General features: G+C 62.7%; 53 protein-coding genes and 2 pseudogenes (2 of these 55 only partly in view). 35 read left to right on the forward strand and 20 right to left on the reverse strand.

Features of this window, described 5'->3' with window-relative positions:
• Positions 1-58, forward strand: the 3' portion of a protein-coding gene (locus tag ASE60_RS25600; RefSeq protein WP_057254207.1) for a L,D-transpeptidase. 371 nt of this gene lie to the left of the window's left edge; 58 of the gene's 429 nt are visible here — the last part of the coding sequence; its start codon lies off the left edge, out of view; its stop codon occupies positions 56-58.
• Between the two features lie 238 nt (positions 59-296).
• Here ASE60_RS25600 and ASE60_RS25605 read toward each other — a convergent pair whose 3' ends face one another.
• Entirely contained in the window at positions 297-1,034 is a 738-nt protein-coding gene (locus tag ASE60_RS25605; protein ID WP_057254209.1) for a Crp/Fnr family transcriptional regulator, read from the reverse strand.
• Positions 1,035-1,337: 303 nt separating this feature from the next.
• Between ASE60_RS25605 and hemN the strand changes: the two genes are divergently transcribed.
• From hemN to ASE60_RS25645, 8 genes are all read left to right on the forward strand, one after another.
• Positions 1,338-2,687, forward strand: a complete 1,350-nt coding sequence (gene hemN / locus ASE60_RS25610; protein ID WP_057254211.1) for an oxygen-independent coproporphyrinogen III oxidase — start codon at positions 1,338-1,340, stop codon at positions 2,685-2,687.
• Positions 2,688-2,952: 265 nt separating this feature from the next.
• Positions 2,953-3,237, forward strand: coding sequence for an acyl carrier protein (locus tag ASE60_RS25615; RefSeq protein ID WP_089044188.1), 285 nt, complete (start codon positions 2,953-2,955; stop codon positions 3,235-3,237).
• A 130-nt stretch (positions 3,238-3,367) separates the two neighbouring features.
• Complete coding sequence (locus ASE60_RS25620; RefSeq protein ID WP_057254213.1) at positions 3,368-3,853, forward strand: 3-hydroxyacyl-ACP dehydratase FabZ family protein; 486 nt, start codon at positions 3,368-3,370, stop codon at positions 3,851-3,853.
• A 1-nt stretch (position 3,854) separates the two neighbouring features.
• Complete coding sequence (locus ASE60_RS25625) at positions 3,855-5,057, forward strand: beta-ketoacyl-ACP synthase (protein ID WP_057254214.1); 1,203 nt, start codon at positions 3,855-3,857, stop codon at positions 5,055-5,057.
• 12 nt (positions 5,058-5,069) lie between these two features.
• The gene (locus tag ASE60_RS25630; RefSeq protein WP_057254216.1) at positions 5,070-6,353 is read left to right on the forward strand and encodes a beta-ketoacyl-ACP synthase; all 1,284 of its coding nucleotides are present in this window, start codon (positions 5,070-5,072) and stop codon (positions 6,351-6,353) included.
• Positions 6,354-6,454: 101 nt separating this feature from the next.
• Positions 6,455-7,483, forward strand: coding sequence for a zinc-binding dehydrogenase (locus tag ASE60_RS25635; protein WP_057254218.1), 1,029 nt, complete (start codon positions 6,455-6,457; stop codon positions 7,481-7,483).
• Between the two features lie 11 nt (positions 7,484-7,494).
• Positions 7,495-8,424, forward strand: a complete 930-nt coding sequence (locus ASE60_RS25640; protein ID WP_057254466.1) for a lipid A biosynthesis lauroyl acyltransferase — start codon at positions 7,495-7,497, stop codon at positions 8,422-8,424.
• Between the two features lie 363 nt (positions 8,425-8,787).
• Complete coding sequence (locus ASE60_RS25645) at positions 8,788-9,498, forward strand: PAS domain-containing protein (RefSeq protein WP_057254468.1); 711 nt, start codon at positions 8,788-8,790, stop codon at positions 9,496-9,498.
• Between the two features lie 95 nt (positions 9,499-9,593).
• On the opposite strand, the gene ASE60_RS25650 is transcribed toward ASE60_RS25645, so the two are convergent.
• Positions 9,594-10,961, reverse strand: coding sequence for a DUF1254 domain-containing protein (locus tag ASE60_RS25650; protein WP_244495713.1), 1,368 nt, complete (start codon positions 10,959-10,961; stop codon positions 9,594-9,596).
• 365 nt (positions 10,962-11,326) lie between these two features.
• Positions 11,327-11,413 (reverse strand): annotated as a pseudogene (locus ASE60_RS36240) (helix-turn-helix domain-containing protein); the annotation flags it as partial.
• A 13-nt stretch (positions 11,414-11,426) separates the two neighbouring features.
• Between ASE60_RS36240 and ASE60_RS25655 the strand changes: the two are divergent.
• The gene (locus tag ASE60_RS25655) at positions 11,427-11,693 is read left to right on the forward strand and encodes a DUF4158 domain-containing protein (RefSeq protein ID WP_057254220.1); all 267 of its coding nucleotides are present in this window, start codon (positions 11,427-11,429) and stop codon (positions 11,691-11,693) included.
• A gap of 164 nt (positions 11,694-11,857) precedes the next feature.
• On the opposite strand, the gene ASE60_RS25660 is transcribed toward ASE60_RS25655, so the two are convergent.
• On the reverse strand, positions 11,858-12,358 hold the full coding sequence (locus tag ASE60_RS25660) for a hemerythrin domain-containing protein (protein ID WP_057254471.1): 501 nt from the start codon (positions 12,356-12,358) through the stop codon (positions 11,858-11,860).
• A 189-nt stretch (positions 12,359-12,547) separates the two neighbouring features.
• Here ASE60_RS25660 and ccoN point away from each other — a divergent pair, with 189 nt between their 5' ends.
• The 4 genes from ccoN to ccoP are packed head-to-tail and all read left to right on the forward strand — an operon-like array spanning position 12,548 to position 15,958.
• Complete coding sequence (gene ccoN / locus ASE60_RS25665) at positions 12,548-14,179, forward strand: cytochrome-c oxidase, cbb3-type subunit I (RefSeq protein ID WP_057254223.1); 1,632 nt, start codon at positions 12,548-12,550, stop codon at positions 14,177-14,179.
• Positions 14,180-14,192: 13 nt separating this feature from the next.
• Positions 14,193-14,924, forward strand: a complete 732-nt coding sequence (gene ccoO, locus ASE60_RS25670) for a cytochrome-c oxidase, cbb3-type subunit II (protein WP_057254225.1) — start codon at positions 14,193-14,195, stop codon at positions 14,922-14,924.
• A 13-nt stretch (positions 14,925-14,937) separates the two neighbouring features.
• Entirely contained in the window at positions 14,938-15,090 is a 153-nt protein-coding gene (locus ASE60_RS25675) for a CcoQ/FixQ family Cbb3-type cytochrome c oxidase assembly chaperone (protein ID WP_057254226.1), read from the forward strand.
• A 4-nt stretch (positions 15,091-15,094) separates the two neighbouring features.
• A complete protein-coding gene (ccoP, locus tag ASE60_RS25680; protein ID WP_057254228.1) occupies positions 15,095-15,958 on the forward strand; it encodes a cytochrome-c oxidase, cbb3-type subunit III in 864 nt (287 codons plus the stop codon).
• A 479-nt stretch (positions 15,959-16,437) separates the two neighbouring features.
• Here the strand turns inward: ccoP and ASE60_RS25685 are convergent, their stop codons facing one another.
• The 3 genes and pseudogenes from ASE60_RS25685 to ASE60_RS25695 form a co-directional block, all read right to left on the reverse strand.
• Positions 16,438-16,791: a VOC family protein gene (locus ASE60_RS25685; RefSeq protein WP_057254230.1), complete on the reverse strand. Its 354-nt coding sequence runs from the start codon at positions 16,789-16,791 to the stop codon at positions 16,438-16,440.
• A gap of 4 nt (positions 16,792-16,795) precedes the next feature.
• Positions 16,796-17,205: pseudogene (locus ASE60_RS25690) on the reverse strand (SRPBCC family protein).
• Positions 17,206-17,269: 64 nt separating this feature from the next.
• Positions 17,270-18,067: a helix-turn-helix domain-containing protein gene (locus tag ASE60_RS25695; protein ID WP_057254232.1), complete on the reverse strand. Its 798-nt coding sequence runs from the start codon at positions 18,065-18,067 to the stop codon at positions 17,270-17,272.
• Between the two features lie 313 nt (positions 18,068-18,380).
• Between ASE60_RS25695 and ccoG the strand changes: the two genes are divergently transcribed.
• The 5 genes from ccoG (at position 18,381) to gndA (ending at position 24,503) form a co-directional block, all read left to right on the forward strand.
• Positions 18,381-19,955 (forward strand): cytochrome c oxidase accessory protein CcoG, encoded by a 1,575-nt coding sequence (ccoG, locus tag ASE60_RS25700; RefSeq protein WP_057254234.1) that lies wholly within the window; start codon positions 18,381-18,383, stop codon positions 19,953-19,955.
• A complete protein-coding gene (locus tag ASE60_RS25705) occupies positions 19,952-20,449 on the forward strand; it encodes a FixH family protein (RefSeq protein ID WP_057254236.1) in 498 nt (165 codons plus the stop codon). Before ccoG ends, ASE60_RS25705 begins: the two co-directional genes overlap by 4 nt.
• On the forward strand, positions 20,446-22,737 hold the full coding sequence (locus ASE60_RS25710; RefSeq protein ID WP_057254237.1) for a cation-translocating P-type ATPase: 2,292 nt from the start codon (positions 20,446-20,448) through the stop codon (positions 22,735-22,737). Before ASE60_RS25705 ends, ASE60_RS25710 begins: the two co-directional genes overlap by 4 nt.
• Entirely contained in the window at positions 22,734-22,892 is a 159-nt protein-coding gene (ccoS, locus tag ASE60_RS25715) for a cbb3-type cytochrome oxidase assembly protein CcoS (protein WP_034788403.1), read from the forward strand. Before ASE60_RS25710 ends, ccoS begins: the two co-directional genes overlap by 4 nt.
• Positions 22,893-23,072: 180 nt before the next feature.
• Positions 23,073-24,503, forward strand: a complete 1,431-nt coding sequence (gene gndA, locus ASE60_RS25720; RefSeq protein WP_057254239.1) for an NADP-dependent phosphogluconate dehydrogenase — start codon at positions 23,073-23,075, stop codon at positions 24,501-24,503.
• A 298-nt stretch (positions 24,504-24,801) separates the two neighbouring features.
• On the opposite strand, the gene ASE60_RS25725 is transcribed toward gndA, so the two are convergent.
• The 4 genes from ASE60_RS25725 to ASE60_RS25740 form a co-directional block, all read right to left on the reverse strand.
• On the reverse strand, positions 24,802-24,990 hold the full coding sequence (locus tag ASE60_RS25725) for a hypothetical protein (protein ID WP_058328737.1): 189 nt from the start codon (positions 24,988-24,990) through the stop codon (positions 24,802-24,804).
• A gap of 168 nt (positions 24,991-25,158) precedes the next feature.
• The gene (locus tag ASE60_RS25730) at positions 25,159-25,389 is read right to left on the reverse strand and encodes a hypothetical protein (RefSeq protein WP_057254242.1); all 231 of its coding nucleotides are present in this window, start codon (positions 25,387-25,389) and stop codon (positions 25,159-25,161) included.
• Positions 25,390-25,759: 370 nt separating this feature from the next.
• Positions 25,760-27,382 carry an ABC-F family ATP-binding cassette domain-containing protein gene (locus ASE60_RS25735; RefSeq protein ID WP_057254244.1) on the reverse strand — a complete coding sequence of 541 codons (1,623 nt, stop codon included), beginning with the start codon at positions 27,380-27,382 and terminating at the stop codon, positions 25,760-25,762.
• 307 nt (positions 27,383-27,689) lie between these two features.
• Positions 27,690-28,745 carry a LacI family transcriptional regulator gene (locus ASE60_RS25740; RefSeq protein WP_057254246.1) on the reverse strand — a complete coding sequence of 352 codons (1,056 nt, stop codon included), beginning with the start codon at positions 28,743-28,745 and terminating at the stop codon, positions 27,690-27,692.
• A gap of 520 nt (positions 28,746-29,265) precedes the next feature.
• Between ASE60_RS25740 and ASE60_RS25745 the strand changes: the two genes are divergently transcribed.
• From ASE60_RS25745 to ASE60_RS25795, 11 genes are all read left to right on the forward strand, one after another.
• A complete protein-coding gene (locus ASE60_RS25745; RefSeq protein WP_057254248.1) occupies positions 29,266-30,501 on the forward strand; it encodes an ABC transporter substrate-binding protein in 1,236 nt (411 codons plus the stop codon).
• A gap of 208 nt (positions 30,502-30,709) precedes the next feature.
• A complete protein-coding gene (locus ASE60_RS25750; protein WP_057254250.1) occupies positions 30,710-31,618 on the forward strand; it encodes a sugar ABC transporter permease in 909 nt (302 codons plus the stop codon).
• A complete protein-coding gene (locus ASE60_RS25755) occupies positions 31,611-32,561 on the forward strand; it encodes a carbohydrate ABC transporter permease (protein ID WP_057254252.1) in 951 nt (316 codons plus the stop codon). The genes ASE60_RS25750 and ASE60_RS25755 overlap by 8 nt, the downstream gene beginning before the upstream one ends.
• A gap of 4 nt (positions 32,562-32,565) precedes the next feature.
• Positions 32,566-33,660: an ABC transporter ATP-binding protein gene (locus ASE60_RS25760; RefSeq protein ID WP_057254254.1), complete on the forward strand. Its 1,095-nt coding sequence runs from the start codon at positions 32,566-32,568 to the stop codon at positions 33,658-33,660.
• A gap of 148 nt (positions 33,661-33,808) precedes the next feature.
• On the forward strand, positions 33,809-36,283 hold the full coding sequence (locus ASE60_RS25765) for a glycoside hydrolase family 2 protein (RefSeq protein ID WP_057254256.1): 2,475 nt from the start codon (positions 33,809-33,811) through the stop codon (positions 36,281-36,283).
• Positions 36,284-36,288: 5 nt separating this feature from the next.
• Positions 36,289-36,978, forward strand: a complete 690-nt coding sequence (locus ASE60_RS25770) for a D-lyxose/D-mannose family sugar isomerase (RefSeq protein ID WP_057254258.1) — start codon at positions 36,289-36,291, stop codon at positions 36,976-36,978.
• 47 nt (positions 36,979-37,025) lie between these two features.
• On the forward strand, positions 37,026-37,787 hold the full coding sequence (locus tag ASE60_RS25775; RefSeq protein WP_057254260.1) for a sugar phosphate isomerase/epimerase: 762 nt from the start codon (positions 37,026-37,028) through the stop codon (positions 37,785-37,787).
• Between the two features lie 15 nt (positions 37,788-37,802).
• Positions 37,803-38,981 carry a Gfo/Idh/MocA family oxidoreductase gene (locus ASE60_RS25780; RefSeq protein ID WP_057254261.1) on the forward strand — a complete coding sequence of 393 codons (1,179 nt, stop codon included), beginning with the start codon at positions 37,803-37,805 and terminating at the stop codon, positions 38,979-38,981.
• 388 nt (positions 38,982-39,369) lie between these two features.
• Positions 39,370-40,398 (forward strand): L-glyceraldehyde 3-phosphate reductase, encoded by a 1,029-nt coding sequence (gene mgrA / locus ASE60_RS25785; protein ID WP_057254263.1) that lies wholly within the window; start codon positions 39,370-39,372, stop codon positions 40,396-40,398.
• Positions 40,399-40,673: 275 nt separating this feature from the next.
• Positions 40,674-41,780: a TRAP transporter substrate-binding protein gene (locus ASE60_RS25790; protein ID WP_057254265.1), complete on the forward strand. Its 1,107-nt coding sequence runs from the start codon at positions 40,674-40,676 to the stop codon at positions 41,778-41,780.
• A gap of 186 nt (positions 41,781-41,966) precedes the next feature.
• Positions 41,967-42,380 (forward strand): cupin domain-containing protein, encoded by a 414-nt coding sequence (locus tag ASE60_RS25795; protein ID WP_057254267.1) that lies wholly within the window; start codon positions 41,967-41,969, stop codon positions 42,378-42,380.
• A gap of 305 nt (positions 42,381-42,685) precedes the next feature.
• On the opposite strand, the gene ASE60_RS25800 is transcribed toward ASE60_RS25795, so the two are convergent.
• Together ASE60_RS25800 and ASE60_RS25805 are read right to left on the reverse strand one after the other, a co-directional pair.
• Entirely contained in the window at positions 42,686-44,539 is a 1,854-nt protein-coding gene (locus tag ASE60_RS25800; RefSeq protein ID WP_057254268.1) for a TRAP transporter large permease subunit, read from the reverse strand.
• The gene (locus tag ASE60_RS25805) at positions 44,536-45,111 is read right to left on the reverse strand and encodes a TRAP transporter small permease subunit (protein WP_057254270.1); all 576 of its coding nucleotides are present in this window, start codon (positions 45,109-45,111) and stop codon (positions 44,536-44,538) included. Before ASE60_RS25805 ends, ASE60_RS25800 begins: the two co-directional genes overlap by 4 nt.
• 347 nt (positions 45,112-45,458) lie before the next feature.
• Here ASE60_RS25805 and ASE60_RS25810 point away from each other — a divergent pair, with 347 nt between their 5' ends.
• Together ASE60_RS25810 and ASE60_RS25815 are read left to right on the forward strand one after the other, a co-directional pair.
• A complete protein-coding gene (locus ASE60_RS25810; RefSeq protein ID WP_057254272.1) occupies positions 45,459-47,087 on the forward strand; it encodes a glycoside hydrolase family 43 protein in 1,629 nt (542 codons plus the stop codon).
• Positions 47,088-47,212: 125 nt separating this feature from the next.
• The gene (locus ASE60_RS25815) at positions 47,213-47,614 is read left to right on the forward strand and encodes an RcnB family protein (RefSeq protein WP_057254274.1); all 402 of its coding nucleotides are present in this window, start codon (positions 47,213-47,215) and stop codon (positions 47,612-47,614) included.
• 291 nt (positions 47,615-47,905) lie between these two features.
• Here the strand turns inward: ASE60_RS25815 and ASE60_RS34890 are convergent, their stop codons facing one another.
• The 3 genes from ASE60_RS34890 to znuA all read right to left on the reverse strand — a co-directional run bounded on the left by ASE60_RS34890 (position 47,906) and on the right by znuA (position 50,708).
• Complete coding sequence (locus tag ASE60_RS34890) at positions 47,906-48,118, reverse strand: hypothetical protein (protein ID WP_110878712.1); 213 nt, start codon at positions 48,116-48,118, stop codon at positions 47,906-47,908.
• Complete coding sequence (locus ASE60_RS25820; protein ID WP_057254276.1) at positions 48,118-49,320, reverse strand: GTP-binding protein; 1,203 nt, start codon at positions 49,318-49,320, stop codon at positions 48,118-48,120. The genes ASE60_RS34890 and ASE60_RS25820 overlap by 1 nt, the downstream gene beginning before the upstream one ends.
• A 365-nt stretch (positions 49,321-49,685) precedes the next feature.
• Complete coding sequence (gene znuA / locus ASE60_RS25825) at positions 49,686-50,708, reverse strand: zinc ABC transporter substrate-binding protein ZnuA (protein ID WP_057254278.1); 1,023 nt, start codon at positions 50,706-50,708, stop codon at positions 49,686-49,688.
• A 184-nt stretch (positions 50,709-50,892) separates the two neighbouring features.
• Here znuA and ASE60_RS25830 point away from each other — a divergent pair, with 184 nt between their 5' ends.
• Genes ASE60_RS25830 through ASE60_RS25840 form a run of 3 tightly spaced genes read left to right on the forward strand, consistent with a single transcriptional unit; the run spans position 50,893 to position 53,016 of the window.
• Positions 50,893-51,798: a metal ABC transporter ATP-binding protein gene (locus tag ASE60_RS25830; RefSeq protein ID WP_057254279.1), complete on the forward strand. Its 906-nt coding sequence runs from the start codon at positions 50,893-50,895 to the stop codon at positions 51,796-51,798.
• Positions 51,791-52,621, forward strand: a complete 831-nt coding sequence (gene znuB, locus ASE60_RS25835; RefSeq protein WP_057254281.1) for a zinc ABC transporter permease subunit ZnuB — start codon at positions 51,791-51,793, stop codon at positions 52,619-52,621. The genes ASE60_RS25830 and znuB overlap by 8 nt, the downstream gene beginning before the upstream one ends.
• The gene (locus tag ASE60_RS25840) at positions 52,621-53,016 is read left to right on the forward strand and encodes a Fur family transcriptional regulator (RefSeq protein ID WP_057254283.1); all 396 of its coding nucleotides are present in this window, start codon (positions 52,621-52,623) and stop codon (positions 53,014-53,016) included. Before znuB ends, ASE60_RS25840 begins: the two co-directional genes overlap by 1 nt.
• 50 nt (positions 53,017-53,066) lie before the next feature.
• Here the strand turns inward: ASE60_RS25840 and ASE60_RS25845 are convergent, their stop codons facing one another.
• The 4 genes from ASE60_RS25845 to ASE60_RS25860 form a co-directional block, all read right to left on the reverse strand.
• Entirely contained in the window at positions 53,067-53,597 is a 531-nt protein-coding gene (locus tag ASE60_RS25845; protein ID WP_057254285.1) for a gamma carbonic anhydrase family protein, read from the reverse strand.
• Positions 53,598-53,673: 76 nt separating this feature from the next.
• Positions 53,674-54,360 carry a fumarylacetoacetate hydrolase family protein gene (locus ASE60_RS25850; protein ID WP_057254473.1) on the reverse strand — a complete coding sequence of 229 codons (687 nt, stop codon included), beginning with the start codon at positions 54,358-54,360 and terminating at the stop codon, positions 53,674-53,676.
• A 253-nt stretch (positions 54,361-54,613) separates the two neighbouring features.
• Positions 54,614-54,820, reverse strand: a complete 207-nt coding sequence (locus ASE60_RS25855) for a hypothetical protein (RefSeq protein ID WP_057254287.1) — start codon at positions 54,818-54,820, stop codon at positions 54,614-54,616.
• A 332-nt stretch (positions 54,821-55,152) separates the two neighbouring features.
• On the reverse strand, positions 55,153-55,323 hold the 3' portion of the coding sequence (locus ASE60_RS25860; protein ID WP_082616090.1) for a DUF982 domain-containing protein. Its footprint extends 66 nt past the window's final position; 171 of the gene's 237 nt are visible here — the last part of the coding sequence; the start codon falls outside the window, past its right edge; its stop codon occupies positions 55,153-55,155.

Here is a 55,323-nt window from a genome sequence, read left to right on the forward strand (position 1 = left end):
CTTCGCGCTGACGCGCGAGCATGGGTTGAAGAACACGCGCATCGTGATCGCGCGCTGATCGGAGCTGCCCCTCATCCCCCTGCCGGGACCTTCTCCCCGCAGGCGGGGAAAAGGGACCTGTGGCGCTGTTTCCGCTTCATCATCGGCGGCCTCCTTCGGGGGGGCTAACCGCAGGCGACGTTCCCTCTCTCCGCCTGCGGGGAGAGGGGTAGGGTGAGGGGCAAATTTCGCTGCTGGGAAATTCGGTGTAACACCGCAAATCTGCGAGCGTCTTCGCAGCCACCGCTGAGCGCGGCTCAGTCGATCCCGCCGACACGCATCAGCCGCTCGAGGCTCGGCACGGTGACGTGGCGGCTGTTTTCGATGCGGATGACGTTTTCCTTGCGCAGCTTGGTGATCTGCCGGCTGACGGTTTCGATCGTCAGGCCCAGATAGTCGGCGATGTCGGCGCGCGAAAGCGGCAGGTCGAATTCGTTCGCGGTCCCCTGTTCGGGATCGATATGGGTCGCAATGATGTAGAGGAAGCTCGCCACCTTCTCCTGAGCGGTCTTGCGGCCGAGCGTCAGCATCCAGTCGCGCGCCTCGTCGAGCTCCTTCAGCGCCTGCTCGTGCAGTCGGTGTTCCAGCCCCGGCGCCTCGGAAACGAGCCGCTCGATGACATTGCGCGGGAAGGCGCAGATGTCGGTGTTGACGGCGGCTTCCGCCGTCAGCGCGCTTTCGCGGGTGAAGGGGCGGCCCATGAAATCGGGCGCGAACTGCAGGCCGACGATCTGCTGGCGTCCGTCAGCCAGAACCTTGCTGAGCTTGACGACACCGCTGATGATGTTGGCGTAGCTGTCCGTCGTCTCGCCCTGGCCGACGACCTCGCGGCCCGGCTCGATGCTGCGGCGTGTCGAGTGGCGGGAGAGGTCGAGAAGCTGATCCGGGGTGAGCGTTCCGCAAACGCCGCCATGACGGGCCTCGCAGGCTGCGCAGACGGTCGGAATGTCCGAGTTATGGATATCCTTGCGGCGATGTTCGTTCACGATCTGCAATTCTTTCTACCTGCATGTCGTTGCTCTTACAGCGCCGCGCGTCTCGTCTGACGCACAAAGGTCGCTGTAGCACTTTGAAGTGCTGCATGTTTATCCTTCAAAGGAAACATGCAGCAGGATGACCAAAGAGGATGCAGGTCGTTAAATCAAGAGTTGACAGGTGCTAATTTCGAAAGCGCGAAACAATGTCTCATGTTGAATTGCGCATTGTCAATTTTAACGTGTTAATTCGACAACTTGATCAAAATCAAAGGCACGTTTGCCCATTCGTCCTATGCCATCGTCATGACAGCGGAGAGACCGATGGAAGACGCGCTCATCCTCAAATATTCAGGCCCTGTGCCGCGCTACACCAGCTACCCGACGGCCCCGCATTTTTCCGAGACGGTGGGCACAGCGGATTATGAAAGCTGGCTCGATGCGATCGGCGCGGGGGAGGCGATTTCGCTCTATGCCCATGTGCCCTATTGCGACCGGCTCTGTTGGTTCTGCGCTTGCCACACCAAGCAGACACTGCGCTATGAGCCCGTGGCGACCTATCTCAGAGGCCTGCACCGCGAGGTTGCAGAAGTCGGCGGACGGGTGAGCCGCGAGGCCAAGGTGACGGCGCTGCATTTCGGCGGCGGCTCGCCGACGCTCGTCCGGCCGGATGACATGATCGCGCTCAAGCGCACCTTCACCGATCACTTCACCTTCACGCCCGATTGCGAGATCAGTGTCGAGATGGATCCGAACGACCTCGATGAGGCGCGCCATGATGCGCTGGCCGTGATCGGCATGACACGGGCGAGCTTTGGCATCCAGGATTTCGATCCTGAGGTGCAGAAGGCGATCAATCGCATCCAGACCTTTGAGCAGACGCGCGGTGCGATCGAGGCATCCCGGGCGAGGGGCGTCCACTCGGTCAATTGCGACGTTCTCTACGGTTTGCCCTATCAGAGCCTCCAGTCGCTGGAGCGCACGATAGAGGCGGTGCTGACGCTTGTTCCGGATCGCGTTGCGCTCTTCGGCTATGCGCATGTGCCGTGGATGAAGACGCATCAGAAGATGATCCCGGACGAGAGCCTTCCCGGCATTGTCGAGCGCTTTGGCCAGATGACCCGCGCCGGCGAGATGCTGGTTGCGGCGGGCTACGAAGCCATCGGCATCGATCATTTCGCAAAGCCCGGAGACAGCTTGGCGCGTGCCAGCCGGGAAGGGCGTCTCCGTCGCAATTTCCAGGGCTATACGGACGATGCCGCGGAAACGCTTGTTGGCCTCGGCGCCTCGGCGATCGGCCAGTTTCGTCAAGGTTATGTCCAGAACATGCCGGCAACCGGTGAATATCTGCGTCATGTGGAAGGGACGGGGCTGGCCGCGGTTCGCGGCTACCGCTTCACGCCGGACGACCGGCTGAGGGCAAAAGTGATCGCCGACATCATGTGCCGTTTCGCCTTCTCCTTTGACGAGGTCGAGCAGGCATTTCCGGGTCTGGCCGGCGCGGTGATCGAGGAATCGCGGCTGTTTCGGGCGCGCGATGCCGACGGGTTGACGACGATCGAGAACGGCATCTTCCGCCTGACCGAGCGCGGCCGACCCTTTGCCCGCTCGGTGGCGGCTACCTTTGATGCCTATCTCGGTAACGGCCGTGGCCGGCATTCGGTGGCGGTCTGACCGATGCGCTTATCCGTACTGTGGGCATCAGAGCGCCTTGTGCGCGCCCAGGGGCGCGCGGCGCCGCGCATAACCGCGAAAACCAGGTCTGGTTTCGCCAAGGCTTATGCGCTTCTTGGTAGGCAGAGCGCCTTTGCGCGCCCATGGGCGCGCGGCGCTCTGGCAACACCGGTTTCCAATTTGCAAACCGTTGCCATCTAGGCCATTGGCTTTTGCAGCGCATTTACCTATAGGATCGCCGAGACTCGACATAGAATAAAGAGGTATGCGCGTGACAGCTACATTCGACAAGGTTGCCGACATCATCGCCGAAACGAGCGAGATCGATCGCGAGACGATCACGCCGGAAAGCCACACGATCGACGATCTCGGCATCGACAGCCTGGACTTCCTCGACATCGTGTTTGCGATCGACAAGGAATTCGGCATCAAGATCCCGCTCGAGCAGTGGACGCAGGAAGTCAACGAAGGCAAGGTTTCGACCGAAGAGTACTTCGTTCTGAAAAACCTCTGCGCCAAGATCGACGAACTGCGGGCTGCCAAGGGCTGATCGGGCTTTCGCCCGAGCCTTGCCGCACCAATTCCAATGCCGCCCGTCGCGCCCCGCGCTTGACAGGCGGCATTGGCGTTTTTACTTGAGCCCGAAACGAACGGCCCGAAAACGAACAGGGTGAGCCTCAATGCTCCTTGAATACTTCCAGATGATCGATCGTGTCGAAACGGTCGATCTTTCGGCTGGCCGGCTGACGGCGCGGTCCGTGGTGCCAGAGAAGAGCCCCGTGTTCGAAGGCCATTTCCCAGGCTATCCGCTGGTTCCGGGCGTGCTTCTGATCGAGACCATGGCGCAGGCCTCCGGTTTCCTGGTGCTGGCCGCCACCAATTTTGCAGCCATGCCCTTCCTGATGTCGGTCGACGGCGCCAAGATGCGCACCTTCGTCGAGCCTTCGGCCGAACTCGAGATCGAGGCCTTCCTCGAACATGAGGGTTCGGGCTTTGCAGTGACGAAGGCAAAGATCACCTCGGCCGGCAAGAAGGTGTGCGACGCCCAGCTGAAACTGAGAACGATGCCGTTCGATCAGGTTCCGCTCGGCGATATCGTACGCAAGCGGGCCGGGGAAGTGGGTCTGATGGCGGCTCTTTCGGCAACAGCCGGTTCGGAGAAGTAAGATGAGCAAATCCGCAAACGACGTTGTCATTACCGGCGTCGGTATCGTCACCAGCCAGGGCGTCGGCGTCGAGCCACATCTGGCGCTGCTCACCGCCGGCACATCGCCGGCCGTGCGGGTCGAGACCGAAAAGTTCAGCCCCTATCCGGTGCATCCGCTGCCGGAAATCGACTGGTCGCAGCAGATCGCCAAGCGTGGCGACCAGCGCCAGATGGAAAACTGGCAGCGCCTCGGTGTCTTCGCCGCCGGCCTGGCGCTCGATGACGCCGGCCTGAAGGACAATCTCGAAGCCTGCGGCAGCATGGACATGATCGTCGCTGCCGGCGGCGGCGAGCGCGACATCAATGTCGACTCGCTGATCGTCGACGAAGCGCTGAAGCGCAACGATCGCGAACAGCTCCTCAACGAAAAGCTGACGACGGAACTGCGCCCGACGCTGTTCCTCGCCCAGCTTTCCAACCTGCTCGCCGGCAACATCTCGATCGTGCACAAGGTGACCGGTTCTTCGCGCACCTTCATGGGTGAGGAAGCGGCCGGCATCTCGGCGATCGAAACCGCCTTTGCCCGCATCAAGGCCGGCCAGTCGAGCCATACGCTCGTCGGCGGCGCCTTTTCCGCCGAACGTCTCGACATCATTCTCCTGATCGAAGCGATCCAGGGCCACGCGCTTGGCGACTGGCACCCGATCTGGTCGCGCAAGGCTGACAATGGCGGCGGCATGATCCTTGGTTCGGTCGGCGCCTTCCTGGTGCTGGAATCGCGCGAATATGCCGAAGCCCGCGGCGCCCGCATCTATGCCTCGATCGACGCGATCGGCGGCGACCGCGGCGCGCGTGACGGCGGCAAGCTCGAAGCGCGTCTTGGCGACCTCGCCAAGCCTGCGGAAAAGCTTGATGCGGCCTCGACCGTCGTGTTCTCCGGTACGTCCGGTTTCCATGAGCTCGTGGCGCGCGAGAAGGCGTTCCTCGACAAGACGTTTGCCGGTGCGCCGGTGCGTGCCTATGGCGGTCTTGTCGGCCACAGCATCGAAGCGCAGTTCCCGCTGGGTCTCGCGCTGGCAGCACTGACGCTGGGCGAGGGCGCCAAGGTGCCGGCCTTTGACGCCGGTGCGGAAAAGCCGATGACGGCGGCGGCGAAAAGCGCCGTGGTCACCACCATCGGCCATTCGCGCGGCGAAGGCGTCGCCGTCCTTTCGGCGGAATAACAGGAGCGGACCATGAGCAACGCTTACAAGGACCATCTCGGCCGCCCGATCATCGCCATTACCGGCATGGGCGTCATCACCTCGCTCGGCCAGGGCGTCGAAGATAACTGGGCAGCGCTTTCGGGCGGCGTATCGGGCATCCACAAGATCACCCGCTTCCCGACGGAAGGCTTGAACACGCGCATTTCCGGCACGGTCGATTTCATCGATATCCCGGCTGCCAATTCCGTCGAGCGCTCCTATGCCATGGCGCGCGAAACGACGCTGGAAGCTTTGGCGCAGGCCGGCATTTCCGGCGATTTCAACGGCCCCTTGTTCCTGGCCGCCCCGCCGGTCGAGCCGGAATGGAGCGCGCGCTTCGAGCTTGCCGACCGTTCGCCGCCATCGGAGCGCCCGGGCGACGCCTATAACCGCTTCCTCGCCGCCATGCGCCAGAAGGCCGATCCGGTGTTCCACGAAGCCGTGCTTTTCGGCTCGATCTCTGAACGCCTGGCCGATCGCTTCGGCACGCGCGGCCTGCCGGTGACGCTGTCGACCGCTTGCGCTTCCGGCGCCACCGCGATCCAGCTCGGCGTCGAGGCGATCCGCCAGGGCCGCACCGATCGTGCGCTGACGGTTGCGACCGACGGCTCGGTCAGCGCCGAGGCACTGATCCGCTTTGCGCTGCTTTCGGCACTCTCCACCCAGAACGATCCCCCGGAAAAGGCCTCCAAGCCCTTCACCAAGGACCGCGACGGCTTCGTCATCGCTGAAGGTGCAGCGACCCTGGTGCTGGAATCGCTCGAAGCGGCCGTTGCCCGCGGCGCCCGCGTCTACGGCATCCTCAAGGGCTGCGGTGAGAAGGCCGATCTCTTCCACCGCACGCGCTCCTCGCCGGACGGTGGCCCGGCGATCGCGACGATCCGCGCAGCCCTTGCCGACGCCGGCATCAATGAGGACGGTATCGGCTACATCAACGCCCATGGCACCTCGACGCCCGAGAACGACAAGATGGAATATCTGTCGATGTCGGCCGTCTTTGGCGATCGCCTGCCGTCGATCCCGGTCTCGTCCAACAAGTCGATGATCGGCCACACGCTGACGGCCGCCGGTGCGGTCGAGGCGGTGTTCTCGATCCAGACGATGCTGACCGGTACGCTGCCGCCGACGATCAACTACCAGAACCCCGATCCGGCGATCGTGCTCGACGTGGTGCCGAACGTGAAGCGCAGCCAGCAGGTGACTGCGGTGCTGTCGAACTCCTTCGGCTTCGGCGGCCAGAACGCCAGCCTTGTCATGACCGCCGAGCCGGCCTAAGCCGGAAACTCAAGAGCTGCAGCGCCTTTCTCGCGCCCCGTCGGGCGCGCGGCGCTGCAAAATCCAAGACGCAAACATGCCGCCAAGGCAGAGGAAGAACCATGCGCGCCCTGCAACTGCTCGATGACCGCAAGCTCGAAATCACCGACATTCCGGAACCGGAAGCGCCCGGCCCGGGCGAGGTGACCCTGCGCGTCAAGGCGGTTGCGCTCAACCATATCGACGTCTGGGGCTGGCGCGGCATGGCCTTTGCCAAGCGCAAGATGCCGCTCGTCATCGGCGCGGAAGCATCCGGCGTGGTCGACGCGATCGGTCCGGGCGTTTCGAGCGTGCTTCCGGGCCAGCTCGTATCGATCTATGGCGCGCGTACCTGTGGCCTCTGCCGTCCGTGCAAGGAAGGCCGCGACAATCTCTGCGAACATGTCGGCGGCGTGCACGGCTTCCATCTCGACGGCTTCGCGCAGGAAAAGATCAACCTGCCGGCGCGCCTGCTGGTCCCGGCGCCTCCGGGTGTCGATGCCGTCGCTGCAGCGCTTGCTCCGGTCACCTTCGGTACCGTCGAGCACATGCTGTTCGACAATGCCAAGCTTGAGCCGGGTGAAACCATCCTCGTCCATGCCGGCGGCTCCGGCATCGGCTCGGCGGCGATCCAGCTTGCCAAGAAGATCGGCTGCACGGTGATCACCACCGTCGGTTCCGACGACAAGATCGAGAAGGCCAAGGCGCTCGGCGCCGATCACGTCATCAACTACCGCACCGATCGCTTTGAAGGCGTGGTGCGCAAGCTCACCAAGAAGAAGGGCGTCGACGTCGTGTTCGAACACGTCGGCAAGGACACCTGGGCGGGCTCGATGCTCTGCATGAAGCGCGGCGGCCGTCTGGTCACCTGCGGTTCCACCTCGGGCGTTTCCACCGACATGAACCTGATGATGCTGTTCCAGCAGCAGCTGAAGCTGCTCGGCTCCTTCGGCTGCCGCATGGAGAACATGGCGAACGCCATGCAGAAGATGGCCCGCGGCCTGGTGCATCCGGTCATCGACACTGAAATCAGCCTCGATCAGATCGACCGGGCGCTGGAGCGCATGGAATCGCGCCAGATCTTCGGCAAGATCATCCTGAAGATGGATTGATCGACGTGCGCATGCTGATCACACGGCTGGTGCTGGCGGCGGATCGTACCCGCCAGTGGCTGATCGCGCAGTTCGTTTTCCTGCTGCTGACGATCCTGAAGATGTTTCCGGCCGATGCCGCGATCCGCTTCATGGATCGTGCCCTGCGGTTCATCGGGCCGAAGACCAGCCGGCAGAAGCTGACGCTCACCAACCTGCGCAACGCTTTTCCTGAGAAAAGCGAGGCGGAGATCAACGCGATCGCGCTTGAGAGCTGGGGCAACATGGGCCGCATGGCGGCCGAATACGTGTTCCTCGACCGTCTGTTCGATTTCGACCCCGAGCGCACGACGCCCGGCCGTGTCGAGGTGTCGGGCATCCCGTTGTTCCTCGAGCTTCGCGACAATCCGCGCCCCTTCATCGTCTTCACCGCGCACAGCGGCAATTTCGAGATGCTGCCGGTCGCCGGCTCCGCCTTCGGCCTCGACGTGACCGTGCTGTTCCGGCCGCCGAACAACCCTTACGTGGCGGAAAAAGTGTTCAAGTTCCGCGAGGAGCGCATGGGCAATCTGGTGCCGTCACACGCCGGCTCGTCCTTCGCACTCGCCCGCCAGCTCGAACGGGGCCTGGGCGTCGGCGTTCTCGTCGACCAGAAGTTCCGCAAGGGGCTGAAGACCAAGTTTTTCGGCCAGGACGTGCAGACCAATCCGCTGCTGGCCAAGCTCGTCCGCCAGTTCAACTGCGAAGTCTATCCGGCCCGCTGCATAAGGCTGCCGGGCGGCCGTTTCCGGCTGGAGCTGGAACCGGCGATCGCCATTCCCCGCAAGGCCGACGGCAATGTCGACGTCACCGCCACGGCGCAGGTGCTGAACGACAAGGTGGAAAGCTGGGTGCGCGAGTATCCGGGCCAGTGGCTCTGGTATCACGACCGCTGGCACATCAAGCGCTACCTCAAGGACTGATTCCCCTCCGCACGAACGATCGCGCTTGAGCTTGCTTCCGGGCAGCCTTGAGAATTCGGCGCGTTCCGATTTCGGTTCGGCGAGCATCACCTTCGTGGTCCGTCCGCGGCAGCGCATGCCCTTTGTCCCGAAATTGCTTCAAAAGGTTACGTTTTTCTTTCTGCTGTTGAACGCTAACGCAATGAGTGTAAACTCAACGTTGTCTCGCGAGGGGAAGATTGCAAGCGCTTTGGGTGGCCGGAGCGGTGTGGTTTTACACGGAAAGGGTGGGGAAGCCTCAAAACAAAATCAGTGTCTGCAGCATCAACGCCTGTCTTGAAGTGCATCGAAGCGGCTCTGCCGTGGGGGAATTGGGGTTTCGAATTGAACGCACTGATTGAGCTGTTCTGGTTCAAGTATTCGCAGCTGCAGTATGCCGTACGTACGGCAGACGAGCATTTGATCGGCATTCTGGATCGCGAATTGGATCCGATCCTCAGATCCGTCTACGACGAGAAGGCGGTGAGCGTCGAAGATGCCCGACTTCAGTTCCAGTTCCTGATCGACATCCTGCGCGTCGAAGCCGACGACATCTCCTGCGTGCTCCGGCACTCGCAATTGCTACAGTCGCTGATCAACCGCTATTTTGCGGCGACGGGCGCGGAGAAATTCGCCGACCTCCAGCTCGAGCGGCTGCCGGCCCAGCCGAGCAAGGGCAGGGCGGATGAAGGCCTGCTCAACGAGGCGATCCTCGACAGCTTTCCGGATCGGATCGCGGTGATCACGCCCGACTACCGCTACCTCTACACGAACCCCCGCAATGCCGACCATCTGGAGAGCCGCCCGATGGATCTGATCGGCCGGCACATCGTCGAGTTCATCGGCATCCAGCGCTTCGAGCAGCGGGTGAAATCCTATCTCGATCGTTGTTTTGCGGGCGAGGTGGTCGACTATACCTTCGCCAAGACCGTCGATGCGCGCACGGTCGTCGTGCGTTGCCGGCTGACGCCATGCATGTCCAGCTCCGGCAAGCTCATCGGCGCGATCCTCGTGATCCAGGAACATGCCGACCGCCGCCGCGCGATCGCGGCCTGACACGTCATTGCCGGCGCTACCAATCAAGAGAGAGTGAGGACCCCAAAGACCCGGCCGGGGATCGCGACGTCGAACCCGCGGGCGAACTGAACAAACTATGGTGTCTTGGTCATGGGCGGATGCTTCCACATGCCATTGAGCGCCTCGTCTTTCGGCCAATAGAGCCGCATCGCGACGAAGAAGGGACCCTTGGGCGCCGGCAGCCAATTCGGCTCCTTGTCCTTGCCCGGCGACTCGTTCTGAACGTAGAAGGTGTAGCCGCCGTCGGCATCCTTCACGAATTGCGGGAGCATCGGCTTGTTAAGCAAATAGCGGTTGATCGGATTGGCAACGAGCAGGCTCGCCGGCAGATCATACATCGTCAGCGACCAGAAGGCGTTGACCGGCGGCATCTTATCGGCGGCGAAATGGACGGTGTAGCGGTTGGCGCCGTCGAGCTTCTGCCCTTCGACGTCAGTGGCGTAGACCGGGTACATCGCCTCCTGCTTCGAATTGCCGTAAATGCCGAGAACGGCCGCCGCCATGCGGTAGAGATAATTGTTCTTCAGGTATTCGCGCGTGCCGAAGAGGTCGCCCGAAGTCACCGTTCCGGCGTCGATCTGCTTCTTCAAGCCCTCAAGATCGGCCCAGGCGTCGGCCATACCTTGCTCGATGGCGGTCTTGATGTCCGGCGAGAGCGCCGCAACGTCTATGGTCTTGCCTGCACCAACCCCGATCTTGGCAAAACGCGCCATCAACTCGGTCTCGGATGGATTAGTCGGGCAGAACTGCAGGACGAAATTCAGGATGTTGAAGAACTCCAGCGACTTCTTCTCTTCGTCCGGCGAAAGCGGCTTGGTGAAGTCGATTGCGGGAGCGGCCGCAGGCGCCGCCCCGCCGAGAAACGCCGAAAGCGGCTCTGCCTTGTAGCGATCCTGGATCTTCTTCACATTGTCTAAGTCGTCGGGGTTGAATAGCTGCGTGCGATAGGCCCCGAGAACGAGATCGGTCTCGGCGCGAAACACCTTCTTGATGCCCGCAGGCGTCTCGCCTTTCCAGCCCGGGCCGGCGACCAGGAAGCTGCCGCCGTCGTTGCCGGTCGTGCGGCTGCCGGCATAGTCGAAGTTGAACGTATAAGCGTCGATGAGCTGGATGCTGAAGTACCGGTCCTTCTCGATCACTGGTACGGTGAGGACCATCGGCTCCGCACGCAGGTCCATGCCGATCATCGAATAGGGCGTGTCGGAGTTGGGCGTCTGGATCGCCGTATCGGCGGGGGTGTAGACGCGGGGGATGTTCTTGAGGTGGTTCCACGGCGCCTTGTATTCCGGGTTCTTGTCGTCGACGAAATAGGCGTATTGGATGCGGTAGCTGTCCACCATCGGGAAGCCGTAGATATAGGCTTCCTTGGCGATCTTTCGTGCCTCGTCAGGCGTGATTTCGCTCTGGGCGGCCGCAGTGCCTGGGAAGCGCAATGACGGCATCAGGGCGATCCCGCCGACAAAAGCTCTTCGTGTGATCGTTGTCATGGGCATCGCCTTCATCGGTTGGCGCATGACGTTCTGCATCGTTCATCAGCGCCGTGTGGACCTGTGAATTCGCAGGAGAAATGAGTAGGTGACTGAAATTTTACAGCGATTTAACGTACGCTGCCGCGCATCGCCAGAACGATTGGGATCGCGTTGCTCCCAAACTCGATCCAGTTTCGCGTATAGCGCGAATGGCGTTGCGTTTACAGTCAGATTGTATGCACCTTTGGTCATCCAAAACGGTAGCTTTTGGGCCAGCAAACAGGGCATGCCCCAGCGCTATCGTCGACCGGCAGCTTTGGTCGAAAAGCGAAGTTGCACTAAGCAGGGCGGCTGATTCCTAACCGGCGCATTTCGCGATAGACCGTGGAACGGCCAAGGCCAAGTTGCTTGGCAGCTTCCGCCGGAGGTGTTCCCTCCATGATCGACGCGGCCGCGGAGGCCGCCCGGGACACGGATAAAGGCCCAGTGATCGCCGCCGGCATCATTGATACGCTGCGCCAGGCCAGGATTCTCCTGCCTGCGATCTCTACTATCGAGCACGCCAGCATCGCCGGCCGGGCGCGCGCCAGAAAACAGGCGGCGCATGCACTTCTCTCCGGCCTTCGGTCGGATGGGAACACATCGCCTTCTCCGGCGGTTTCCTCTGGGATCGCGCCGCGAAGACAACCGGCCGGAAACCACTGAACCTGACTGGAAAACAGCGAGCAGCGTGAAGGCGTTCAGGCTTCGTCGCCCTTAACGTTGTTTAGCGGGAAACTAGCGCTATGCCCTTAAAGGGACTTGGTGCGGCCGATGACCGGCCGCGAACAATCCTACTTTGCCGCGTGCCGACCGCCCCGTCTGCCGGTTCACCCAACCGGCGAGGTGATGCTGCGCAGACATTCCTGTTCGAAGCCGACGTGCCGCCTGAGGCTGGTGAAGAAACCGCGCAGCATGTAGCCGGCGGTTTCGGCATTGACCGTTTGGTCGGCGGCGCCGAGGCGTTCCAGCATTTCCGTCAGTTCTTCGGCGAAGCACTCGTCTTCGCAGTGCTCGTATTTCAGCCGCTCCAGCGTCGCGCCGAGCGTCGGGTCGCCGCGGAAGGTGCGCTCGATCCACGGGAAGACCAGGCTTTCCTCGCCGGAATGCATTTCGCGGATCATCGGTCCGAGCACCTTGGCGGCGTAGACGCATTTCTGCCGATCGATTTCTGCAGGCAGACTGTCGGCGATCTCCTCGAGACAGTTGCAGAGCGCAAGCTGCTCCTCGTGCGCGCGGGCGAGCCATGCGAAAGGCTCGGCCACCGGGACGGCGCGGGGAGGCGGTTCCAGCCGGCTCCGGATTCGTCCCTCTTCAAAAGTCTTTTTCATCGGCTTCAAACGCCAGCTCCCACGGCGCTCCCTGTTATTTGCCGAGGATGATCCAATCGAGGTGGTGCAGCCTTGATCTGAATCAAGGCCAGGATGCCCCGATTCTGACACTTTCCGGCCAGCTGCGGTGGCGCGCCTCGTTCTGGGGCGTGTCGTCGCGTGCGATCGGACCAAGTTGGGGACCCAACCATGAAATACACATTCGAGATGATCCTGCTCGGGGTCGGTGCTTTCCTGGCGCTCGTCGGCGCCGGGTTTGCGCAGGACCGGCACTTTGAAGCCCATATGTGGGTGCTGTTCTTCGTGCTCCTCGCCGGCACTGTCATGCTGATGCGACGCATCGAGTTCAGCCCGGTTTCCGCCGGCAGGGCGCCACCACCACCGCCGCAGTCGGAATATTTCGACGAGGTGGTCAAGTATGGCGTGATCGCCACCGTCTTCTGGGGCGTCGTCGGCTTTCTCGTGGGCGTCGTGGTTGCGCTCCAGCTTGCCTTTCCCGACCTCAACATCGAGCCCTGGTTCAACTTCGGCCGCATGCGGCCGCTGCACACTTCGGCTGTCATTTTCGCCTTCGGCGGCAACGCGCTGATCGCGACGTCCTTCTACATCGTCCAGCGTACCAGCCGCGCGCGCCTTTTCGGCGGCAATCTCGGCTGGTTCGTGTTCTGGGGCTACCAGCTCTTCATCATCATGGCGGCCACCGGCTACCTGCTCGGCATCACCCAGTCGAAGGAATATGCGGAGCCGGAATGGTATGTCGACCTGTGGCTGACGATCGTCTGGGTCGCCTATCTCATCGCCTTCCTCGGCACGCTTCTGACGCGCAAGGAGCCGCATATCTATGTGGCCAACTGGTTCTACCTCGCCTTCATCGTCACGATCGCGATGCTGCACATCGTCAACAACCTGGCGGTGCCGGTCTCCTTCCTCGGCTCGAAGAGCTACTCGGCCTTTGCCGGCGTGCAGGATGCGCTGACGCAGTGGTGGTACGGGCATAACGCCGTCGGCTTCTTCCTGACGGCCGGCTTCCTCGGCATGATGTATTACTTCATCCCCAAGCAGGCCAATCGCCCGGTCTATTCCTACCGCCTGTCGATCATCCATTTCTGGTCGCTGATCTTCATGTACATCTGGGCGGGTCCGCACCACCTGCACTATACGGCGCTGCCCGACTGGGCGCAGACGCTCGGCATGGTCTTCTCGGTCATGCTGTGGATGCCCTCCTGGGGCGGCATGATCAACGGCCTGATGACGCTTTCGGGCGCCTGGGACAAGATCCGTACCGACCCGATCATCCGCATGATGGTGATGGCGGTTGCCTTCTACGGCATGGCGACCTTCGAAGGTCCGATGATGTCGATCAAGACGGTCAACTCGCTCAGCCACTACACCGACTGGACGATCGGCCACGTGCATTCGGGTGCGCTCGGCTGGAACGGCCTCATCACCTTCGGCGCGATCTACTATCTGACGCCCAAGCTATGGAACCGCGAGCGGCTCTATAGCGTGCGCATGGTCAACTGGCACTTCTGGTTCGCCACGCTCGGCATCGTCGTCTACGCGGCGGTCATGTGGGTCGCCGGCATCCAGCAGGGCCTGATGTGGCGCGAGTACGACGACCAGGGCTTCCTCGTCTATTCCTTCGCGGAATCGGTCGCGGCCATGGTTCCCTACTACGTGCTGCGTGCTCTTGGCGGCGCACTGTTCCTCGCCGGGGCTCTGCTCATGGCCTTCAACGTAACAATGACCATCCTCGGCCGCGTGCGTGACGAAGCTCCGATCTTCGGTGCTGCTCAGCCCGCGCTGAAAGCTGCGGAATAGGAGGGCATAGACCATGTCCATTCTCGACAAACACGCGACCCTTGAACGCAACGCCACCCTCTTGCTCGTCGGCTCGCTGCTCGTCGTCTCCATCGGCGGCATCGTGGAAATCGCGCCGCTCTTCTATCTCGAAAACACCATCGAGAAGGTGGAGGGGATGAGGCCCTATTCGCCGCTGGAGCTCGCCGGTCGCGACATCTATGTGCGTGAAGGCTGCTACGTCTGTCACAGCCAGATGATCCGGCCGTTCCGCGACGAAGTGGAGCGCTACGGTCATTACTCTCTGGCGGCGGAATCCATGTACGACCATCCGTTCCAGTGGGGCTCCAAGCGCACCGGACCGGACCTCGCCCGCGTCGGCGACCGCTATTCCAACGAATGGCACGTGCAGCACATGACCGAGCCGCGCTCGGTCGTGCCGGAATCGGTCATGCCGAGCTACGCCTTCCTCAAGGAGACGACGCTCGACGTGAACAACATCGCCGCGAACCTGAAGGCGAACAAGGCGGTCGGTGTTCCCTATACGGACGAGATGATCGACAACGCGCTCGCCGACATCAAGGCGCAGTCTGATCCGAATGCCGACACCTCCGGCGTCGAGGCGCGCTATCCGAAGGCCAAGCTCGGCGACTTCGACGGCAACCAGCAGCGGCTGACGGAGATGGACGCGCTCGTCGCCTATCTGCAGATGCTTGGCACGCTGGTCGACTTCTCCACCTACGACGACACCACCGGTTATCGCTAAGGGAGACACGCACATGGAAACCTACACGGCCATGCGCCAGTTCGCCGATAGCTGGGCGCTCCTTGCCATGACGCTCTTCTTCCTGGGCGTCGTCGGCTTCATCTTCCGGCCCGGCGCCAAGAAGGCCGCCGATGATGCCGCAGCCATCCCCCTGAAGGAGGATTAATAGTATGGCGGACAAACACGTCGACGAAATCAGCGGCGTCGAGACCACCGGCCACGAGTGGGACGGTATCCGCGAACTGAACAACCCGATGCCGCGCTGGTGGGTCTATACCTTCTACGCGACCATCGTCTGGGCGGTCGGCTACATGATCGTCTATCCGGCGGTGCCGCTTCTGACGGACGCGACCAAGGGTGTGCTCGGCTATTCGAGCCGCGCCGAGGTGAGCGCCGAACTCGCCAGCGCCAAGGCGGCCCAGGCCGGCAATCTCGAAAAGATCGCCTCGAGCTCGATCGAGCAGATCATTGCCGATCCGCAGCTGCAGCAGTTCGCCGTTTCCGGCGGCGCATCGGCCTTCAAGGTCAACTGCGCCCAGTGCCATGGCTCGGGTGCTGCGGGTTCCGCCGGCTTCCCGAACCTCAACGACGACGACTGGCTCTGGGGCGGCAAGCCCGGGGAGATCTACCAGACGATCGCTCACGGCATTCGCTACACTGGCGATGGCGAGACCCGCGTTTCGGAAATGCCGTCCTTTGCCGAAATCCTGCAGCCGGAAGAGATCAAGCAGACGGCGGCCTACGTCGTCAGCCTTACCGGCACGCCGTCGGACGTCTCGATGGTCGAGTCGGGCAAGGCACTGTTCGAAGCCAATTGCGCCTCCTGTCATGGTGCCGATGCCAAGGGCAACCGCGAGTTCGGCGCGCCTGATCTCGCCGACGCACTGTGGCTCAACGGCGAGGGCGAGCAGGCGATCGTCGCCCAGATGAAGGCACCCAAGCACGGCGTCATGCCCGCCTGGCTGCCGCGCCTCGGCGGCACCACGGTCAAGCAGCTTGCGGTGTTCGTGCATTCGCTGGGCGGGGGCGAGTAGTCCGCTGGCGCTTTAACGGGCGGCGGCCCCTCATCCCGTTGCCGCGACCTTCTCCCCGCAGGCGGGGAGAAGGGAAACGCGGCGCCAGCATCGCCAATCTCGAGCGTTGAGGCTTGGCGACAGAGAGCGAGCCAAGCGTTTCTCTCCCCGCGTGTGGGGAGAGATGTCCGGCAGGACAGTGAGGGGCGATCCTAAAGTCGTAAAGTGGGGATGGGTGTCCACAGGATATGGATGGCGCCTTAATCACCTCCTTCATTCCTGTGCTCGTCACAGGAATCCAGCAGCGCCGCGTCGGCGGCGCGGGAGACCCCTTGCAGTCTGCAAATCAGGCGTCCCGGCTCTGCTCCTCCCGCCGTGCCGACGCACGGCTGCTGGATCTCTGTGACAAGCACAGAGATGAGGGTGGAGATGGCTGCAGTCGCTCAGCCTGCCGAAGGGGCAGCCCTCGTTCCCGTGCTGGTCTGGGGCGTCGACTGCCCTTACTGCGCCGACCAAACCGCCAGCTCGTATCCGTCAGGGTCGGCGAAATGGAAGCGGCGGCCGCCGGGGAAGGTGAAGATCGGCTTGACGATCTTGCCGCCGGCCTTTTCGACGCGGGCCAGCATGTCCTCGAGGTTGTCGGCATAGAGGATGATCAGCGGCCCACCGCTGCCGACGGGACCCGTGGTGGTGAAACCGCCGGTCAGACGGCCGTCCTGGAATTCGCAATATTCCGGGCCGTAGTCGGTGAAGGTCCAGCCGAAGGCGCTGCCGTAGAAGGCCTTGGCGGCAGCGATGTCGGAGACGTTGAACTCGACATAGTCGATGCGGCTGTCGTTGCCCTTGTTGCCCATTTTCCTACCTGTCTTTTCCGGATTCCATGATTGATTTCAAAGTGGCGAGATCCTTTGCCACCCAACCGGCGTCGCCGGCAAATTGTTCAGCGCTCATGCCCGGCTGACGCAGCAGCGTGAACATCACCTCCGCCCCGTCGCCGTTCGGCACGACGCGCAGCGCGTTATGAACCTCGGTACCGTCCGCGAGCGTGACGAGATGATCGACGACTCCGAAGTCGTTGGCGGGGGCGAAGCGCACACGGGCCTCGCCGAGCGGTCCCGGCGCCAGCCAGTCCTCGCCGTCGCGCGTCAGGCCCGACGATAGGCCGGACGCCCAGCGCGGCATGTTCTCGGGCTTGGCCATAAGGCATAGACCTCGCGCCAGTCGCGGGCGATGGTGGTGTGGATGATCTTTGCTTCAAGTGTTGCCATGCTTGGTTCTCCTGAGTGAGGACGTAGCACGGGCGGCCCCGCCGGTCTTGAACGAAACGGCCAGTCAGGCCGCTTGCCGATGGGCGGAAAGCTGGCGGCGGATTTCCGCCGGTGAAAGCGACGTCAGTTCCCTGGCTTCGCGCGAAAGATGCGCCTGGTCGGCATAGCCGGCATCAAGAGCGAGGATGCCGAGGCCTGCGGATGGCTCGCTGCGGCATGCCCCAAGGAATCGTTGCAGACGCAGGATGCGATCGAGGGTCTTGGCGCCATAGCCGAAATGTTCGTGGCAGCGGCGGCGCAGCGTCCGCTCGCTGGTGCCGGTGGCGGCGGCCAATGCGCTGATGGGGTTGTCGGACGAATCGCGCCGTTGCGTGAGATGGGCGAGCGCGGCTGCGACATCGCCGGGCGGCGGGGAGACGGCCGGTGAGCGCTCTAGCACTGCTGCCGCCATGATATCGGCGCGGATGGCATCCGGCGCGTCCTGAAGCTTGGCATCAAGTTCGCGCGCGGCTTTGCCCCAGAAGGCATCGAGCGGGACGATTTGACCGGTGATTTCCGAAAGCGATGCGCGCAGAAACGACGCGGCGACGCCCGGGCGGAAGCGCAGGCCGATGACCTTGGCGCCCGGCGCGATCACGGGAAAGGCAGCGGTCCGATCAGGGCCGGCAACGACGAGACCGCGATTGGACCAGAGGATGTCGACGCAGCCGTCGGGGACGACCGCGATCGGCGCGGGCGGTCCCTCCGGCATCTGGTGGCTCCACAGGCATTCGACATGCCCGGCGAGAGCGTGAGGCGCGGCACGCTCGCGATAGGTGCCGCGCTGTTTGGCCAGCGTCAGGGGCTCGAGGGAGCCGTGCATGCTTTCTCCTTCGCGACTGTCCTGCCTTGCCTTCAGCATAGCCGATATAGGGAAACATGCAGCAATTCAAAGTACTACGGCGACCTTTGCGCGTCTCATAAGGCGCGTGGCGTTGTGGTGCAGATGGGCTCGAGCGCAAGGCCCTTGGCGTCCTTCCGCACCAAAGGTCGTTGCCGACCGCTGTGGTTCCGATGGCTCGGACGTTTCGCCGCATGGCGCGGCCTTAGGCCGCAAACTTGACACAGATCAACGTTTTCGGCGGTCAAATCGGGCAAGACATGGCTCAATACGCGATATCCGGGATGTCCCACTTATGAATTCTCAATCCGCCGCCAACGCCGCATCCGTCGAACGCCACGAGGCCGAACCGGTCAATGCGGCGCATGTGCGCAAGCCGCTCTACGAAAAGCGCAAGAAGATCTTCCCGAAACGCGCCGAGGGCAGCTTCCGCCGCTTCAAGTGGCTGGTGATGCTGGTGACGCTCGGCATCTACTATCTGACGCCGTGGATCCGCTGGGATCGCGGCGAACATGCGCCAGATCAGGCGGTGCTGGTCGATCTCGCCGCCCGTCGCTTCTATTTCTTCTTCATCGAAATCTGGCCGCAGGAATTCTTCTTCGTGGCCGGCCTGCTGGTCATGGCAGGCTTCGGCCTGTTCCTGGTGACGTCTGCCGTCGGGCGCGCCTGGTGCGGCTATACCTGTCCGCAGACGGTGTGGGTCGATCTCTTCCTGGTGGTGGAGCGCTACATCGAAGGCGACCGCAACGCCCGCATGAAACTCGACACCGGCCCCTGGACGGGCGCCAAGATCGTCAAGCGCGTGTCGAAGCACTCGATCTGGATCCTGATCGGTATTGCCACCGGCGGCGCCTGGATCTTCTATTTCGCCGATGCGCCGACGCTTCTGAAAAGCTTCGTTTCGCTGGAAGCGCCAACCGTCGCCTACATGACCGTCGGCATCCTGACCGCCACCACCTATGTCTTCGGCGGGCTGATGCGCGAGCAGGTCTGCACCTATATGTGCCCTTGGCCGCGCATTCAGGCGGCGATGCTCGATGAGAATTCGCTGGTCGTCACCTATAACGACTGGCGCGGCGAGCCGCGCTCGCGCCACCAGAAGAAGGCGGTGGCAGCCGGGGAGGCCATCGGCGATTGCGTCGATTGCAACGCCTGCGTCGTCGTCTGTCCGATGGGCATCGACATCCGTGACGGCCAGCAGCTCGAATGCATCACCTGCGCGCTCTGCATCGACGCCTGCAACGGCGTCATGGACAAAGTCGGCCGCGAGCGCGGACTGATCTCCTATGCGACGCTGAACGACTATGCCTCCAACATGGCGCTTGCCACCAATGGCGGCACGACGGCGATCGACCCGAGCCGGGTTCGCAACGCGGATGGCGCCTTCTCCGACAAGGTCCGCCATTTCAACTGGAAGATCGTCTTCCGTCCGCGGGTGCTCGTCTATCTCGGCGTCTGGACGCTCGTCGGCATCGGGCTGCTCTATGCGCTCTTGTCGCGCGACCGGCTGGAGATCAACGTGCTGCACGACCGCAACCCGCAATTCGTCGTCGAATCCGACGGTTCGGTGCGCAACGGCTACATGGTCAAGCTCTTGAACATGATCCCCGAACAACGCACCATCACGCTCGCGATCGACGGTATGTCTTCGGCGACGATGCGCATCGCCGGCCAGGCGGCGGGCGACGGCCGCACCTTTGCGATCGGCGTCGATCCGGACAAGGTCACCGCCGTGAAAGTGTTCGTGACGCTGCCGAAGGACAAGCTTGGCGAAGCGGCTGACGGTTTCAGCCTGATCGTCGAGGATCCGTCGAGCCACGAGCGCGACGTCTACAAGGCCAACTTCAACAGCCCTGGAGCGGCGAAATGATCACCAAACAGGCAAAGGCACCGCGGCCCTTCACCGGCTGGCATATGCTGGGCGTCATGGTGCTGTTCTTCGGCACGATCATCACCGTCAATCTGATCATGGCCTGGAATGCCAGCCATAGCTGGAGCGGGCTGGTGGTGCAGAACACTTATGTCGCCAGCCAGCAGTTCAACGGCAAGGTGAAGGAGGCGAAGGCCTTCGCCGCCAGCGGGCTCGAAGGCAAGCTCAGTGTCGAACAGGAAGCGCTGCGCTACACGCTAACGCGACAGGGCAAGCCGGAACTGACCGCGGACAAGGTGGTCGCGGTCCTGAAGCGCCCGGTCGAGGAGCATGAGGATGTGACGGTCGAGATGGCGCATCAGGGCGAGGGCGTGTTCGTTGCCGCCGCGACGCTGAAGCGCGGCCAGTGGATCGCCGATATCACCGCGACCGAGGGCGACACGGTCGTCTATCGCCAGGCCATCCGCTTCATGGCGCCGGGAGCAGCGCAATGAGCTGCTGCGCTCCTGGAACCGAAATGGCTCTGGAGATCGACAGGGCCGGGCAGGGACTGCCCACATCGGAAGAGCTCTGGCTGACGAGCCGGTCGCTCGGCGGCGGGTTGCGCCAGACGGACCTCAGCGTACCCGGCGTGCATTGCGGCGCCTGCATCGCGACACTTGAGGGCGCCTTGAAAGCGCGGCCCGAGGTTGAGCGGGCGCGCGTCAACCTTTCGTCGCGGCGGGTGGCGATCGTCTGGAAGGAAGAGGTCGATGACGCCCGCACCGATCCGCGGGAAATGGCGCGCACCATCCGCGCGCGCGGCTACGAGACCCATCTCTTCGCGCCGGGCGAGGAAGACGGCGACCAGACGCTGAAGCAGCTGGTGCGCGCTGTCGCCGTTGCGGGCTTTGCCTCGGCCAATATCATGCTGCTCTCCGTCTCCGTCTGGTCGGGCGCGGAGGCGGCCACGCGCGATCTCTTTCACTGGATCTCGGCGCTTATTGCCGCGCCGACGCTGATCTATTCCGGGCGCTTCTTCTACGCGTCTGCGTGGAATGCGCTGAAGCACGGCCGCACCAACATGGACGTGCCGATCGCGCTTGCGATCACGCTCTCCTTCTCGATCTCGCTCTACGAGACGATTACCCACGGCACCCATGCCTGGTTCGACGGCACGGTGATGCTTCTCTTCTTCCTGCTGATCGGGCGCACGCTCGATCATATGATGCGCGGGCGTGCGCGTTCTGCGATCAGCAGCTTGGCCAGGCTGTCGCCGCGCGGCGCGATGGTGCTCGATGCAGACGGCGGGCGCGAATATCGTCCGGTCGACGAGATCAAGCCGGGCGAAAAGCTGGCGATATCAGCCGGCGAACGCATCCCGGTCGATGGTCGCATTCTCATCGGCGCCAGTGACCTCGATCGCTCGATCGTCAATGGCGAGAGCGCGCCGGTGCCGGTCAAGGCAGGCGACAGCGTCGAGGCGGGCACGCTGAACCTCACCGGACCGGTGACGATCGAGGCGACCGCTGCGGCGCGCGACTCGCTGCTTGCCGAGATCATGGGCCTGATGGAGGCCGCCGAAGGGGGCAGGGCACGCTATCGCCGTATCGCCGACCGGGCGGCGCAATATTACTCGCCCGCGGTGCACCTCCTGGCGCTTTTGAGCTTCATCGGCTGGATGTTCGTCAATGGCGACTTCCACCATGCGATGCTGGTTGCGGTCGCGGTATTGATCATCACCTGCCCCTGCGCGCTCGGGCTGGCGGTGCCGGTCGTGCAGGTGATTGCCGCCGGACGGCTGTTCCAGAATGGCGTCATGGTCAAGGACGGCTCGGCCATGGAGCGGCTGGCCGAGATCGATACGGTGCTGCTCGACAAGACCGGCACGCTGACGGTGGGGGAGCCACGGCTCGTCAATGGCGGGGACATTCAGCCCTCCGTGCTGGCGACGGCGGCGGGGCTTGCCGTCCATTCGCGTCATCCGCTGGCGATGGCCATTCACGATGCGGCGACGGTTGCGCCCGTCGTCAGCGGCGAGATCCGCGAGATTCCCGGTGCCGGGATCGAGGCCCGCACGGAAGTGGGCATCTACCGGCTCGGCAGCCGCGCCTTTGCCTGTGGCGACGCCGGCGAGGCGAGCGGCCAATCCGAGGCGATCCTGTCGCTCGACGGCCGCGAACTTGGCTGCTTCCGCTTCGAGGATCGGCTCAGGCCCTTCGCCCGCGAAAGCATAGACGAGCTCGGTCGCCTGGGCCTGTCGACCGGCATTCTCTCCGGTGACCGCGAGCCTGTCGTGGCGGCCCTTGCCCGCCGGGTCGGCATCGACAGCTTCAAGGCCGAGCTGACGCCGCGTGGCAAGGTGGACGAATGTGCTCTCGCGGCCGAAGGCGGGCATCACGTGCTGATGGTCGGCGATGGCATCAACGACGCACCGGCGCTGCGGGCAGCCCACGTCTCGATGGCCCCGGCGACGGCCGCCGATGTCGGGCGCCAGGCGGCAGATTTCGTCTTCCTGCACCAGGGGCTGAATGCCGTGCCGATGGCGATCGACACCTCGCGCCGGGCTGGGCGACTGATCCGCCAGAACTTCGCGCTGGCGATCGGTTACAACGTGATTGCCGTTCCGATCGCGATCCTCGGCTACGCCACCCCGCTGATCGCAGCCGTTGCCATGTCGACTTCGTCGGTGATCGTCGTTGCCAACGCCTTGCGTCTGCGTGCTGCCACCGGCAATGTTGCCGAGGAGGCGCGCGACGGCCAAGCGCCTGCCGCCCTTCGTCCAGTCGGGAATGCCTCATGAACACGCTGATCTATCTCATTCCCATCGCGTTGTTTCTCGGCGGCATCGGTCTCGCCGCCTTCCTCTGGGCGCTGAAGAGCGGCCAGTACGAAGACCTCGAAGGCGCGTCCTGGCGGGTGCTCGACGATGGCGACGGCAAGCCCGAAAAGAAGTGATTTTGTCAGTAATCGCTTGTCGTTAATCGATTTGAATGCCAAAACATCCTCCGCCGTCGCTTCTCGCGCCAGGGCCTTCGACAGAGCCCGCCGCGAGAGGGCGAAGTTCAATTCGAAGGGCCGGCACCGACGCGCTTATCCCGATCGCGCCCGGCACTTCTGTCCAATGGAGGCAATCACGTGTCACAGGCGGAAATCGGCCTAATCGGTCTTGGCGTCATGGGCTCGAACCTGGCGCTCAACATCGCTGAAAAGGGCAACAAGATCGCGGTGTTCAACCGCACCGTCGAGGCGACGCACAAGTTCTACGCGGAAGCCGGCGAGCTCAAGGGCCAGATCGTACCCTGCGACACCATCGAAGAATTCGTCGCCGCCATCCGCCCGCCGCGCCCGATCATCATCATGATCAAGGCCGGCGAGCCGGTCGATCAGCAGATGAAGATCCTGAAGCCCTACCTCGCCAAGGGCGACATCATGATCGATGCCGGCAACGCCAACTTCCGCGACACGATGCGCCGCTTCGAGGCGCTGAAGGACAGTGGCCTGACCTTCATCGGCATGGGGGTTTCCGGCGGTGAGGAGGGCGCGCGCCACGGCCCGTCGATCATGGTCGGCGGCAAGGAGGAGTCCTGGAAGCGCGTCGAGAGCGTTTTGACCTCGATCGCTGCCAAGTATGACAACGACCCTTGCGTTGCCTGGCTCGGCGAAAACGGCGCCGGCCATTTCGTCAAGACCATCCACAACGGCATCGAATATGCCGACATGCAGATGATCGCCGAAATCTACGGCATCCTGCGCGACGGCCTGAAGATGTCGGCGACCGAGATCGGCGACGTCTTCGGCACCTGGAACAAGGGGCGGCTCAACTCCTACCTGATCGAGATCACCGAGAAGGTGCTGAAGGCCGCTGATCCTCTGACCGGCAAGCCGATCGTCGATTTGATCCTCGACAAGGCCGGCCAGAAGGGCACCGGCAAGTGGTCGGTGATCGAGGCGCAGAACATGGGCGTGCCGGCAACCGGCATTGAGGCGGCGGTGGCCGCGCGCAGCATCTCCGCGATGAAGGACGAACGCGAAGCGGCCGAAAAGATCCTCGGGCTGCCTGAGGTCGGCGACTTCAAGGTGGCCGACAGGGCGGCCTTCATCAAGGATCTCGAAAGCGCGCTGCTGGCCGCCAAGATCGGCGCCTATGCGCAAGGCTTCGCGGTGATGTCGGCGGCATCAAAGGAGTTCAACTGGAACCTGCCGATGCCGACCATTGCCAAGATCTGGCGTGCCGGCTGCATCATCCGCTCGCAGTTCCTCGACGAGATCACCACCGCGTTTACCAAGGCGCCGGATGCCGCCAACCTGATCGTCACCCCGGCCTTTGCCGCCATGGTCAAGGAAACCGACGCAGCCCTGCGCCGCGTCGTCTCGGCTGCCGTTCTCGGTGGTCTGCCGGTACCGGCGCTTGCCTCGGCACTCGGCTACTTCGACAGCTACCGCCGCGGCCGCGGCACGGCCAACGTCATCCAGGCGCAGCGCGACTTCTTCGGCGCCCACGGATTCGACCGCGTCGACGGTGCCGACAGCCATCACGGCCCGTGGGGCAGCGGCCTCAACGGCTAGAGCAATTCCAGGAAAAGTGCAAAGCGGTTTTCCGTCCGGAACTGCGTGATTTCAAAGACTTAGATCGCTTCAGTTTCGATGAAACAATGAAGTGATCTAAGTCTCGACGACAGAGCAGCTTGAGACGGGGCGGCCTTGGCTGCCCCGTTTGCGTTTGGGGCCGATGCCGCCGCTTCGTTCGGACAAGATGCTAAAGCGCGTCGCGATCTTTCAGATTCGCTCCTGCGCTTTAAGTTTTTGATATTTCGCATTTCGTGTCGTTATCGCAAAACCGCTGCGCACTTTTGCGCGACACGCTTTAGCCCGTCATCGATGAGGTCGCTGATATCCCTGTACCGCCCGATGCCCCCGGATTGGAGCAGGATTTGATTGGCAGGACGGCGAACACCGAGGCAATCATCAGCACAATAATGATCAGCACCAGCCTGTCGGTGAAGGTGGCTCGAAAGATCTGCAGCACATAATGCTTGGTCTTCATCGTGCCCACGCGCTTTCATCGCCATCTGCGTATGATGGCTTCCGTGCACCGTGGACGTCATGCGTCCGTTCATGTGAATCTGCTTACTTCGTCGGGAAACTGCTGACGTCGCGTATTGTTCCGGGAAGGGCGCCTGGCGCTGCGATTGTCGCCAGGCGCTTTCGCCGATGGGCGTGACTAACGCCGATAGACGTTGCGGTCGCCACCCGAGCGGCGGCGCTGTGCCCGCAGCTTGCCCAGCCTTTTCGGCGGATCGACAAAGATCACCAGCAGAAACCCGACGGCCATAAGCACGTATGCCGGGATCCCGGTCGCCGCGCTGCCGAAGAAAGCGCAAAGGGTGGCCAGCGCAAGGTAGATGCCGATGGTGAAGGGGTTGGATACAAAGCCCCATACGCGGTTCGTCATTCGGTCTTTCCATGCAATTTTCGGTGTCATGCCGAACATCACCTGTCTGAAGTGATTGGCAGCAGATGCTGCGATGGCGCCCCAGCCAGCCCAGCAATATGTGAATGGGGAGCGTCGCGACAATGACACTCGGACCTTTGACTGCGCGAATCGGACCAAAGTCCCATCGATTTCAAGCGGCCATCCGGTAGGATCTGTAGCAGCTGCTACGGTAGCACTTCACAAGAACCTAGTTTTTTCAGTACCGATTTAGAGCGGAGTCGCGTTGTTCGTTCGGGCTCTGCTTGTGGACCCTCGGTCCCCGCCGAGGAAGGCGGGCACTGCGAATGCTGGGCGCCGGCGCGCGACGCCCAGCTCGCCTATTTTCGTGTCAGCTCCGCAGACCGGGAGCTTCCTGGCCGGTGCGGGCGACATATTCGGTGTAGCCGCCGCCATATTGGTGGATGCCGTCGGGCGTCAGTTCGAGCACACGGTTGGACAATGCTGCGAGGAAGTGGCGATCGTGCGAGACGAAGAGCATGGTGCCTTCGTAGTCCGCCAGCGCCTTGATCAGCATTTCCTTGGTGTCGAGGTCGAGGTGGTTGGTCGGCTCGTCGAGAACCAGCAGGTTCGGCGGATCGAACAGCATGATTGCCATCACCAGGCGGGCCTTCTCGCCACCGGAAAGCACCCGGCACTTCTTCTCGACATCGTCGCCGGAAAAGCCGAAGCAGCCGGCAAGTGCGCGAAGCGGCGCCTGGCCGGCTTGCGGGAACGTGTCTTCAAGCTGCTGCAGCACCGTGCGGTCGCCGTCGAGCACGTCCATGGCATGCTGGGCGAAGTAACCCAACTTGACACTGGCGCCGAGCGCGACGTTGCCTTCATCCGGCTCGGTCGAGCCGGCAACGAGCTTCAGCAGCGTGGACTTGCCGGCGCCGTTGATGCCCATGATGCACCAGCGCTCGCGGCGGCGCACCATGAAGTCGAACCCTTCATAGATGCTGCGGCTGCCGTATTTCTTGTGCACGCCCTTGATGTTGATGACGTCTTCGCCGGAGCGTGGCGCCGGGCGGAATTCGAAAGCGACGCTCTGGCGGCGCTTCGGCGGCTCGACCCGGTCGATCTTGTCGAGCTTCTTCACCCGGCTCTGAACCTGAGAGGCGTGCGAGGCGCGGGCCTTGAAGCGCTCGATGAACTTGATCTCCTTGGCGAGCATAGCCTGCTGGCGCTCGAACTGCGCCTGCTGCTGCTTCTCGTTCTGGGCGCGCTGCTGCTCGTAGAAGCCGTAGTCGCCCGAATAGGCGTTGAGCGAGCCGCCGTCGATCTCGATGATCTTGGTGATGATGCGGTTCATGAACTCGCGGTCGTGCGAGGTCATCATCAACGCGCCGTCGTAGTTCTTGAGGAAGTCCTCGAGCCAGATCAGGCTTTCGAGATCCAGATGGTTGCTCGGCTCGTCGAGCAGCATCACGTCGGGCCGCATCAGAAGAATACGGGCAAGCGCCACGCGCATCTTCCAGCCGCCCGAGAGCGCGCCGACATCGCCGTCCATCATCTCCTGGCTGAAGCTCAAGCCCGCCAGCACCTCGCGGGCGCGGCCTTCCAGCGCGTAGCCGTCGAGCTCCTCGTAGCGTGCCTGCACCTCGCCGTAGCGCTCGATGATCGCATCCATCTCGTCGAGCCGATCCGGATCGACCATCGCGGCTTCAAGCTCGCGCAGTTCGGCGGCGACTTCGCTGACCGGCCCGGCGCCGTTCATGACCTCGGCAACCGCGCTGCCGCCCGCCATCTCGCCGACGTCCTGGTTGAAGTAGCCGATGGTGATGCCCTTATCGACGGCGACCTGGCCTTCGTCAGGCACTTCCTCGCCGGTAATCATGCGGAAGAGCGAGGTTTTGCCGGCGCCGTTCGGGCCGACGAGGCCGACCTTTTCGCCGCGGTTGAGGGCGGCGGAGGCTTCGATGAAAAGGATGCGGTGGCTGAGCTGCTTGCTGATGTTTTCGATGCGGATCATGTCTGCTGTAGCCTGAAGGGAGGTGTGGGGCGCCGTCGCGCCCGATTGTTGCCCCGGCCTGTCGCAGGTTTCTGCGTCACAAGCAAGACTTCAGGGTGCTTCCGCGTCGTTTCACGACGCCCATGGCAAACTGTCGCTGGTCGACGACAGAGGGGCACGCCGTCTCCCAGATCCTCATTCCTGTGCCTGTCACAGGAATCCAGTCAGGCCCAAGTCTTTGGGCCGAAAAGACTCTTCCGCGCCGCGGACGCGGCGCTGCTGGATCCCTGTGACAGGGCACAGGGATGAGGGCGGAGATGTTTTCGGCTCAGGCCCGCAGACCGCGCGTGATCGGCGGCTGGAACTCCGGCTGGCTGAGGCTCTGCAGCGTTTCCGGCGGTTGGCCGTCGATATGGCCGATGACCGCCTTTGCCAGTTCGCGACCGGCAACGCGGATGTCCTCGTACATGGTCATCACCTCCGGGCGAAGCCAGCGCAGGAAGTCGCTCGGGGACTTCGAAACCATGTCGCAGTCTTCGCCGAGCTTCTTCTTGGCCATCTCCAGGCCGGCAATCAGCGCGATCGCACCGGAGCCGCTGCCCGAGATGATGCCGTCGGGCGCGTCCTCCGAGCGCATCAGCACCTCGAAGGCGTCGCGGATTTCGACCAGAGAATGGTCGATGTTGGTCTGATGGAAGCCGATTGCATCCGCCTGAAAGTCGCGCAGTCCCCGTTCGAAGCCGGCGCGCATATGCGAATAAAAGGTGAGATGCGGCGGCGGCTCGAGCAGCACCAGGCGCCGCCGGCCGCGCGCGACGAGCTTGCGCACCGCCTCATAGGCGAAGCGCTCGTTGTCGAAGTCGTGATAGGGGTGGACGATGCCCATTTCGGTGCGGCCGTGGGTGACGAAAGGCAGGCCGCGCTCGGTCAGAAGTGCCACGCGCGGATCGTGCGGCTCGGTGCGCGAGATGATCACGCCGTCGGCAGCGCCCGTGTCGAGGATGTAGCGGATCGGCGCCAGGGCATCCTTGACGGCGCTATAGGGGGTGACCACGAGGTGATAGGGCGTGCCCGCGAGGATCTCGGTGATGCCGACGACCATCGGGCTGGTGATGCCCATGATCTCTTCTTCCAGCGTCAATACGAGACTGATGACGTTGGTCTTGCCGGTTCTGAGCCGCACGCCGGCGCGGTTCGGCTGGTAGCCGATCTGCTTGGCGACGAGACGCACGCGTTCCTTGGTTTCCGCGCCGATATCGGGCGCATCCTTCAGCGCCCGGGAAACCGTGGTGATGCCGAGCCCGGTCATGAAGGCGATCGTCTTCAGCGTTGGCCGGCCGCCATCCGGCAGTGTTTGCGGCCTGTTTTTCGTCTTGCTGTCCATTGCCGTCACCCGCCCACTCTCTGCCCGCGCGCCGCCAGTTTTGCCCGCCCGGCGGCGAAACGCGTCGGTTCAGCCCTGTCCACTGCTGCCTGCCGCGTCACTTTATCGCCTTATATACGAAAAGCAGCGAGCGGCTATCCTGCTTTGGACCGATAAAATTGCTTCAAATCTGTAACGATACAGTTGCGATGTCGAGCGTTTTCGTTGCTGCACTGCGGAAGATGAAGCGGTCTGGTTGAATCGCACCTTGGGGCGGGTGTCTTTTGCGCTTGCGAGACGATGATCTCCACAACGGCGCAAGGCACTCGCTGAAGTTCTATAAATATCAGCTATATAAGCGAGTCTTCTGCAAGACGCGAAGGGGCAGGCGCCGGGCGCAAAGCGCTTTGGACGTCCGCTGTCATCTGCACGCAATAGGTGTTTTCTAAGATTCTGTTTAAATCGATTGTGGTGGGTGTTGCGTCCTGTAATCGATTGCATTAAGTTTTTTACGGTAACGTTACAGTGAGGGAGGAGACTCATGAAAATACGTTCTTTTGCAGCCATGCTCGCGACCGCGGTGGCCCTGCCACTCGGTGCGGCCAGTGCCGCCGATCTTGAAGTAACCCATTGGTGGACGTCCGGCGGCGAAGCGGCGGCGGTCGCCGAACTCGCCAAGGCCTTCGATGCGACGGGCAATCACTGGGTTGACGGCGCGATCGCCGGCTCCGGCGGCACCGCCCGCCCGATCATGATCAGCCGCATCACCGGTGGTGACCCGATGGGTGCCACGCAGTTCAACCACGGCCGCCAGGCTGAGGAGCTGGTTCAGGCCGGGCTCATGCGCGACCTGACCGATGTCGCGACCCGCGAGAAGTGGAAGGAGATCATCAAGCCGGCGAGCCTGCTCGATTCCTGCACCATCGACGGCAAGATCTATTGTGCCCCGGTCAACATCCACTCCTGGCAGTGGCTGTGGCTCTCGAACGCCGCCTTCAAGACGGCCGGCGTCGATGTGCCGAAGAACTGGGACGAGTTTGTTGCCGCCGCACCGGCGCTCGAAAAGGCCGGCATCGTGCCGCTCGCAGTCGGTGGCCAGCCCTGGCAGGCAGCCGGCGCCTTCGACGTGCTGATGGTGGCGATCGCCGGCAAGGACACGTTCCAGAAGGTCTTTGGCGACAAGGACGAGGAAGTGGCGGCCGGTCCTGAGATCGCCAAGGTCTTCAAGGCCGCTGACGACGCCCGCCGCATGTCCAAGGGCACCAATGTCCAGGACTGGAACCAGGCGACGAACATGGTCATCACCGGCAAGGCCGGCGGCCAGATCATGGGTGACTGGGCTCAAGGTGAATTCGCGCTTGCCGGCCAGAAAGCCGGAACGGATTACACCTGCCTTCCGGGTCTCGGCGTCAACGAGATCATTTCGACCGGTGGCGACGCATTCTACTTCCCGCTGCTGAAGGACGAAGAAAAGTCCAAGGCGCAGGAGGCGTTGGCTTCGACGCTGCTCGATCCGAAGACCCAGGTCGCCTTCAATCTCAAGAAGGGCTCGCTGCCGGTGCGTGGCGACGTCGACCTCGCAGCCGCCAACGACTGCATGAAGAAGGGCCTGGACATCCTTGCCAAGGGCAATGTGATCCAGGGCACCGACCAGCTGCTTTCGGCCGACAGCCAGAAGCAGAAGGAGGACCTGTTCTCCGAATTCTTCGCCAACTCGTCGATCACGCCGGAAGACGCGCAGAAGCGTTTCGCCGACATCATCGCGAACGCGGAGTAACCGCAACTGCCTGATTGACCGGTCCCGCCGTAATGGCGTGGGCCGGCCAAGGCCTCCCTTTCGGCACGACGTGCCGACAGCCGCGCGTGCGTTCGCCTTCACGCGGCACTTAGGGAGCGGTTGTCGCCCTGATGCGGCACGACGTCGACGTTGATCGCGCGGCGCTGCCCATCGTCCGAAACCCATTGCAGTTCCGGAGGAACGAAACATGGCAGGCTACACACAAGGTTCGGGCCGACCGAACCAGTGGCTGCGGAACCTGAACGCGAAGATTGCCTCCGTCCCGATGATCCTGACGGCCGTGGTGATTTTCCTCGGCGGCACGATCTGGACGGTCGTCTATTCCTTCACCAATTCCAAGCTCTTGCCGCGGCTATCCTTCGTCGGCCTCGATCAGTACGAGCGCCTCTGGGACGCGCCGCGCTGGCTGGTCTCGGTGCAGAACCTGGCGATCTACGGCATCTTCTCGCTGATCTTCAGCCTGGTCATCGGCTTCGTGCTGGCGGCGCTGATGGACCAGAAGATCCGCTTCGAAAACACCTTCCGCACCATCATGCTCTATCCCTTCGCCCTGTCCTTCATCGTGACGGGCCTGGTGTGGCAATGGCTGCTCAATCCGGAATTCGGCATCCAGTCTGTGGTGCGTTCGGCCGGCTGGGAGAGCTTCACCTTCGACCCGCTCTATAATGCCGACATCGTCATCTACGGCATCCTGATCGCCGCCCTCTGGCAGGGCACCGGGCTCGTCATGTGCCTGATGCTTGCGGGGCTTCGCGGCATCGACGAGGACATCTGGAAGGCCGCGCGCGTCGACGGCATTCCGATGTGGAAGACCTACATCTTCGTCGTCATCCCGATGATGCGCGGCGTCTTCATCACCACGCTGGTGATTATCGCGAGCGGCATCGTCAAGGTCTACGACCTTGTGGTGGCGCAGACGAGCGGCGGCCCCGGCATCGCGTCGGAAGTGCCGGCCAAGTACGTCTACGACTACATGTTCCAGGCGCAGAACCTCGGTCAGGGCTTCGCCGCCTCGACCATGATGCTGATCACCGTCGCCATCATCATCGTGCCTTGGGCCTATCTGGAATTCGGGGGAGGGCGCAAGCATGTCTGATATCGTTGCTTTCAATTCGGTGGCTGACGAAGCCGCACCCCAGGCGCAAGCCGACAGGGTTATCGCCGGCCCACGCGGTCGCAAACCCCGCCGGGCGCTGTCGGGCCGTAACATCATGATCTACGGCACGCTGATCGTCGTGGCGCTCTACTACCTGCTGCCGCTCTATGTGATGGTCATGACCTCGCTCAAGGGCATGCCGGAAATCCGGCTCGGCAACATCTTCGCGCCGCCGGTCGAAATTACCTTCGAGCCGTGGGCGAAGGCCTGGGCGAGTGCCTGCACCGGGCTTAACTGCGACGGCCTTTCGCGCGGCTTCTGGAACTCGGTGCGCATCACCGTTCCCTCGACGATCGTCTCGATCGCGATCGCCTCGGTCAACGGCTATGCGCTTGCCAACTGGCGCTTCAAGGGCGCGGAGCTGTTCTTCACGATCCTGATCGTCGGCGCCTTCATTCCCTATCAGGTGATGATCTACCCGATCGTCATCGTGCTCCGGGAAATGGGCATCTACGGCACGCTGACCGGCCTCATCATCGTGCACACCATCTTCGGCATGCCGATCCTGACGCTGCTCTTCCGCAACTATTTCGCCGGCCTGCCGGAGGAACTGTTCAAGGCGGCGCGCGTCGATGGCGCCGGGTTCTGGACGATCTACTTCAGGATCATGCTGCCGATGTCGCTGCCGATCTTCGTCGTGGCGATGATCCTGCAGGTCACCGGCATCTGGAACGACTTCCTGTTCGGCGTCGTGTTCACCCGGCCGGAATACTACCCGATGACGGTTCAGCTCAACAACATCGTCAACTCGGTCCAGGGCGTGAAGGAATACAACGTCAACATGGCGGCGACGATCCTGACGGGTGCCGTGCCGCTCTTCGTCTACTTCGTCTCCGGACGGCTTTTTGTTCGCGGCATCGCCGCCGGCGCAGTGAAAGGGTAAGGACATGCAAAACGTCAGCGTATCGGTCAAAGACCTGTCGTTGAGCTTCGGTGCCGTCACTGTGCTCGACACGCTCAACCTCGACATCAAGGACGGCGAGTTCCTGGTGCTACTCGGCTCGTCCGGCTGCGGCAAGTCGACCCTGCTCAACTGCATCGCCGGTCTACTCGATGTCAGCGACGGGCAGATCTTCATCAAAAACAAGAACGTCACCTGGGAGGAGCCCAAGGACCGCGGCATCGGCATGGTGTTCCAGTCCTACGCGCTCTATCCGCAGATGTCGGTGGAGAAGAACCTCTCCTTCGGCCTGCAGGTCGCAAAGGTCCCGAAGGAGGAGATCGACAAACGTGTGCGCCGCGCCTCCGAGATCTTGCAGATCCAGCCGCTCCTGAAGCGCAAACCGTCTGAGCTTTCCGGTGGCCAGCGCCAGCGGGTGGCGATCGGCCGGGCGCTGGTGCGCGATGTCGACGTGTTCCTCTTCGACGAGCCGCTTTCCAACCTCGACGCCAAGCTGCGCTCGGAGCTGCGCGTCGAGATCAAGAGGCTGCACCAGTCGCTGAAGAACACGATGATCTACGTCACCCACGACCAGATCGAGGCGCTGACGCTCGCCGATCGTATTGCTGTCATGAAGAGCGGCGTGATCCAGCAGCTGGCCGACCCGATGACGATCTACAACGCCCCGGAAAACCTGTTCGTCGCCGGCTTCATCGGTTCGCCGTCGATGAACTTCTTCCGCGGCGAGCTGCAGCTTCGCGACCAGCGCGCCTACGTCCACGCCAACGGCGTCGACTTCGACGTGTCCGCCTATCCGTCGCGGGCACCCCTGGTGCACGGGCAGAAGGTTGTCCTCGGCCTCAGGCCCGAACATGTGCGCGTCGACGAGGCGGCAAGCGGGGCCGCGGCCTCGCATCGCGCGGTCGTCGATATCGAGGAGCCGATGGGCGCCGACAACCTGTTGTGGCTGAAGCTTGCCGGGCAGTCGATGTCCGTGCGCATCGCCGGCCAGCGGCGCTATGCGCCTGGCACGGCGGTCACCCTCTCCTTCGACATGGCGGTTGCCTCGATCTTCGATGCGACGAGCGAAAACCGGCTCTAGCCGCATATCGCGCAAAAGTGTGAAGTGGTTTTGCGGAAACGATATGCGCGGAAGTAAAGAAATAAGGAGATGCCGGGCAGGGACCTCTGTCCGGCACCTCCCGGCAATGACAGCGCCGGCGTCGCCGGTCGATCGATGGAATACAACAATGCTCTCTGAGGACTACACCCGAACCGCCATCCGTCTCGACCTTTCGGGGGACTGGCAACTCAGTTCCGCCGACAGCAACCATGCTCTGACCATTGCGTTGCCGGGCGACGTGCACTCGGCCTTGCAGAAAGCGGGCGCGATCGAAGACCCCTATGTTGGCCGCAACGAGAACGACGTTCAATGGGTGGCACACAAGGACTGGGTGATCGAGCGCACGGTCTCCGTGGCTGCCGACGACCTCGCGGGATACTGGTATCTCGACCTCGAGAGCTTGGACACGGTCGCCTCGGTCTTCGTCAACGACACGCTGGTGCTCGAAGCGGAGAACTGCTTCCGCCGCTACAGGCCGGAGGTCTCGCGCGCGATCGTCGCCGGCGAAAACCGCATCCGCATCGTGCTGCATTCCTCGATTTCCGAAGGCGCGCGCCGGCAGGCCGAGCAACCCTTCTACGTGCCTTACCATCCCGGCAATTCGCCGATCGCCAATGGCAACATGCTGAGGAAGCCCCAGTGCCACTTCGGTTGGGACTGGAACCTCGCGATCGCGCCGCTCGGCGTCTACGGCGAGATTGCTCTCTGCCGGCTGGAGATCGCCCGCATCGAGCATGTGACGACCAAGCAGGTCTGGCTTGAGGACGGTTCGGTCGATCTCGTGGTGACGGTGACCTTGTTTGCCGACGCGCCCGGCATCGTGCCCATACATTTTTCGCTCGACGAGGACCGCGAACGGCTGGACTGCGCCGTCGGCAAAGGCGAGACGCGCATCACCCATGTCTTCACCGTGACCAGGCCGAAGCGCTGGTGGCCGGCGGGTAGCGGCGAGCAGCACCTGTCGCGCCTGACAGTGGACCTGCCGCAGGAGCAGGTGAGCCGCCAGATCGGATTCCGCGCGATCGAGCTGCTGACCGACAAGGACGAGGCTGGCAGCCGCTTTGCCTTCCGCGTCAACGGCCGCGAGATCTTCTGCAAGGGTGCCAACTGGATCCCGGCCGATGCGCTGATGTCACGGGTGACGCCAGAGGGCGTCGAGGATCTGCTGACCTCGGCAGTGGACGCCAACATGAACATGATCCGGGTCTGGGGCGGCGGCTTCTACGAGCCGGACTGGTTCTACGATCTCTGCGACCGGCTCGGGCTCATGGTCTGGCAGGACTTCATGTTTGCCTGCAACCTCTATCCCTCGACCCCGGATTTCCTGGAGAATGTCGCGGCAGAGGTGGATTATCAGGCAAAGCGCCTGTCGTCGCATCCATCGATCACGGTCTGGTGCGGCGACAACGAGTTGGTCGGCGCGCTCACCTGGTTCGACGAACCGCGCAAGGATCGCGACCGCTATCTCGTTTCCTATGACCGGCTGAACCGCACGATCGAGGTGGCGCTGAAAGCGGCACTTCCCGAAGCGATCTGGTGGCCGTCGAGCCCGGCGTCCGGCTATCTCGATTTCGGCGATGCCTGGCATGCCGATGGTTCCGGCGACATGCACTACTGGTCGGTCTGGCACGAGAACAAGTCCTTCGACAATTACCGCACCGTGCGCCCGCGTTTCTGCTCGGAGTTCGGCTTCCAGTCCTATACGTCGATGCCGGTCATCCGGCAGTTTGCGGCGGAGAAGGACCTCAACATCGCGTCGCCTGTGATCGAGAGCCACCAGAAGAATGTCGGCGGCAATGAGCGCATCGCCGGCACGATGTTCCGATATTTCCGCTTCCCCAAGGATTTCCCGGCTTTCGTTTATCTCAGCCAGGTCCAGCAGGGGCTGGCGATCCGCACGGCCGTCGACTATTGGCGCTCGCTAAAACCCCATTGCATGGGCACGCTCTACTGGCAGCTCAACGACACCTGGCCGGTCGCCTCCTGGTCGAGCCTCGACTATGGTGGCAGCTGGAAGGCGATGCACTATATGGTCCGCCGGTTCTTCCAGCCGGTTTCGGTCGCGGCCATCCCATCGGCGGATGGCAGAGAGATCGCCTTCTCGATGGTCAACGATACGGCGGAGCCGGTGACGGTCGAGCTTCAGACCTTCCTGGTTTCGCTCGATGGCAAGCGCACGCCGCTGACGGCGGCCGCCGGCACCTGCAGCCCGGATCGCGCGGCGACCCTGGTGACGCTTGCGGCTTCCGATATTCCGGCGGATCACCTGTTGTTCTGGTCGTTCGATGCATCGAACGGCATGCGCGGCGAGGGGCACCACGCCAACGGCACCTACAAGGCACTCGACCTGCAACCGTCCGGTTTGACACTCGATGTGGCGCCGGCGGGCGAAGGCGCTTTCGACGTCAGCGTCAAGGCAAGCGGCCTGGCGCTGCATGTGATGATCGAGGCCGATGTCGCCGGCCGATACTCCGACAATGCCTTTGATCTGCTGGCCGGGGAAACCAAGCTTGTCCGCTTCACGCCGAAGGTGCCGCTCGCCGCAGGCGAGCTTCCGCGCTTTGCCGTCTTCGATCTCGAATCCTGCCAGGGGAAGGGTTGATCGCCATGAAACGCAGCCACGTCAACGGTATCATCGCCGAGAGCGATGCCTTCATGACGAGCTTCGGCTTCACGCTGCCGCCTTTTGCCTATTGGTCGCCGGAGCAGTTGAAGTCGCACGTTGCATCGGACAGCCCGACGATCTTCGAGGCCCGCCTCGGCTGGGACATTACCGACTACGGCAAGGGCCGCTTCGACCAGTTCGGGTTGGTGCTCTTCACACTGCGCAACGGCAATGCCGCCAATCTGAAAACCGGTCACGGCATGGTCTATGCCGAAAAGCTGATGATTACCGCCAAGGACCAGGTCAATCCGCTGCACCGCCATGCGGTGAAGACAGAGGACATCATCAATCGTGGCGGCGGGTCGCTGGTGCTGCAGATGTACAATTCGAAGCCTGACGGCAGCGTCGACGAGGAGAGCGACGTGGTCGTCGCTACCGATGCACGGCTACGCACGCTGAAAGCCGGCGAACTGCTGAAGCTCAAGGCAGGCGAAAGCGTCACGCTTCTGCCCGGCAACTGGCACGCCTTCTGGGCCGAAGGCGCCGATGTGCTGATGGGCGAGGTTTCGACCGTCAACGACGATCTCACTGACAACTATTTCCGCGAGCCCGTCGGTCGCTTCTCGGCGATCGAGGCGGACGCGGCACCCACCCACCTGCTGGTGTCGGACTACGACACCTGGCTGAAGTGATCTCAACACAATCCCAAGACCCCCAGGACGAAATCGAGGAGGATTTCATGAAGGACGTCAGTTTCCAGCTTTATAGCGCCCGTAATTTCCCGCCTTTCGCCAATGTGCTCGAAGCGCTCGGGCAGGCCGGCTATAGCCAGGTCGAAGGTTATGGCGCGCTCTATGCGGCGCTCAGCGACGCCGAGATCGCCAGCTTCAAGGAAGGGCTCGACAGCAATGGTCTCGCCATGCCGACGGCGCACTTTGGCCTGGACATGCTCGAAAGCGATCCGGCCCGCGTGCTCGAAATCGCCAAGGCGCTCGGCATCAAGGCGATCTATTGCCCCTACCTGATGCCCGACCAGCGCCCGACGGATGCCGCCGGCTGGCGTGCCTTCGGCGAGCGGCTGCAGAAGGCCGGCAAGCCCTATCGCGACGCCGGGCTGATCTTTGGCTGGCACAACCACGACTTCGAGTTCTTTGCTCTTCCGGACGGCAGCATCCCGCAGGACCTGATCTTTGCAGGCGGACCGGAACTTTCCTGGGAAGCCGACATCGCCTGGATCATCCGCGGCGGCGCCGACCCGATCGCCTGGATCAAGAAATACGGCGACCGCATCACCGCCGTGCATGTGAAGGACATCGCGCCGACGGGCGAGAAGAAGGACGAGGACGGTTGGGCCGATGTCGGCGAGGGTACCGTCGACTGGAAGGGCCTGTTTGCGGCGCTTTCCGGCACCAAGGCCCGCTACTTCATCGCCGAGCACGACAATCCGAGCGATTTCAAGCGCTTCGCCAAGCGCTCGCTCGCCTCCATCCAATCCTATTGAGAAGCAGGTTCATCCATGACCAAGGAACTTGGCGTCGGCATCATCGGATGCGGCAACATCTCCACCACATACTTCAGGCTCGCCCCACTGTTTAAGGGCATCAAGGTTGTCGCCTGCGCCGACATCAACCAGGCAGCGGCCGAGGCGCGGGCAGCGGAATACGGCGTAGAAGCCCAAAGCATCGAGGGGCTGCTGGCCAATCCGGATGTCGATATCGTCGTCAACCTGACGATCCCGGACGCGCACTATCCGGTCTCGAAGGCGATCCTCGAAGCCGGCAAGCACGTCTATTCCGAGAAGCCATTGGTGCTTTCGCTGGAGCAGGGCGAGGAGCTCAGGGCGATCGCGAAGGCCAAGGGCCTTTCCGTCGGCTGCGCGCCGGATACCTTCCTCGGCGGCGCGCACCAGCTTGCACGCAGCACTATCGATGCCGGCAAGATCGGCCGGGTAACCTCCGGCACCTGCCACGTGATGAGCCCGGGCATGGAGATGTGGCACCCGAACCCGGACTTCTTCTTCCTGCCCGGCGGCGGACCGATCCTCGACCTCGGGCCCTATTACATCGCCAACCTGATCAACCTGATCGGACCGGTGAAGCGCGTCGGCGCTTTGTCCTCCATGGCCAACCCGACCCGCACCATCACCAGCGAGCCGCGCAAGGGCGAGGAGATCCCGGTCAAGACCCCGACCAACATCCACGCGCTGCTCGAATTTGCGAACGGCGCGACGATCACGCTCTCGGCGAGCTGGGATGTCTGGTCGCATCGCCATGCCAATATGGAGCTCTACGGCACCGAAGGCTCGCTCTACGTGCCCGATCCGAACTTCTTCGGCGGCAAGGTGGAGGCCAGTGGGCGCGACAAGGACATCCAACCGCTGGAGCCCTGGGATCATCCCTTCGGCATCGAGAACCAGGAGCACCCGCAGGGACCGATGGCGAACTACCGCACCGCGGGCCTTGCCGACATGGCGCAGGCGATCCTCGAAGGCCGCGACGCCCGTTGCTCGCTCGAGCGCGCCTTGCACGGCGTCGATGTCATGGTTTCGATCCTGAAATCCGGCGAGGAGGGCCGCTTCATCGAGCTCTCCACCACCTGCACGCAGCCGGCCGCCCTCGGCATCGAGGAGGCGCGGGCGCTGCTGCGCGAGACGGAGGAAGAAATATCGGGAAATCGGGTCGCTGCGGCTTCATAGCGGCAGCCGTCCGGCACGCGCGCCGCGGACCAGGGGTCCCTCTGCAAACTCGGAAGAGAGGCTTCCGGGGGGAGAGCTGCACCCCAACCTCCCTCATCCTCGCCCTTGTGGCGGGGATCCAGCGACCCGACGTCTGTCGGGTCAAAAGACTTTTCAGCCCAACGACTTGGGCTGGTCCGCAGTTCCATCGGAACTGCTAGGGATTCCTGTGACAAGCACAGGAATGACGGAGGTTTTGGTTGGCGCCAAGCTTCCCTCGTGAGCGTTCGGTGATTAGAGATATCTTTGACAGCAAGCTTGGGTTTCCGTGATCACGGAAACCCTTCTCGTTTGGAGCGATGGTGGTTTCCAGCCGCCATCCGGATACGGATCGCGGAGGATTTTTGCGATGACCTGGCTACCGGCGGAAAACCGCTACGACACCATGAAATATAACCGCGTCGGCCGCTCCGGCCTGAAGTTGCCGGCGATCTCGCTGGGGCTCTGGCACAATTTCGGCGGCGACACGCCGCATGACCGCAAGGTCGACATGTGCCGCACCGCGTTTGACCTCGGCATCACCCATTTCGACCTCGCCAACAATTACGGCCCGCCTCCGGGCTCGGCCGAGACTGCCTTCGGCGAAATCATGCGCACGGATTTCGCAGGTCTGCGCGACGAGCTGATCATCTCGTCCAAGGCCGGCTATGACATGTGGGCAGGTCCTTACGGCGAATGGGGCAGCCGCAAGTACATGATCGCATCCTGCGACCAGAGCCTGAAGCGCATGGGGCTCGACTATGTCGACATCTTCTATTCGCACCGTTTCGATCCGGACACGCCGCTTGAAGAAACCTGTGGCGCGCTCGACCATATCGTGCGTTCGGGCAGGGCGCTTTATGTCGGCATTTCCTCCTACAATTCGCAGCGCACCCGCGAAGCGGCTGCAATTCTCAAGGATCTCGGCACACCGTGCCTCATCCATCAGCCGAGCTATTCGATGCTCAACCGCTGGATCGAGGATGATGGCCTGATCCACACGCTCGAAGATCTCGGCATCGGCTCGATCGTCTTTTCGCCGCTTGCCCAGGGCATGCTGACGACCAAGTATCTGCAGGGCATTCCGAGCGACAGCCGGGCGGCGCAGAACCACTTCCTCAAGAAGGACTTCATCCGCCCGGAGATCATCGACAACATCCGCAAGCTGAACGGCATCGCCGAAAAGCGCGGCCAGACTCTGGCGCAGATGGCGCTTGCATGGGTGCTGCGCAACGGCCGGATCACCTCGGCGCTGATCGGCGCCAGCCGCTCCGAGCAGATCGTCGATTGCGTCAAGGCGCTCGAAAACGACACGTTTACGGCGGAGGAGCTGGCCGAGATCGATCTCTATGCGCGTGAGGCCCACATCAACCTCTGGGCATCGTCGGCCGAACGCTAATTTCGGCTGAAAACATTGATTTGCCTGCATTTTGGGCAAAATTGCCTGCTTTCCGGCGCATTAGACAAAAGTCGAATAGGTGCCGGAAAGCGCCTTCTGGACATGGTCCGGTGTTTCTGTAAGGTGCTGGAATGCCGGTCGATTGCGACGCCGATTTGCGTCGTTTCGGCAGGTTAACGAGGAGGAGCCACCGTCGCCCGGGAAGGGGCAGGGTGGATTGATGGGTGGTAGCGCTGATCGCGGCCGCCCTTTTGGCGAGAACTAGGGGAGGAACCATGGATCGCCGTTCATTTATCAAAAACGCAAGCCTCGGTGGCTTGGCCGCAGCGGGTGCTGCCGCGCTTGCAACGCCGGCCATTGCGCAGGCAAACCCCAAGATCAACTGGCGCCTGGCATCGTCGTTCCCGAAGTCGCTCGACACGATCTATGGCGGCGGTGAAGTGCTGGCGAAGCATGTGTCGGAAGCGACCGACGGCAACTTCCAGATTCAGGTCTTCGCCGCCGGCGAAATCGTCCCCGGCCTGCAGGCTGCTGACGCGGCGGCTGCCGGTACGGTCGAGGCTTGCCACACGGTTTCCTACTATTACTGGGGCAAGGACCCGACTTGGGCGCTTGGTGCCGCCGTTCCCTTCGCGCTCAATGCGCGCGGCATGAACGCCTGGCACTACCACGGCGGCGGCATCGATCTCTTCAACGAGTTCCTGGGAACCCAGGGCCTCGTCGGTTTCCCCAACGGTAATACCGGCGTGCAGATGGGCGGCTGGTTCCGCAAGGAGATCAAGACGGTCGCCGACATGCAGGGCCTGAAGATGCGCATCGGGGGCTTCGCCGGCAAGGTCGTCGAGAAGCTCGGCGTCGTGCCGCAGCAGATCGCCGGCGGCGACATCTATCCGGCGCTCGAAAAGGGCACCATCGACGCCGCCGAATGGGTCGGCCCCTATGACGACGAGAAGCTCGGCTTCTACAAGGTCGCGCCCTACTACTACTATCCCGGCTGGTGGGAAGGTGGCCCGACGGTCCACGCCATGTTCAACAAGGCGGCCTTCGACGGCTTGCCGAAGAACTACCAGTCGCTGCTGCGCACCGCTTGCCAGGCGACCGACGCGAACATGCTGCAGAAGTACGACTACCTGAACCCGTCGGCGATCAAGCGCCTGGTGGCTTCCGGTGCCAAGCTCAGCCCGTTCAGCGCCGAAATCCTGTCGGCCTGCTTCGACAAGGCGAACGAAGTCTATGCCGAAATGGAAGACTCGAACCCGACCTTCAAGAAGATCTGGGACTCGATCAAGGCCTTCCGCGGCGAGTACTACCTCAACGCCCAGATCGCCGAATACAACTACGACACCTTCATGATGATCCAGCAGCGCGGCGGCAAGCTCTAAGCTTTCGCCTGTTGCTGATGACAAAGGGCCGCTCGCAACGTCTGTTGCGGGCGGCTTTTCGTTTCGGCCGGAGGCCGCCGGCGTCCCGACGACCCTGCATTTCTGATCCCTACGCATGCGCAGGAGGCGCGGCACGGCAGCGGTTTCGTGGTATGGTTGCGGCCTTGATGAAAGGGAGAAGGTGCAATGCCAAGCGAAGGCCAATCGGTCGTGCTCGGTCCCCATCAGGGCCGCCGGTACGACATGGGTGCCATACAGGCTGTCTTCAAAGCCGATCGCCCGGAAACCCTAGGCCGCTTTTCGATCTCGGAATGGTGGCTCGATGCTCGGCATGAAGGACCCGGCGCTCACAAGCACGACGACAATGACGAGATTTTCTACGTCATCGAGGGCACCGCCAGCATCCTGGTCGGCGACACCTGGCACCAGATGGCCAAGGGCTCGCTCTGCGTCATCCCGCGCGGAACGATGCATGATTTCCGCAATGAGAGCGCATCGCGCATGGGTCTGCTCAACGTCTATGTCGGCGGACCGTTCGAGGAGATGATGCCCATGATCGTCGACTGGTATCGCGACAATCCGGCCAAGAGGATCGATTGAGCAAGTGCGTTTGGTGTGGCTGCCCTGAGATTGCTGACAGACCTCGACGATGGCCTGCGGCGATATGCGTGCCCCGTTCTCCCTCATCCTCGCCCTTGTGGCGGGGATCCAGCGATCCGACGTCCGTCGGATCGAAAGACTCTTTTCAGCCCAAGGACTTGGGCTGGCTAGATTCCTGTGACAGGCACAGGAATGGGGGAGAGTGTGGTTTGCGCTCGACCTCCTACAGGCATCGAGTATCGTTGTCGGCAAACGAAAAGGGCGGCCCTTGCGGGGCCGCCCTTATATTTTGTGTGCCAGCCGTCTTACTTGAACGAAGGCGGCTGGCTGAGGTCGTTTGACGGTGCCGTCTGCGGCTGGGCACCCGTGCCGCCGAACGAAGGCGGCTGGCTGAGGTCGTTCGAGGGCGCGGTCTGCGGCTGGGCGCCGGAGCCGCCGCCCTGATCCGCAGGCTTCTGGTCGAGCGGGCTGCCGCCTGGAAGCTGCAGGCCGCCCGGAAGGCCGAGGCCACCGCCATTGTCCGGAAGCGTCAGGCCACCACCCGGCGCAAAGCCCGGCACCTCGATCTTGATTGTGTTCGGATCGACGCCCGTGCCCGTTCCCTTGTAGTGCATGACCATCTGCGGGAACATGATCGTCAGCGCCACCATCAGGATCTGGATGCCGACGAAAGGCACCGCACCCCAGTAGATCTGCCCGGTCGTGACGGGCTGGATCGTCTTGCCGGTGATTTTGTCGAGATAGGGCACCTTTGCCGCGACCGAACGCAGATAGAAGAGCGCGAAGCCGAAGGGTGGGTGCATGAAGCTCGTCTGCATGTTGATGCCGAGCAGAACGCCGAACCAGATGAGGTCGATGCCGAGCTTGTCGGCGGCGGGCGCCAGGAGCGGCACGATGATGAAGGCGAGCTCGAAGAAATCCAGGAAGAAGGCCAGGAAGAAGACGAGCAGGTTGACGGTAATGAGGAAGCCGGTTTCGCCGCCCGGCATCGCCGTCAGCAGGTGTTCGACCCAGATGTGGCCGTTGACGCCATAGAAGGTGAGCGAGAAGACGCGCGCACCGATCAGGATGAACAGCACGAAGGCCGAAAGCCGGGTCGTTGCCGTGAGCGCCCCGCGCACCACGTCCATGTTGAGACGGCCCTTGGCGGCTGCCATGATCAGCGCACCGACGGCGCCCATCGCACCGCCTTCGGTCGGCGTCGCGATGCCGAGGAAGATGGTGCCGAGGACGAGGAAGATCAGCGCCAAGGGCGGGATCAGCACGATGATGACCTGCTGGGCAAGCCTCGACATCGCATTGATCTTCAGGCCGCGGTCGATAAGCGCGACGACGTAGATGACGATGACGCCGACGGTGCCGCCGAGGATGTCGGCATTCTCGCCCTGGGTCGGGTAGAGATAGACGTGGGCGGCATACGCGATGCCTGCCGCCACCGCCAGCGCAACGGCGAGCGACGTGACGCCGGAACCGAGCGTGCGGGCTTCCAGCGGCAGGGCCGGCATCGAATCGCGCCGGATGAAGGTCATCAGCAGGATGTAGACCATGTAAAGGCCGGTCAGCACGAGGCCCGGGATCAGGGCGCCGGCGTACATGTCGCCGACCGAGCGGCCGAGCTGGTCGGCAAGAACGATGAGCACGAGCGACGGCGGGATGATCTGGGCAAGCGTGCCCGAAGCCGCGATGACGCCCGAGGCGACCTTCCGGTCATAGCCGTAGCGCAGCATGATCGGCAGCGAGATCAGGCCCATGGCGATGACCGAGGCGGCAACGACACCGGTGGTGGCTGCGAGCAGCGCGCCGACGAAGATGACCGCATAGGCAAGACCGCCGCGGATCGGGCCGAAGAGCTGGCCGACGGTGTCGAGCAGGTCTTCGGCCATGCCCGATTTCTCGAGCACGATCCCCATGAAGGTAAAGAACGGGATGGCGAGCAATGTGTCGTTTGACATCACCCCCCAGAACCGGTCCGGCAGTGCATTGAGCAGCGGCCAGGAAAGATTGATCGAGTCCGACAGCGGCGCGAGCTCGACGCCGATGATGAAGAACAGCAAGCCGTTGGCGGCGAGCGAGAAGGCGACCGGGTATCCCAAGAGCAGGAACACGATCAGCGACGCGAACATGATCGGCGCCAGGTTTTCAGCAATGAATTCGATCATGGACGGGTCTCCGGAGACACGACATCGTCAAGCGGCGCATGGGTCGGCACATAGGGTGTCGGGTCTTCCATGTTTCCGGTCATGATCGCGATCTTCTTGATGATTTCCGACACACCCTGGAAGGCGAGCAGCAGGAAGCCGACCAGCAGGATGGCCTTGGCCGGCCAGATGATCAGGCCGCCGGCCGAGGAGGAGACCTCGCCCGAGACGTAGGACATCTTCACGTAGGGGAAGAGGTAGTAGAGCACCAGGAGAACGAAGGGCATCAGGAACAGCAGGTGTCCGAGCAGATCGATCCAGTGCTGCACGCGACGCGAGAACTGGCCGTAGACCACGTCGATACGGATGTGTTCGTTCTGGCTGAGCGTGTAGGCGGCGGCAAACATGAAGGCGGCGCCGAACAGGTACCATTGCGCCTCGAGCCAGGCGTTCGACGACATGTTGAAGATTTTTCGGATCACGGCATTGCCGGCGCTGACGAGCACTGCCGCCAGGATCAGCCATGAAACGCCCTTTCCGATGAATTCCGTGATCGTGTCTATTAATCGGCTGAAGCCGAGCAAAGCTCTCATCGATTTCCTCCCCGCGATGGCTCTTATGGTTCTTGTGCCAAGCACAGCCAGAGTGCCGATTTCAAGCGCGCGTTCAAGTCCGAGGTACGATTTTCCCGTGTAGTTCGGCCGCCTCCGACTAAAGTAGAATAAGCTGTCCCGGCGCTCTGCCCATTGTTTGTGCAAACCCGTACCGCTTCGTCGGTCTGAGCGTGAGCGGACGGTTCCCGCCGGCGCGTCAGCGGTGCGAATCGGTGTGGAAAGACGGCCATAGAGAGGTGCTTGAACGTCTTACTGCAACGTTGCAGTCTTGAAATCGTATGATTTTTGAGATCGGATGTGCGCACCAACGGAGGACGCCGAAACTCATGACTGCCATGATCCGCAACCCGATCCTGAAGGGGTTCAACCCGGACCCTTCGATCTGCCGCGTCGGCGACGATTACTACATCGCGACCTCCACCTTCGAATGGTATCCGGGCGTGCAGATCCATCACTCGCGTGACCTGGTGAACTGGCGGCTCGTGCGTCGGCCGCTGGAGCGGGCAAGCCAGCTCGACATGCGCGGCAACCCTGATAGCTGCGGCGTCTGGGCGCCGTGCCTGTCCTACAACGACGGGCTGTTCTGGCTGGTTTACACAGACGTCAAGCGCTTCGACGGCAACTTCAAGGACGCGCACAACTACATCGTCACGGCGGAAGCGATCGAGGCGACCTGGTCGGATCCGGTCTACGTCAATTCCTCCGGATTCGATCCGTCGCTCTTCCACGACGATGACGGCCGCAAGTGGTTCCTCAACATGCAGTGGAATCACCGCACCGAGAGTTTCGGCGGTTCGCCCAAGCATCCGGCTTTCGACGGCATTTTGCTGCAGGAGTGGGACGAGCGCACACGCAAGCTTGTCGGTCCGGTGAAGAACATCTTTGCGGGCTCGGCGCTCGGCCTGGTCGAGGGGCCGCATCTCTTCAAACGCAATGGCTGGTACTACCTGACGACGGCGGAAGGCGGCACCGGATATGATCATGCCGTGACCATGGCGCGGTCGCGCACGATCGATGGTCCCTACGAGATGCATCCGGATACCTACCTGATGACATCAAAGGATCACCCGGAGGCGCCGCTGCAGCGCGCGGGACACGGGCAATATGTCGAAACACCTGATGGTCAGGCCTATCACACGCATCTCTGCGGCCGGCCGCTGCCGCCGCAGCGTCGCTGCACGCTCGGCCGCGAGACGGCGCTGCAGAAATGCGTCTGGCGCGATGACGGCTGGCTCTATCTCGAAAGCGGTGGCCCGGTGCCGGAGGTGCTCGTGCCCGCTCCAGTTCAGGTCGAGCGGATACCGGCAGCGACCGTCGTAGAGACGGATTTCAACGACAGCGCGCTGCCGATCGAGTTCCAGTGGCTGCGCACGCCTGCGCCGGAGCGGATCTTTTCGCTCGAATGGCGGCCCGGGCATCTCCGGCTCTTCGGGCGCGAGAGCATCGGCAGTTGGTTCGAGCAGGCGCTGGTCGCCCGCCGACAGGAACATCACGCCTTCCGCGCCGAGACGACGGCCGATTTCAAGGCCGAAACCTATCAGCAGGTCGCGGGCCTGACGCACTACTATAATCGTCACAAGTTCCATGCGCTCGGCATCACCTGGCATGAAACGCTCGGGCGGGCGCTGACCATCCTCTCATGCCCCGGCGATTTCCCGCATGGGCGGCTGGAGTTCCCTGTTGGCAGCGGCATCGCCATCCCCGACGGACCGATCGACCTTGCCATGGAGATCCGCGACAACGATCTGCAGTTCTTCTGGCGGGAGACACGAACAGGGGATTGGCGCGCGATCGGCCCGGTTCTCGATGCGGGCGTCGTTTCGGACGAGGGCGGTCGCGGCGAGCATGGATCCTTCACCGGTGCTTTTGCCGGGATGTTCGCCTTCGACACGTCGGGGGTGGGCAAGGCCGCCGATTTCGACCATTTCCGCTACGTCAGCCTTGCGGAAGGTTGAGTAATGGATATTAGGAATGCAGCATAAGCGTCAGATATCATTACGTATTTGTAATGTAGCGCTTTCATATTCGGTTCAGGAAGAGGGGGCTAATTTTCGGGTGAAGACAACGAAAGGACACCCGAATGAAACGTCTCCTGATCGCGCTCGTCGCCAGCTCCGTTCTGATCGCGCCGGTCGCGGCACTTGCCCAGCCGGCAGGATCCTTCGAGGTGGCGCAGAACTATGACCGCTCCCGCCGCCCAATCGACCGGAATGGCGATCGCCAGATGGATCGTCACGTCGACCGCGACGTCGACAAGCACGTCACGATCGAGAAACGGGTGATCGTCAAGAAGAAGGAACGCTGGGCGCGCGGCCATCGCCTGTCGCCGGCCGACCGCCGCCACATGGCCCAGGTGCGCGACTATCGCTATTACAAGCTGCGTCCGCCGCCGCGCGGCCAGCAGTGGGTGCGGGTCGACAACGACTTCCTTCTGATCAGCCTTGCAACCGGCGTCATCGTCGGCCTGGCGACGGCACGGTGAGGACAATCTTCTGGCCAGGGGCGGCGGTTGCGCCGCCGCTGGCCAGCAATGGCATTTCTATCATTCTGAGGATGCCCCCGGACGCCCGGCGCCGACCAAGACCTCCCTCATCTCTGTGCTTGTCACAGAGATCCAGCCGCCGTGCGTCGGCACGGCGAAAGGAATGCTGGACGCCTGGAGTTTTCTCGCGCCGCCGACGCGGCGCGGCTGGATTCCTGTGACAAGCACAGGAATGAGGAGGTTTTTGCGGCTGTTGCACTTCACAAGCGCCTCTTCGAGTCTTGTTCCCCTTCACTTGGCGCGCACCGCTACCGTTCCGAGGGTCGGCGAGTATTCCCGCTCTCCGAACAACATGCCTTCGATCTCGCCCATTGGCTCCAATGCCTCTTCCTCCCCAGCCGTTTCCCCTAAGAACGGATCGAACATCGGCACCGGCCGCCCGGCGGTGTTGAGCGCCATGCACATGAAGCGCGGCCGACGCGGAATTGGCGCGGCCTCTGCCATCAGGCGGCCCGCGGCGACCAGTTGGCGAAGGGATCGGCGAGATCGCGCCAGCGCTCTGGTTGGAAGGCTTCGTCGGCGATGAGGCAGGCGTCGAGTTCGGCGCGAATCTCTGTCTCGCTCATCGGATCTGCGCCGATGAAGACGATCTCCTGGCGTCGGTCGCCCCAGACCGGATCGATATAGGGACCGACAGCCTTCAGGAAGCCAGGGTCGCGCGGCCATTGCTCCTTCGGCACCGCGGACCACCAGAGGCCCATCTTGCCGGTTCTGACGAGCGGACCCGCCTGGCTGATCTCGCCGACATAGTGCGGCCGGGTCGCGAGCCAGAAGAAACCCTTGGCCCTGAGGACGCCCGGCCAGGAGCGATTGAGAAAAGCCTGGAAGCGCATGGGATCGAGAGGCCGGCGGGCGCGATAGACGAAGGAGTGGATGCCGTATTCCTCTGTCTCCGGAACATGATCCTTGAAACCGTGCAGTTCCTTGTACCAGAGGGGATGCTGCTCAGCCTTGATGATGTCAAAGCGGCCGGTTCCGAGCACGTCGCGAAGCGCCACCTTGCCGAAGTCGGTTTGGATCAGCTGAGCATCCGGATTAAGGCCGACGATGATCTTGCGGGCGGCGTCCAGCTGCTCGGGCGTGGCGGTGCCGATCTTGTTCAAAACGACGACATCGGCGAATTCGATCTGCTCGACAAGCAAGTCGACGAGCGTGCGTGTATCGCCTTCACCCGCCGTCTCACCGCGATCGGCAAGGAAATCGAGCGAGGAATAGTCCGCGATCAGGTTCACGGCATCGACGACGGTGACCATCGTGTCGAGGCGCGCGACATCGGCCAGGCTCTCGCCGTCCTCGTCGCGAAAGTCGAAGGTGGTGGCGACGGGCAGGGGCTCGGAAATGCCGCTCGATTCGATCAGCAGATAGTCGAAGCGGTTCTGTTCGGCGAGGTTGCGGACCTCCTTCAGCAGATCCTCGCGCAGCGTGCAACAGATGCAGCCATTGGTCATTTCCACCAGTTGCTCTTCCGTGCGCGAGAGGCCGGCGCCGCCGTCGCGCACCAGCGCCGCGTCGATGTTGACTTCGCTCATGTCGTTGACGATGACGGCGACGCGCAGGCCGTCGCGGTTGGAAAGCACGTGGTTGAGCAGCGTCGTCTTGCCGGCGCCGAGGAAGCCGGAGAGAACGGTAACGGGAAGCTTTTCCATCGATTGTTTCCTGTATGTTATATCGTTACGGTTGTTGCGGGTAAAAAAGGCGAGCACGATCGCCCGCTTCAGCCTGCTGACAAAGCCGCCTCCGATCGGGAGGGCCCGCCGATGAAGGCAGGGTCAACACCTCCGTCATTCCTGTGCCTGTCACAGGAATCCAGCTGGCCCAAGTCCTTGGGTCGAAAGAGTTTTTTTACCCGACGGACGTCGGGTCACTGCATCCCGCCACAAGGGCGAGGATGACGGAGTGTGGGATAACCGCTCGCAAGCATGCCATCTCACGCTTTGCCAGCGGAGCGAGGCGGGCGCTCCCCACATTCGAGAGAAGCGAACGCCCGCCTTTGCCGTCTTGGGAGGACGGATCAGCTTGCCGAGGCGAGGCAGGTTTTCAGCGATGTGCCGATGTTTTCCATCAGCTGGAAGTAGAGATCCGGGCCGGCGTCGAGCGTGCCGGCTTCCGGGTCGAGCGTGCCGGATTTCGCCGGCGTTCCTTCGATCACCACATTGATCAGCTTCGGCTCGAACTGCGGCTCGGCAAAAACACAGGTCGCACCTAGCTCCTTGATCTTGGCATGGATCTGGGAAAGTCGCTCGGCGCCCGGCAGCACTTCCGGGCTGACCGTGATCGAGCCGGCGACGCGGACCTTGTAGCGGTGCTCGAAATACTGATAGGCATCGTGGAAGACGACGAAGGGCTTGTCTTTCACCGGCGCGACCGTTTCGGCAAGCTTTGCATCAAGGTCGTCCAGCCGCTTGTTCAACGCCTCAAGATTGGCCTTGTAGGCGCCGGCATTGTCCGGATCGGCTTCGGCGAGCGTCTTCTCGATCTCGGCAGCCATCGCCTTGGCATTCACAGGGTCGAGCCACATGTGCATGTCGGTATCGCCGTGGCCGTGCTCATGATCATGGCCGTGATCGTGCCCGGCGGCCGCTTCCGGCGCTGCGGCGTCATCATGCTCCGTTTCGCCTTCCGCATGCTTGTGGCCTTCGTCGCCGTGTCCTTCATCGCCATGGTCATGCGCCTCAAACGCGCCACCCTCGCGGAATTTCAGCTTCTCGAGGCCTGGCGCTTCGCTGAGTTCCACCACCTTGGCGCTGCCACTCAGCGCGTCGAGCGGCTTGTCGAGGAAGGCTTCAAGGCCGGGGCCGACCCAGAAGACCACCTTTGCCGCCTGCAGGGCAGAGGCGTTGGAAGGTTTCATGTTGTAGGTGTGCGGCGAAGCGGCGCCCTCGACAATCAGCGACGGTTCGCCGACGCCCTGCATGATCGAGGCGACGAGGGAGTGGATCGGCTTGATCGAAACCACCACATTGGGACCGGCCGCGATGGCCGGTGCGGCGAGAAGCATGGTGGAGGCAAAAAGCAGGGCGGAAGTCGATTTCATCGGGTTCTCCGGGCTTGAATGGCGCGCCTGGCCCTATCGACCGGGCACGCTGTCGGGCATGCAAAGCATCGATGCAACAGGCCATTGAAGGGCTTGAAGCAATCATGTAATGTTATTACATCAATTGCGTTATGCTATAACGTGTGCGATAGCCAGTGGCAACCATCCAATCCGGAATTTTTTCATGCTGAATTTCCGCTCCCCAGACACGCTGCCGTTGGTCAATATCAGCAATGCCGGTGTGCGCCGCAACGGCCGCTGGCTGGTGCGCGGCGTCGAATTCTCGATCAGCCCGGGCGAGATCGTCACGCTGATCGGGCCGAACGGCTCGGGCAAATCGACGACGGCAAAGGCGGCGATCGGCGTGTTGAAGCCGGATGAGGGCTATGTCGAGCGCAAGCCGGGCCTGAAAGTCGGCTACGTGCCGCAGAAGCTCGCCGTCGACTGGACACTGCCCTTGACGGTCGAGCGGCTGATGACGCTGACCGGCCCCTTGAAGGGCAGGGAGATCGAGGAAGCGCTTTCGGCGACCGGCGTGCTGCATCTGGCGAAAGCTGAAGTCCAGCATCTGTCGGGCGGCGAGTTCCAGCGGGCGCTGCTTGCCCGTGCCATCGCCCGCAAGCCCGACCTGCTGGTGCTGGACGAGCCGGTGCAGGGCGTCGATTTCAGCGGCGAGATTGCGCTTTACGAACTGATCAAACAGATCCGCAACCGCACAGGCTGCGGCATCCTTCTGATTTCGCACGACCTGCACATCGTCATGGCCGAGACCGACACGGTCGTCTGCCTGAACGGCCACGTCTGCTGCCGCGGTACGCCGCAGGCCGTCAGCCAGAGCCCGGAATACCAGAAGCTCTTCGGTAGGCGGGCGGCCAATACGCTTGCGGTCTACAGCCACCATCACGACCATACCCATCTGCCCGATGGTCGGGTGCTCCATGCCGACGGATCGATTACGGAACATTGCTTCCCTGGCGACGGCCACCACCACGACGACGAGGAAAACGTGCACGACCACGGCGAGGATTGCGGGTGCGGCCACCATACGCGGCTGCATGGTTACGACATGAAGGAGAAGCGCGATGCTTGACGATTTCTTCGTGCGCGCGCTGATCGCCGGTATCGGCATTGCCGTCATGGCCGGGCCACTCGGCTGCTTCGTCATCTGGCGGCGCATGGCCTATTTCGGCGACACCATGGCGCATTCGGCGCTGCTCGGCGTGGCGCTGTCGCTGCTTCTCGAGCTCAACCTGATGCTCAGTGTCTTTATCGTCGCGGCCGTCGTCTCGGTACTGCTCCTCTTCCTGCAGCGGCGAGGGGCGCTTTCAACCGATGCGCTGCTCGGCATTCTCTCCCATTCGGCGCTCTCCTTCGGCCTCGTCATCGTCGCCTTCATGACCTGGGTGCGCATCGATCTCGTCGGCTTCCTCTTCGGCGACATTCTGGCTGTCTCCGAATCCGACATCGACATCATCTGGGGCGGCGGCATTCTCGTCATCTTCGCCATCGTCTATCTCTGGCGGCCGCTCTTGGCGTCCACCGTCAATCCGGAACTCGCCGAAGCCGAGGGGCTGAAGCCTGAGCGCACGCGGCTCTTCTTCATGCTGTTGATGGCGCTTGTCATCGCGATCGCCATGAAGATCGTCGGCATCCTGCTGATCACCTCGCTGCTGATCATCCCGGCCGCGACCGCAAGGCGCTTCTCGACCTCGCCGGAGGTGATGGCGGTTCTCGCATCCGTCATCGGTGCGCTCGCGGTGACCGGCGGACTTTTCGGCTCGCTGCACTGGGATACGCCATCGGGACCGTCTATCGTCGTTGATGCGGTTGGGCTTTTCGTTCTGAGTCTGCTACCGATCGGCCGCCGCCCGGTTGAGGCAGCGCATCATTCCACGCCCGGAGGACACCACTGATGGCGACGCCGCAACTGACCAAGAACCAGACATTGGTGATGGATGCGCTCAGCCATTCCGAAGGGCCGATGAGCGCCTACACGATCCTCGACAAGCTGCGCGATCATGGTTTTCGTGCGCCGCTGCAGGTTTATCGCGCGCTCGACAAGCTGCTCGAATACGGCCTCGTGCACCGGCTGGAGAGCCTGAACGCCTTCGTCGCCTGTAGCTGCCCGCATGATCACGAGCACGACCACGGCGTCACCGCCTTCACCATCTGCGAGGGCTGCGGCCAGGTGACGGAGTTTCATGACGAGGCGATCGAGCAGCGGCTTTCGACGCTGACGCGGGCGCAGAACTTCAAGACCGAGAAGACCACGATCGAGATCCGCGGCCATTGCCAGAGCTGCGTGTAAGTTCGGTCCCGCCAATCAGGGCGGACCGCCTTTTCGGATTGGCCTGGGGTTCAATCCAGCCGGGTGAGATCGGAGGCGTAGCGCCGCCAGTTCTTGACGTAGTGCGCTGCCGAGCGCTTCAGCCCTTCAACAGCAGCGTCGTCCAGCGTGCGGATCGCCTTGGCCGGCGCGCCGACGATCAGCGAATTGTCCGGAAACTCCTTGCCCTCGGTCACCAGCGCATTGGCACCGACCAGGCAGTTGCGGCCGATTTTGACGCCATTCAGCACGGTCGCTCCCATGCCGATCAGCGAGTTCTCGCCGATGGTGCAGCCGTGGATGATGGCGCCATGGCCGATGGTGCAGCCTTCGCCGATCGTGACCGGGAAGCCCGGGTCGACATGGATGACGACGTTTTCCTGGATATTGGTGCGGGCGCCGAGCCGGATCGGCTCATTGTCGCCGCGCAGCGTCACGCCGAACCAGATGCCAACCTCGTCGCCAATCTCGACCTGTCCGATGACGTTGGCATCCGGGGCCACCCAGTAGCCGCCGTTCGGCGGGGTCTGCGGGCGAAGCGATCCAAGGGCATAAAGCGGCATCGGCAGGTATCCTTCATGTCGTCTGAAATGATGCAATGCCAGGAAGAGCGCGTTATGCCGCTCCTGGCACGGCGCTCTAGAGAACTGTAACCGCAAGCGCCGCGACGCCGTCGACGCCGCAGGTGACCTGGTCGCCGCGCACGACGGCACCAACGCCCGAGGGCGTGCCGGTCATGATGACGTCGCCGGGAGCCAGCGTGAAGAGCTTGGAGAGCTCGGCGATCACTTCCGGCACCTTCCAGATCATCTGATCGAGATCGCCCTGCTGGCGCATTTCGCCATTCACCTTCAGCCAGATATTGCCGTTGACCGGATGGCCGATCGCTTCGGCCGGCGCGATCGCCGAGACCGGAGCGGAATGTTCGAAGGCCTTGGCGGCAGCCCAGGGCTTTCCGGCCTTCTTGGCCTCGGCCTGCAGGTCGCGGCGGGTGAAGTCGATGCCGACGGCATAGCCGTAGACGCAATCCAGCGCGTCCTCGACGGCGATGTCGCTGCCGCCGCGCTTCAGCGCCACGACGAGTTCCACCTCGTGATGGACGTCGGCGGTCAGCGGCGGATAGGGGAAGGCGCTACCGGCGGCAAGCAGGTTGTCCGGATTCTTCTGGAAGAAGAACGGCGGTTCGCGATCCGGATCGTGCCCCATCTCGATGGCGTGGGCAGCATAGTTGCGGCCGACGCAATAGACCCGGCGAACCGGAAAGCCGACCAGACTGCCTGAGATCGGCAGCAGCACGGGAAGCGGAGGAGGGATGATAGTTTCCATGATCGTCCGGTCTTGGGCGTCCATCGGTCTCAACGGACAGAAAGATCGCTGCGCGTTTGATAGGCGCTCGCCGTCGACCGAGTGCGGTTTCGAGCGAGGCAGGGAAGAATCCGGACGTTACTGCATAAATCCGCGAATCGGAATCGATCCGATGAAAAATAAGACGAAGGTTTGAGAAGGATTTTGGGACTAAAGCGCGCCCGGATGGGCGCGCGAGATCACGGCAGCCGAGAGGATGCCGTGAGCGGCAAACTCAGGCGCAGTGTGCGTAGGCCTGAAGCTGATCGCGGGTCAGGAACCTGCCGTCGGAACGCGAATTGAGCTCCGGATGGCTGTATTCGAGACTGGGAACTTGGGGAAGCTCAAGGGCCTGGCGCACCGTCATGATACCGACGTCACGGCGGCCACCTTCACGCTTCACGCTGACTTCAACGATGCGATAGAGATTGCTCTCGCTCATATGTTCTCTCCCGTATATCGTTTTCTATCGTTTTTTTTTAATTCCCTTGCGGGGAATAAAGCGCTCCGAAATTGGTTTTTGTGAGGCACCTCAGAATATAGCCGGAAGAAGTGAAGGCTTCACGACAGAAATCGGGCCGTTTCTGGAAAAATCATGCATGATTGGGCGATAATGCGCCGAAATGATGCGGTTTTTGGGCAAATGCCCGGTATCTGAGCCGTTCGTCGACGGGTATTGGGGTCTGCGGCTTCAACTAAAACGTCATCTTGCGCCCGCCGCTGGCGAGCGTGCGCCGCTTCGTGCGGCGGGATACGGTCCGGCGCGGTTGCGCCTCAGTGAGCGTCCAGTTCGGCCTCTTCGGCAGCCGATATGAACAGCGTTCGCGCCTCCTCGGCCGTGCGGCGACCATCGATTGCGGCGCGGCAGGCACTGCGGGCGGCAACATAGAACGGCCCGCGGCGGGGCCAATGGTCGGCAAGGCAGGCGAGCGCGTCTGAGGGGCC

This window comes from Ensifer sp. Root278 (genome assembly GCF_001429285.1).
Lineage (GTDB): Bacteria > Pseudomonadota > Alphaproteobacteria > Rhizobiales > Rhizobiaceae > Ensifer.

What these genes read in the sequence shown, in the direction of transcription:
- hemN (WP_057254211.1), top strand. Translation starts at nt 1,338, where the DNA reads ATGGAAGACGCGCTCATCCTCAAATATTCAGGCCCTGTGCCGCGCTAC.
- ASE60_RS25615 (WP_089044188.1), top strand. Translation starts at nt 2,953, where the DNA reads ATGCGCGTGACAGCTACATTCGACAAGGTTGCCGACATCATCGCCGAA.
- ASE60_RS25620 (WP_057254213.1), top strand. Translation starts at nt 3,368, where the DNA reads ATGCTCCTTGAATACTTCCAGATGATCGATCGTGTCGAAACGGTCGAT.
- ASE60_RS25625 (WP_057254214.1), top strand. Translation starts at nt 3,855, where the DNA reads ATGAGCAAATCCGCAAACGACGTTGTCATTACCGGCGTCGGTATCGTC.
- ASE60_RS25630 (WP_057254216.1), top strand. Translation starts at nt 5,070, where the DNA reads ATGAGCAACGCTTACAAGGACCATCTCGGCCGCCCGATCATCGCCATT.
- ASE60_RS25635 (WP_057254218.1), top strand. Translation starts at nt 6,455, where the DNA reads ATGCGCGCCCTGCAACTGCTCGATGACCGCAAGCTCGAAATCACCGAC.
- ASE60_RS25640 (WP_057254466.1), top strand. Translation starts at nt 7,495, where the DNA reads ATGCTGATCACACGGCTGGTGCTGGCGGCGGATCGTACCCGCCAGTGG.
- ASE60_RS25650 (WP_244495713.1), bottom strand. Translation starts at nt 10,961, where the DNA reads ATGCCGTCATTGCGCTTCCCAGGCACTGCGGCCGCCCAGAGCGAAATC.
- ASE60_RS25655 (WP_057254220.1), top strand. Translation starts at nt 11,427, where the DNA reads ATGATCGACGCGGCCGCGGAGGCCGCCCGGGACACGGATAAAGGCCCA.
- ASE60_RS25660 (WP_057254471.1), bottom strand. Translation starts at nt 12,358, where the DNA reads ATGAAAAAGACTTTTGAAGAGGGACGAATCCGGAGCCGGCTGGAACCG.
- ccoN (WP_057254223.1), top strand. Translation starts at nt 12,548, where the DNA reads ATGAAATACACATTCGAGATGATCCTGCTCGGGGTCGGTGCTTTCCTG.
- ccoO (WP_057254225.1), top strand. Translation starts at nt 14,193, where the DNA reads ATGTCCATTCTCGACAAACACGCGACCCTTGAACGCAACGCCACCCTC.
- ASE60_RS25675 (WP_057254226.1), top strand. Translation starts at nt 14,938, where the DNA reads ATGGAAACCTACACGGCCATGCGCCAGTTCGCCGATAGCTGGGCGCTC.
- ccoP (WP_057254228.1), top strand. Translation starts at nt 15,095, where the DNA reads ATGGCGGACAAACACGTCGACGAAATCAGCGGCGTCGAGACCACCGGC.
- ASE60_RS25685 (WP_057254230.1), bottom strand. Translation starts at nt 16,791, where the DNA reads ATGGGCAACAAGGGCAACGACAGCCGCATCGACTATGTCGAGTTCAAC.
- ASE60_RS25695 (WP_057254232.1), bottom strand. Translation starts at nt 18,067, where the DNA reads ATGCACGGCTCCCTCGAGCCCCTGACGCTGGCCAAACAGCGCGGCACC.
- ccoG (WP_057254234.1), top strand. Translation starts at nt 18,381, where the DNA reads ATGAATTCTCAATCCGCCGCCAACGCCGCATCCGTCGAACGCCACGAG.
- ASE60_RS25705 (WP_057254236.1), top strand. Translation starts at nt 19,952, where the DNA reads ATGATCACCAAACAGGCAAAGGCACCGCGGCCCTTCACCGGCTGGCAT.
- ASE60_RS25710 (WP_057254237.1), top strand. Translation starts at nt 20,446, where the DNA reads ATGAGCTGCTGCGCTCCTGGAACCGAAATGGCTCTGGAGATCGACAGG.
- ccoS (WP_034788403.1), top strand. Translation starts at nt 22,734, where the DNA reads ATGAACACGCTGATCTATCTCATTCCCATCGCGTTGTTTCTCGGCGGC.
- ASE60_RS25730 (WP_057254242.1), bottom strand. Translation starts at nt 25,389, where the DNA reads ATGACGAACCGCGTATGGGGCTTTGTATCCAACCCCTTCACCATCGGC.
- ASE60_RS25735 (WP_057254244.1), bottom strand. Translation starts at nt 27,382, where the DNA reads ATGATCCGCATCGAAAACATCAGCAAGCAGCTCAGCCACCGCATCCTT.
- ASE60_RS25740 (WP_057254246.1), bottom strand. Translation starts at nt 28,745, where the DNA reads ATGGACAGCAAGACGAAAAACAGGCCGCAAACACTGCCGGATGGCGGC.
- ASE60_RS25745 (WP_057254248.1), top strand. Translation starts at nt 29,266, where the DNA reads ATGAAAATACGTTCTTTTGCAGCCATGCTCGCGACCGCGGTGGCCCTG.
- ASE60_RS25750 (WP_057254250.1), top strand. Translation starts at nt 30,710, where the DNA reads ATGGCAGGCTACACACAAGGTTCGGGCCGACCGAACCAGTGGCTGCGG.
- ASE60_RS25755 (WP_057254252.1), top strand. Translation starts at nt 31,611, where the DNA reads ATGTCTGATATCGTTGCTTTCAATTCGGTGGCTGACGAAGCCGCACCC.
- ASE60_RS25760 (WP_057254254.1), top strand. Translation starts at nt 32,566, where the DNA reads ATGCAAAACGTCAGCGTATCGGTCAAAGACCTGTCGTTGAGCTTCGGT.
- ASE60_RS25765 (WP_057254256.1), top strand. Translation starts at nt 33,809, where the DNA reads ATGCTCTCTGAGGACTACACCCGAACCGCCATCCGTCTCGACCTTTCG.
- ASE60_RS25770 (WP_057254258.1), top strand. Translation starts at nt 36,289, where the DNA reads ATGAAACGCAGCCACGTCAACGGTATCATCGCCGAGAGCGATGCCTTC.
- ASE60_RS25775 (WP_057254260.1), top strand. Translation starts at nt 37,026, where the DNA reads ATGAAGGACGTCAGTTTCCAGCTTTATAGCGCCCGTAATTTCCCGCCT.
- ASE60_RS25780 (WP_057254261.1), top strand. Translation starts at nt 37,803, where the DNA reads ATGACCAAGGAACTTGGCGTCGGCATCATCGGATGCGGCAACATCTCC.
- mgrA (WP_057254263.1), top strand. Translation starts at nt 39,370, where the DNA reads ATGACCTGGCTACCGGCGGAAAACCGCTACGACACCATGAAATATAAC.
- ASE60_RS25790 (WP_057254265.1), top strand. Translation starts at nt 40,674, where the DNA reads ATGGATCGCCGTTCATTTATCAAAAACGCAAGCCTCGGTGGCTTGGCC.
- ASE60_RS25795 (WP_057254267.1), top strand. Translation starts at nt 41,967, where the DNA reads ATGCCAAGCGAAGGCCAATCGGTCGTGCTCGGTCCCCATCAGGGCCGC.
- ASE60_RS25800 (WP_057254268.1), bottom strand. Translation starts at nt 44,539, where the DNA reads ATGATCGAATTCATTGCTGAAAACCTGGCGCCGATCATGTTCGCGTCG.
- ASE60_RS25805 (WP_057254270.1), bottom strand. Translation starts at nt 45,111, where the DNA reads ATGAGAGCTTTGCTCGGCTTCAGCCGATTAATAGACACGATCACGGAA.
- ASE60_RS25810 (WP_057254272.1), top strand. Translation starts at nt 45,459, where the DNA reads ATGACTGCCATGATCCGCAACCCGATCCTGAAGGGGTTCAACCCGGAC.
- ASE60_RS25815 (WP_057254274.1), top strand. Translation starts at nt 47,213, where the DNA reads ATGAAACGTCTCCTGATCGCGCTCGTCGCCAGCTCCGTTCTGATCGCG.
- ASE60_RS34890 (WP_110878712.1), bottom strand. Translation starts at nt 48,118, where the DNA reads ATGGCAGAGGCCGCGCCAATTCCGCGTCGGCCGCGCTTCATGTGCATG.
- ASE60_RS25820 (WP_057254276.1), bottom strand. Translation starts at nt 49,320, where the DNA reads ATGGAAAAGCTTCCCGTTACCGTTCTCTCCGGCTTCCTCGGCGCCGGC.
- znuA (WP_057254278.1), bottom strand. Translation starts at nt 50,708, where the DNA reads ATGAAATCGACTTCCGCCCTGCTTTTTGCCTCCACCATGCTTCTCGCC.
- ASE60_RS25830 (WP_057254279.1), top strand. Translation starts at nt 50,893, where the DNA reads ATGCTGAATTTCCGCTCCCCAGACACGCTGCCGTTGGTCAATATCAGC.
- znuB (WP_057254281.1), top strand. Translation starts at nt 51,791, where the DNA reads ATGCTTGACGATTTCTTCGTGCGCGCGCTGATCGCCGGTATCGGCATT.
- ASE60_RS25840 (WP_057254283.1), top strand. Translation starts at nt 52,621, where the DNA reads ATGGCGACGCCGCAACTGACCAAGAACCAGACATTGGTGATGGATGCG.
- ASE60_RS25845 (WP_057254285.1), bottom strand. Translation starts at nt 53,597, where the DNA reads ATGCCGCTTTATGCCCTTGGATCGCTTCGCCCGCAGACCCCGCCGAAC.
- ASE60_RS25850 (WP_057254473.1), bottom strand. Translation starts at nt 54,360, where the DNA reads ATGGAAACTATCATCCCTCCTCCGCTTCCCGTGCTGCTGCCGATCTCA.
- ASE60_RS25855 (WP_057254287.1), bottom strand. Translation starts at nt 54,820, where the DNA reads ATGAGCGAGAGCAATCTCTATCGCATCGTTGAAGTCAGCGTGAAGCGT.